Source organism: Promicromonospora sp. NFX87 (assembly GCF_048564965.1).
Lineage (GTDB): Bacteria > Actinomycetota > Actinomycetes > Actinomycetales > Cellulomonadaceae > Promicromonospora.
In genome coordinates this window covers 4,088,229-4,145,899 of sequence record NZ_CP183413.1, presented here as the reverse complement: position 1 = coordinate 4,145,899, position 57,671 = coordinate 4,088,229, and the positions used below count along the sequence as shown (strand labels likewise).

General features: G+C 69.5%; 42 protein-coding genes, 1 pseudogene and 1 riboswitch (2 of these 44 cut by a window edge). Of the genes and pseudogenes, 30 read left to right on the top strand and 13 right to left on the bottom strand.

Annotated elements, in window-relative coordinates; translation table 11 throughout:
• On the top strand, nt 1–692 hold the 3' portion of the coding sequence (locus ACNYC2_RS18615) for a hypothetical protein (protein ID WP_419703218.1). The gene continues 208 nt to the left of window position 1, outside the view; 692 of the gene's 900 nt are visible here — the last part of the coding sequence; the start codon falls outside the window, past its left edge; it ends in the stop codon at nt 690–692.
• 118 nt (nt 693–810) lie between these two features.
• Nucleotides 811–1,098 (top strand): annotated as a pseudogene (locus tag ACNYC2_RS18610) (ATP-binding protein); the annotation flags it as partial.
• Between the two features lie 364 nt (nt 1,099–1,462).
• On the opposite strand, the gene ACNYC2_RS18605 reads toward ACNYC2_RS18610, so the two are convergent.
• The gene (locus tag ACNYC2_RS18605) at nt 1,463–2,491 is read right to left on the bottom strand and encodes a hypothetical protein (protein ID WP_419703217.1); all 1,029 of its coding nucleotides are present in this window, start codon (nt 2,489–2,491) and stop codon (nt 1,463–1,465) included.
• Nucleotides 2,492–2,867: 376 nt separating this feature from the next.
• Here ACNYC2_RS18605 and ACNYC2_RS18600 point away from each other — a divergent pair, with 376 nt between their 5' ends.
• From ACNYC2_RS18600 to dprA, 9 genes are all read left to right on the top strand, one after another.
• Nucleotides 2,868–5,738, top strand: coding sequence for a hypothetical protein (locus ACNYC2_RS18600; protein WP_419703216.1), 2,871 nt, complete (start codon nt 2,868–2,870; stop codon nt 5,736–5,738).
• The gene (locus ACNYC2_RS18595) at nt 5,735–7,237 is read left to right on the top strand and encodes a Clp protease N-terminal domain-containing protein (RefSeq protein ID WP_419703215.1); all 1,503 of its coding nucleotides are present in this window, start codon (nt 5,735–5,737) and stop codon (nt 7,235–7,237) included. The genes ACNYC2_RS18600 and ACNYC2_RS18595 overlap by 4 nt, the downstream gene beginning before the upstream one ends.
• 101 nt (nt 7,238–7,338) lie before the next feature.
• Nucleotides 7,339–10,188 carry a CHAT domain-containing protein gene (locus ACNYC2_RS18590; RefSeq protein WP_419703214.1) on the top strand — a complete coding sequence of 950 codons (2,850 nt, stop codon included), beginning with the start codon at nt 7,339–7,341 and terminating at the stop codon, nt 10,186–10,188.
• Nucleotides 10,189–10,790: 602 nt separating this feature from the next.
• Entirely contained in the window at nt 10,791–11,846 is a 1,056-nt protein-coding gene (locus tag ACNYC2_RS18585) for a hypothetical protein (protein WP_419703213.1), read from the top strand.
• A 323-nt stretch (nt 11,847–12,169) separates the two neighbouring features.
• Complete coding sequence (locus tag ACNYC2_RS18580) at nt 12,170–13,102, top strand: hypothetical protein (protein WP_419703212.1); 933 nt, start codon at nt 12,170–12,172, stop codon at nt 13,100–13,102.
• Nucleotides 13,103–13,332: 230 nt separating this feature from the next.
• A complete protein-coding gene (locus ACNYC2_RS18575; RefSeq protein WP_419703211.1) occupies nt 13,333–17,598 on the top strand; it encodes a hypothetical protein in 4,266 nt (1,421 codons plus the stop codon).
• A gap of 305 nt (nt 17,599–17,903) precedes the next feature.
• Nucleotides 17,904–18,536: a hypothetical protein gene (locus tag ACNYC2_RS18570; protein ID WP_419703210.1), complete on the top strand. Its 633-nt coding sequence runs from the start codon at nt 17,904–17,906 to the stop codon at nt 18,534–18,536.
• Between the two features lie 7 nt (nt 18,537–18,543).
• Nucleotides 18,544–19,308, top strand: coding sequence for an ATP-binding protein (locus tag ACNYC2_RS18565; RefSeq protein WP_419703209.1), 765 nt, complete (start codon nt 18,544–18,546; stop codon nt 19,306–19,308).
• The gene (gene dprA / locus ACNYC2_RS18560; RefSeq protein ID WP_419703208.1) at nt 19,301–20,653 is read left to right on the top strand and encodes a DNA-processing protein DprA; all 1,353 of its coding nucleotides are present in this window, start codon (nt 19,301–19,303) and stop codon (nt 20,651–20,653) included. Before ACNYC2_RS18565 ends, dprA begins: the two co-directional genes overlap by 8 nt.
• Before the next feature lie 132 nt (nt 20,654–20,785).
• Here dprA and ACNYC2_RS18555 read toward each other — a convergent pair whose 3' ends face one another.
• Complete coding sequence (locus ACNYC2_RS18555; protein ID WP_419703207.1) at nt 20,786–21,742, bottom strand: quinone oxidoreductase family protein; 957 nt, start codon at nt 21,740–21,742, stop codon at nt 20,786–20,788.
• Between the two features lie 158 nt (nt 21,743–21,900).
• On the opposite strand from ACNYC2_RS18555, the gene ACNYC2_RS18550 reads away from it, so the two are divergent.
• A complete protein-coding gene (locus ACNYC2_RS18550; RefSeq protein WP_419707856.1) occupies nt 21,901–22,809 on the top strand; it encodes a tyrosine recombinase XerC in 909 nt (302 codons plus the stop codon).
• Nucleotides 22,810–22,880: 71 nt separating this feature from the next.
• Here ACNYC2_RS18550 and ACNYC2_RS18545 read toward each other — a convergent pair whose 3' ends face one another.
• Nucleotides 22,881–23,561, bottom strand: coding sequence for a murein hydrolase activator EnvC family protein (locus ACNYC2_RS18545; RefSeq protein ID WP_419703206.1), 681 nt, complete (start codon nt 23,559–23,561; stop codon nt 22,881–22,883).
• Nucleotides 23,562–24,008: 447 nt separating this feature from the next.
• Between ACNYC2_RS18545 and rpsB the strand changes: the two genes are divergently transcribed.
• From rpsB to ACNYC2_RS18510, 7 genes are all read left to right on the top strand, one after another.
• Nucleotides 24,009–25,001: a 30S ribosomal protein S2 gene (rpsB, locus tag ACNYC2_RS18540; protein WP_419703205.1), complete on the top strand. Its 993-nt coding sequence runs from the start codon at nt 24,009–24,011 to the stop codon at nt 24,999–25,001.
• 105 nt (nt 25,002–25,106) lie between these two features.
• The gene (gene tsf, locus ACNYC2_RS18535; protein ID WP_419703204.1) at nt 25,107–25,946 is read left to right on the top strand and encodes a translation elongation factor Ts; all 840 of its coding nucleotides are present in this window, start codon (nt 25,107–25,109) and stop codon (nt 25,944–25,946) included.
• A 187-nt stretch (nt 25,947–26,133) separates the two neighbouring features.
• Nucleotides 26,134–26,853, top strand: a complete 720-nt coding sequence (gene pyrH / locus ACNYC2_RS18530; protein WP_116677620.1) for a UMP kinase — start codon at nt 26,134–26,136, stop codon at nt 26,851–26,853.
• Nucleotides 26,854–26,971: 118 nt separating this feature from the next.
• Nucleotides 26,972–27,529: a ribosome recycling factor gene (gene frr, locus ACNYC2_RS18525; protein WP_377137010.1), complete on the top strand. Its 558-nt coding sequence runs from the start codon at nt 26,972–26,974 to the stop codon at nt 27,527–27,529.
• Between the two features lie 50 nt (nt 27,530–27,579).
• Nucleotides 27,580–28,422 carry a phosphatidate cytidylyltransferase gene (locus ACNYC2_RS18520; RefSeq protein WP_419703203.1) on the top strand — a complete coding sequence of 281 codons (843 nt, stop codon included), beginning with the start codon at nt 27,580–27,582 and terminating at the stop codon, nt 28,420–28,422.
• A gap of 65 nt (nt 28,423–28,487) precedes the next feature.
• Nucleotides 28,488–29,582 carry a 23S rRNA (adenine(2503)-C(2))-methyltransferase RlmN gene (gene rlmN, locus ACNYC2_RS18515; protein ID WP_419707855.1) on the top strand — a complete coding sequence of 365 codons (1,095 nt, stop codon included), beginning with the start codon at nt 28,488–28,490 and terminating at the stop codon, nt 29,580–29,582.
• A gap of 5 nt (nt 29,583–29,587) precedes the next feature.
• Nucleotides 29,588–30,130, top strand: coding sequence for a DivIVA domain-containing protein (locus tag ACNYC2_RS18510; protein WP_116674497.1), 543 nt, complete (start codon nt 29,588–29,590; stop codon nt 30,128–30,130).
• 83 nt (nt 30,131–30,213) lie between these two features.
• On the opposite strand, the gene ACNYC2_RS18505 is transcribed toward ACNYC2_RS18510, so the two are convergent.
• Nucleotides 30,214–30,612 carry a MerR family transcriptional regulator gene (locus tag ACNYC2_RS18505; protein WP_419703202.1) on the bottom strand — a complete coding sequence of 133 codons (399 nt, stop codon included), beginning with the start codon at nt 30,610–30,612 and terminating at the stop codon, nt 30,214–30,216.
• Nucleotides 30,613–30,669: 57 nt separating this feature from the next.
• On the opposite strand from ACNYC2_RS18505, the gene ACNYC2_RS18500 reads away from it, so the two are divergent.
• Nucleotides 30,670–31,935 (top strand): MFS transporter, encoded by a 1,266-nt coding sequence (locus tag ACNYC2_RS18500; RefSeq protein WP_419703201.1) that lies wholly within the window; start codon nt 30,670–30,672, stop codon nt 31,933–31,935.
• Between the two features lie 84 nt (nt 31,936–32,019).
• Here ACNYC2_RS18500 and ACNYC2_RS18495 read toward each other — a convergent pair whose 3' ends face one another.
• On the bottom strand, nt 32,020–33,375 hold the full coding sequence (locus ACNYC2_RS18495) for a hypothetical protein (RefSeq protein ID WP_419703200.1): 1,356 nt from the start codon (nt 33,373–33,375) through the stop codon (nt 32,020–32,022).
• Between the two features lie 117 nt (nt 33,376–33,492).
• On the opposite strand from ACNYC2_RS18495, the gene ACNYC2_RS18490 reads away from it, so the two are divergent.
• The gene (locus tag ACNYC2_RS18490; RefSeq protein ID WP_419703199.1) at nt 33,493–33,786 is read left to right on the top strand and encodes a hypothetical protein; all 294 of its coding nucleotides are present in this window, start codon (nt 33,493–33,495) and stop codon (nt 33,784–33,786) included.
• Between the two features lie 22 nt (nt 33,787–33,808).
• On the opposite strand, the gene ACNYC2_RS18485 is transcribed toward ACNYC2_RS18490, so the two are convergent.
• Together ACNYC2_RS18485 and ACNYC2_RS18480 are read right to left on the bottom strand one after the other, a co-directional pair.
• Nucleotides 33,809–35,107: a DUF418 domain-containing protein gene (locus ACNYC2_RS18485; protein ID WP_419703198.1), complete on the bottom strand. Its 1,299-nt coding sequence runs from the start codon at nt 35,105–35,107 to the stop codon at nt 33,809–33,811.
• Between the two features lie 57 nt (nt 35,108–35,164).
• On the bottom strand, nt 35,165–37,315 hold the full coding sequence (locus ACNYC2_RS18480) for a DEAD/DEAH box helicase (protein WP_419703197.1): 2,151 nt from the start codon (nt 37,313–37,315) through the stop codon (nt 35,165–35,167).
• Nucleotides 37,316–37,438: 123 nt separating this feature from the next.
• On the opposite strand from ACNYC2_RS18480, the gene ACNYC2_RS18475 reads away from it, so the two are divergent.
• The gene (locus ACNYC2_RS18475) at nt 37,439–38,119 is read left to right on the top strand and encodes a hypothetical protein (protein ID WP_419703196.1); all 681 of its coding nucleotides are present in this window, start codon (nt 37,439–37,441) and stop codon (nt 38,117–38,119) included.
• A 105-nt stretch (nt 38,120–38,224) separates the two neighbouring features.
• Here ACNYC2_RS18475 and ACNYC2_RS18470 read toward each other — a convergent pair whose 3' ends face one another.
• Complete coding sequence (locus ACNYC2_RS18470) at nt 38,225–41,254, bottom strand: hypothetical protein (RefSeq protein ID WP_419703195.1); 3,030 nt, start codon at nt 41,252–41,254, stop codon at nt 38,225–38,227.
• A 152-nt stretch (nt 41,255–41,406) separates the two neighbouring features.
• Between ACNYC2_RS18470 and ACNYC2_RS18465 the strand changes: the two genes are divergently transcribed.
• Together ACNYC2_RS18465 and dxr are read left to right on the top strand one after the other, a co-directional pair.
• Entirely contained in the window at nt 41,407–43,206 is a 1,800-nt protein-coding gene (locus tag ACNYC2_RS18465) for a RyR domain-containing protein (RefSeq protein WP_419703194.1), read from the top strand.
• A 13-nt stretch (nt 43,207–43,219) separates the two neighbouring features.
• On the top strand, nt 43,220–44,389 hold the full coding sequence (dxr, locus tag ACNYC2_RS18460) for a 1-deoxy-D-xylulose-5-phosphate reductoisomerase (protein WP_419703193.1): 1,170 nt from the start codon (nt 43,220–43,222) through the stop codon (nt 44,387–44,389).
• Nucleotides 44,390–44,401: 12 nt separating this feature from the next.
• On the opposite strand, the gene thiD is transcribed toward dxr, so the two are convergent.
• Both thiD and ACNYC2_RS18450 read right to left on the bottom strand, forming a co-directional pair.
• On the bottom strand, nt 44,402–45,298 hold the full coding sequence (gene thiD, locus ACNYC2_RS18455) for a bifunctional hydroxymethylpyrimidine kinase/phosphomethylpyrimidine kinase (protein WP_419703192.1): 897 nt from the start codon (nt 45,296–45,298) through the stop codon (nt 44,402–44,404).
• A riboswitch (TPP riboswitch) is annotated at nt 45,288–45,384 on the bottom strand. Its footprint overlaps the gene before it by 11 nt.
• Before the next feature lie 8 nt (nt 45,385–45,392).
• Nucleotides 45,393–45,980, bottom strand: coding sequence for a TetR/AcrR family transcriptional regulator (locus tag ACNYC2_RS18450; protein ID WP_419703191.1), 588 nt, complete (start codon nt 45,978–45,980; stop codon nt 45,393–45,395).
• Between the two features lie 122 nt (nt 45,981–46,102).
• Here ACNYC2_RS18450 and ACNYC2_RS18445 point away from each other — a divergent pair, with 122 nt between their 5' ends.
• Both ACNYC2_RS18445 and ACNYC2_RS18440 read left to right on the top strand, forming a co-directional pair.
• Nucleotides 46,103–47,131 (top strand): aldo/keto reductase, encoded by a 1,029-nt coding sequence (locus ACNYC2_RS18445; RefSeq protein ID WP_419703190.1) that lies wholly within the window; start codon nt 46,103–46,105, stop codon nt 47,129–47,131.
• A 110-nt stretch (nt 47,132–47,241) separates the two neighbouring features.
• Nucleotides 47,242–47,946 (top strand): PhnA domain-containing protein, encoded by a 705-nt coding sequence (locus tag ACNYC2_RS18440; protein ID WP_419703189.1) that lies wholly within the window; start codon nt 47,242–47,244, stop codon nt 47,944–47,946.
• Nucleotides 47,947–47,955: 9 nt separating this feature from the next.
• Here ACNYC2_RS18440 and ACNYC2_RS18435 read toward each other — a convergent pair whose 3' ends face one another.
• Nucleotides 47,956–49,362 carry an aspartate aminotransferase family protein gene (locus ACNYC2_RS18435; RefSeq protein WP_419703188.1) on the bottom strand — a complete coding sequence of 469 codons (1,407 nt, stop codon included), beginning with the start codon at nt 49,360–49,362 and terminating at the stop codon, nt 47,956–47,958.
• A gap of 19 nt (nt 49,363–49,381) precedes the next feature.
• A complete protein-coding gene (locus ACNYC2_RS18430; RefSeq protein ID WP_419703187.1) occupies nt 49,382–51,688 on the bottom strand; it encodes a hypothetical protein in 2,307 nt (768 codons plus the stop codon).
• A 148-nt stretch (nt 51,689–51,836) separates the two neighbouring features.
• Between ACNYC2_RS18430 and ACNYC2_RS18425 the strand changes: the two genes are divergently transcribed.
• The 3 genes from ACNYC2_RS18425 to ACNYC2_RS18415 all read left to right on the top strand — a co-directional run bounded on the left by ACNYC2_RS18425 (nt 51,837) and on the right by ACNYC2_RS18415 (nt 55,371).
• The gene (locus ACNYC2_RS18425; protein ID WP_419703186.1) at nt 51,837–53,159 is read left to right on the top strand and encodes a M50 family metallopeptidase; all 1,323 of its coding nucleotides are present in this window, start codon (nt 51,837–51,839) and stop codon (nt 53,157–53,159) included.
• A gap of 72 nt (nt 53,160–53,231) precedes the next feature.
• The gene (ispG, locus tag ACNYC2_RS18420) at nt 53,232–54,374 is read left to right on the top strand and encodes a flavodoxin-dependent (E)-4-hydroxy-3-methylbut-2-enyl-diphosphate synthase (protein WP_419707854.1); all 1,143 of its coding nucleotides are present in this window, start codon (nt 53,232–53,234) and stop codon (nt 54,372–54,374) included.
• Between the two features lie 37 nt (nt 54,375–54,411).
• Complete coding sequence (locus ACNYC2_RS18415) at nt 54,412–55,371, top strand: GNAT family N-acetyltransferase (RefSeq protein ID WP_419703185.1); 960 nt, start codon at nt 54,412–54,414, stop codon at nt 55,369–55,371.
• A gap of 17 nt (nt 55,372–55,388) precedes the next feature.
• Here the strand turns inward: ACNYC2_RS18415 and ACNYC2_RS18410 are convergent, their stop codons facing one another.
• Nucleotides 55,389–56,315 carry an Fpg/Nei family DNA glycosylase gene (locus tag ACNYC2_RS18410; protein ID WP_419703184.1) on the bottom strand — a complete coding sequence of 309 codons (927 nt, stop codon included), beginning with the start codon at nt 56,313–56,315 and terminating at the stop codon, nt 55,389–55,391.
• A gap of 101 nt (nt 56,316–56,416) precedes the next feature.
• Between ACNYC2_RS18410 and ACNYC2_RS18405 the strand changes: the two genes are divergently transcribed.
• Nucleotides 56,417–57,671, top strand: the 5' portion of a protein-coding gene (locus ACNYC2_RS18405; protein WP_419703183.1) for a proline--tRNA ligase. The gene runs 572 nt beyond the window's last position; only the first 1,255 of its 1,827 coding nucleotides appear in the window; the start codon lies at nt 56,417–56,419; its stop codon lies beyond the right edge, outside the window.

The following is a 57,671-nucleotide window of genomic DNA, read 5'->3' as shown; positions in this document are numbered from 1 at the left end:
CAGTCGAGGAGTTCGAGGAGCGTCTACGTGCTGTGGTCGAGGATACTCGGTCCGCGCTCGACAACGCTGTCCACGCGATCGGAACGGCGCAAGGGGTGAGCCAGAAGGCGGCGAAGAACATCGCGTTCCCGATCCTCAGCGATCGCGCCGAGTGGGCGAAGGCGCGCCGTGGGCGGCTCAACGAGGTCTCTGAAGACGTCGTCGGCAGGATCGAGCAGGTGCAGCCGTACCATCAGTCCGACGACAGGTTTCCTCCCCATCCGCTGGAGGTGCTGCGCGAGTTCTCGAACGCCGACAAGCATCGCGCCGGGTTCGCAGTCGAGCTCTCACCGAGCGTTGTGACCGAGCGACTGCTCAGCGAGATCAATCTCGTCATCCCTTCGCAGACAGCAGCCGACGTCCCCCAGTCACTTACACCAGAGGACGTCAGCAGGATGGTCGACCTCGACCTAGATCACGTCGTCGACGGTGCCGTTGTCGTGCGGGTGAGGGTCCCTGGGCTGGCCTCAGCTGAGCACCTCGAGATCGGGCCGCTCGACCTGCCCCTCATGCTCAACGCCACCCTGCACGACGGCGCGCCGTCACATCCGGTCATCCCGACAATGCGCAACGCGCTGCGCTTCGCACGGGAGACGATCCGTTACGTCACCGGCGGCACAACCGACGTGCCGGTCCCGTTCTTCGCCGCATAGCTTGCGCATCGTCTTTCTCACCCCCGCTCTGCCACGAACCCAACCCCTCCGCGACCTTACGCGCGCATGTGGTGTAAGGCGCATATGACGAGGTCACGCGCGATTCCATCCTGTCGAGCACCTGGACATGGGCCCACCACCAGGAGCCGGCAAGACCATGCTGGCCTCCCGGCTGCCGGGGATCCTCCCCGACCTCACCGACCGCGAGGCGGTCGAGGTCACGGCGGTGCACTCCGTCGCGGGCACGTTCGACCCGGGCGGAGGGCTGATCCGTCGGCCCCCGTTCGAGGACCCGCACCACACGGCCACGCAGGCCGCGGTGGTGGGCGGCGGGTCGGGTATCCCGCGTCCGGGTGCGGTCTCGCGGGCGCATCGCGGGGTGCTCTTCCTGGATGAGGCGCGTGAAATCGGAATCACACTGGCTGGCCGCTATTCTTGCGACCGCACAGCCGTCTGACCGGGCCCCGAGCCGGGGTTCTTCCATTTCGCTCCTTGGCTCGGCCAACCGCCAGCTGCGACATCTGATGTCGGATGCGTGCTGCGCAGCAGGATCCGGTTCAGGAGCGCACGCGATGACGCGGTTGCGAGGGTCACCAACCGAGGATCCTGTAATTGGACCCATGCGTAACCAACTCACCGACAACAGTGTCGGATCGCCAGGGGAGTCCTAGCTGTAGCCGGAAAGAAGCCGGTCCGGGTCCCGAGCGGAGGGGACGCGAAACTGCCCATGAAGAAACAAGTTGTGGGGCCACCTCAACGTCTGAGCTTCCCTAGCCCTCGGATCGCCGAGGGCTCGCGTCGAGCAGGCCGCGAGCTGCTTCGATCCCCACGAGAGACGTCTTGACATACTGCAGATGCTCGTCGAGGCATGGGTCGAGTAGCGCCCCATTCACGATCGCGAGAAAGGCGCGGCATCGAGTCTCAAAATCGTCGAGCCGCTCCCGGACGAAATCTCGTGGGGCCCAAACCGTTCTGCTGGATGCCTCTGCCATGCCCTGTGAGATCAGCCAGGGAACCAGATCTTGGGCGGCCAACGATCTGGCGCGTGCATCGCCCCAGTTGATCGCTGGCTTGCTAGCGACGGCGATCTCTTTGTCGATTGCAGCACGGAGGCGCGGCACGTCACGGAGTAGAAGGGCGACGTCGGCTTCGACATCTCGTGCCGCGGCCCGTTGGTTGAGGCTCAGTGAAGTGAGGGACTGATCGGCGTTCGGTGCACTCTGGTCTGGGTCGGCGACCGGGAAGCGTGTTGGGTCGCCGGTCATGCCGAAGCCCAGCCCGACTCTGGGTCCATCGGTCGTCTTCTGCTTGCTTCCGTAGACGGCTGATACGTCAGCCACGTAGACGAGCCGGTTGGGGTGTCGCTCCAGAGTTCCGAGGGTCACGACGAATCGGTCGCCTTCGCCGGACTTCAGTTCGTGGAAGATGTCGACCTGAACCGCGCGTCCGACCGTGTCCAGGACTGTCGGCAACATGAGGTCGTACTTTGCGGTCGGTTCAATGGCGCCTCGGAGCGTGAGCCAGGCGACCGAAGGGGCGATTGGATCCCACACTGGCGCTGCGACAATGCGGTCAATCTGCAGTTCAAGAGCGGTCAGATGGGCATTGCCGCCGCCGTTGTTAATTACCTTGATATCCAGAGTGACCTTGTCTTCGCCAGGGCTGGTCATATCGGCGATAGCGACCCCCACGCTGACGATGTGCGGGTTGGCAGGCAGCGGGCGTCGTGCCCGGACCACCACCCATGTGCCCGCCACGGCGCAGGCGGCCGTGACGACACCGACGATCAGTTCCCACATGAGTCGAAGGGTACGGGAATTGGTTATGTTTGTCCGCAGTTTGCGCGATTCCGGACAAACGATTATGGGGCGTTTGATGCCCCACAATCCCTCTCGTTCGACACGAAAAGCAGCGTTTGAGGTCGTAAGACAGTCAAGACTATCTTTGAGCGTTCTTGGAGTAGCTCAGGACGCCACCACCGGGGCAACGTGCCTAATCTAGGGCTATCCCTGGGTTCTGGCATGTACGCGCATATTCCCCCATCGCCGCACTGTGGCGCCGCGGCGTCGGTCGCGTGGTCCCCGGCCGGCCAGCGAGTGCCCAGGCGGAATCTGCGTAACGTTCACCCGCTCTTCGCGGATCATTCCGGCGGATGGGTCATTACGATCGCCCGGTATGGAGACCGAGGAAGAGGTCGCGCAGTACGGTCGCGAGAACGACGCAACGATGTGGCGATCCGACAGGTGGTACCGCCTCATCTTCCAACTGCCCGTGCTCGTGTTGGTCATTGTGAGCCTCGGGTGGACTCCGTGGTGGTCTACCGCCCTCATGTTCGCGGGCGCGTTCGTGTTCAACTTCTTCTCGGTGTTCATACTGCTGATCCCCGATTTTCTAAGGTTCCTCCTTCAGGTTGGTGCGTTTGTAGCGGCGTGGCAGCTCGGGGCGCCGCTTTGGTGGGTTATCGCCTTTGCGCTTGGCGTCCCTGCCTGGCGTCACCTTGCGAGAGCAGTTGGTCGGGGCCTCGCGCGCTACCGTCCCCCGAGGCCGGACCCGGGCATCGGGAAAACCCACTGTCGCCATACCCGGGACAAACAACCGGTTATCACAAGGCTCGCTGCCCACGGACGTTGGGCAGATGCGCTCGACGTCGCCCTGACGGCACTTGCGGCGCACCCGCGCGACGACAGCGACTGCCTTAAGGACGTCGCGCTCCAGGCCGGTGAAATCGCACTCCGGGCAGGCCATCCTGATCTAGCGCTCAGTTGTGCGCAATACGTATACCGGGTCTCGCCATCGGCGACGGAGCACGAGTTCAGGGCTTGCTTGCTCGGGGCAGGCGCGGAGGCCGCCAAGTCGACGTTCGAGGGCAGCAAGAACACGTTGAGGCTGGCGGCTATTGCGACAGGTGGCAAGAGCAAGCTGGTAAGCCTGATCGCTCCGCCGACAAAGGTGGTAGCCAGCGTCACTGGTTCCGAACCCCTCGACGTAGACCAGATCATCGGTTTCACTGGGCGTCACCTCGGGACGGGCGAGGCGATGGCGGTCAGGCTGCTCGACTTCGCGGATTGGTTTCGCAGTGCAGGGTCGCTGGACGAGGCCCTCGTGCTGTACCGCCTGGCACGGCACGCGACCGAGTTCGACAGGCTCGTCGATGACATCGGCAAGGTTCCCGACCGGCTCGGACGCCGGTGGGCGCTACGCGGACACCGTTTTGCTCTCGCTGTCACGGGCCAACTGGAGGCGCGGCAGGCCTTGGGCCAGAAGATCCACAAGCGGACCGTCGCCGCGGGGCAGACTGCCCTGACAGTCCTCCTTCAGCTCGGTGACCACACCGTCGCGATGCGACTGGCCGCGGTGCTCGCGGAGGTGCTGGTCGCCAAGGGGCGTGCGAAGGATGCGCTCGCCACGCTCGCGATCGCCGACCGGATCGAGAACCGGCACGCCGCTCTTGTAGCGGACTGGGCCGCCGTTCGGCTGTGGCAGGACGCGGAGGAGAAGCTCCGCGATGTGCACGACTCCATTCGGCCCGACCAGACTGGGGCACTAAGAGAAGACGGACTTCCGTTCGATTCAAGATGGCTTGCTGGTACTGGCACTGCCGCTGCGCGAACGGGGGTCAGCCTCGCCCGGGACCTGGAGGACTTGCTGGGCGGTTGCTACGTTGTGGCGCTGCGGCACATGTCTGGCCATCTTGGCGGCGTGGGACTGCATGACGCGGCATTGCTCGCCGCCGAGGAGGTGGTGCGGATCCGGCGAGAAACTGATCCGAGCGATCTCGATCCGTTCGTGTATCTCGGCTGGCCGCTGTGGAGACTCGGAAGATGCCTGGTGGCTGTTGGTCGTCAGGACGAGGGGCTCGACGCTGTGCTTGAGGCTCTACCGTATTTCCGTGAGGGCGCGACCTCCGCGGCCTCTCGCGCCACCTGCGTCCTGGCAGTCCAGGAAGCCACGCGCATGCTGATCGACGCGAAGCGGTTCGAGGAAGCGTTGCCTCTCGCGCTGGAGCAGGTTCGTCGCTGCGAAGAACTGTCCAAGGTGACCCCGAATTATCGTAATGTCCTCGATGCGCTGGGGTATCTCCGTGACGTTTTCTTTGCGCTCGGGCGGCCGCAGGACGCCGCCGCACGGTACGAGCTTGTCGCACGACGATGGGAAGAAGATGCCGACGCCGACGGCGAAGAGTGGGAACTTGAGGCATATCGGCGAGCAGGCCGAGCGTGGTCCGAAGCTGGGGAGTCTGACCGCGAGCTCGAGCTGCTCCGAGAGCGCGACAGGGTGCTTCAGGGTTATGACGAAGCACACGGCGGCCGGTACTGGGTGGTGTGGGGGCGCATGGAGGTCAATCTCCGGATCGGGCGCATCCGATATCGAGACCCTGCGAAGTGGAACGAGGCACTGACGTCCTTCCGCGTCGCGCACGTGTGCCTGCAGGAGTTGGGCGAGACCTACACAGGCGACTGGCATCGGAGGCATTCGATGGTTCTGGGCTACATCGGGGATTGCCTGCTTGGGGGGACGCCGGAGGATCAGGCAACGGCGCGCTCGACACTCGCGGCGGCTCTGGACTCGGCTTACGCGGTAGGCAAGGGCGAGTCGGGGCAGTGGGCCGCGGGTATCGCCAACGCGGCAACACGACTCGCCCAGACCCTGCTGCGGGAAGGTGACGCACCCGGCGGACTCGCCGTCATCGATCGCGCCTTGGCCCATGTCCGCGACGTCGCCCCCGGGTTCGAGTGGCTGCATTTCTACGCGCACCTGTGCTGCATGGTGACCGCCGACCATGAGCGCGCGGAACTCGAGATCCGCGAAGCAGACCGGCTGATCGCGGCACATGGGACCTGGCTGCGGTACCTCATGTACCTGTGTCTTGGCATGGACGCGAAGGCTACGGAACTCATCGCGAATCGGCTGGCCGAAGGCGCCGGACTTGACCGAACCGACGTGTGGCTCTTGCGACAGGATCTTGATGACCTTGCACGCATCAAGGGACCGTCCGCGGCTCACGACACGATCCGAGCCCTCGTCGACGGCCAAACCGCGACATGACAGTGCCTCGTGTTACGGAAGACATGGGCTGGGACGGCGAAGTCGAGAGCCTGGTGAGCCGGCTCGACTCCGATGCCAATGCTGCCCTGTATGCGGCGCGCCACGAGTCAAGGACCCTTGGTCACGACCAGACGTCGACGGTCCACCTGGTGCTGGCCATACTCAGCGAGCCAGGTGGCGTCTCTTACAGAGCACTCACCGCAGGTGGAATGGTCTATGAGGACTGCCGGGCATTTGTGGCTTCGCTCGCCGGCAGCGGAGACCGTGCCGGACCCGCCGATGGCCGCCAAGCGGGATGGCTTGCCGAGGACGCCATCGCCGCGCTCCACGCTGCGTCGGCTGGCAACGGCGACGATGTATCCCTTGCGGACCTCTTGCTCGAAGCTGTACGGGAACCCGGGCCGGTCGCGAAGCCCTTGCTGCAGAGCTACGCCATCACGACGCAGTTGTTGGAGACATTCTTTGCCAGGGCGGCCGCCGAACGAATCCGCGCCGACTCTTGGGCCAACGAGGTTCCGGCCGCGGGTTTGGAATTCGCGTCACCGCTTGCGCACGACCTCGTCCGTTCCGCGATGGCCGAGGGCCTCACCATCGACGGGTTAATCTGGTCGCTGCTGACCTCAACCGATGGCGACAAATCCAGAGCCGGGCTGGCCCTGAGTTCGCTGGACGCGCCTTGCGTCGAGATCGCAAATCTTCTCAGGCTCACGGAACCCGCGCTCGTCGCGGACGACCCTACTCAGGCCCACGTCAACCTGGCTGCGGTGGCGGCAGGCGCCCCCCGCTGGCTGCCGCGGACAGGAGACCGGCGCGTGGACTCCGTACACCTCTTCCTTGCTGCGATGGAACACTCGCCACAAGCAGACTTCGCCACGGCGTTGAAAACACTTGGCATTACCGACGACTTCCTAGTTGCAGCTGCCGTTGATGTCCGCCGAGATACCGGCCCTCGTGACCGGTCGGGCGTACCAGACGCACTCATGGCGGACGGACCGCGCGGCCCCGCGCCGACGCTCCCACCAGCCGAGAGCGCACCAGCTCCGGGCGTGCGCAACCCCCGGTGGAACCGGCGCCTGCATCGGGCGTCGATGCCGTCCAACAGCCACCTCAACACCGACCTGCAAATCCACCGGCTGTGGCGATACAGCCTCGTAACGCCAATCTGTCTTGTCGCCTGCGTGATCTATGACGTGCTCCTCATCATCGAAGCGATCAGGACCGGCAACTGGTGGTTGCTCGGGGCCATCCCCCTTGGGACGCTCGCTCCGGCTTGGGTCCCTGTGCCTGTTTGGCTCGGCGCACCGCTCGTCGTGGTCTGGTTCATACCTCCAGTCGCGCAGCTCATGCTGGCCCTGATACTTGTCTCTACCGCACTTTCGACATGGATCGGGCTGCAATGGCGCCGCGCCGCCACAGGCGACCCCACCTACGGCCTCGCCCGGTGGCGCCGCGACACGTGGATATCGTCCCGCTCATTCATGATGGGCGGATCCCAGTGACAACGTCTCGCACTCCTACAAAGCTGTCACCTGAGAACAAGGAATGGCTGCGCGGACGCGGGGGAGAGACCGATCGCGACCTGCATGACCTGGCATTCCTCATGGACGTCCGTGTAGCGCTCCAGTCGCTTCCGAGAGTCCTCCCGCGAGTAGTCCTCGATGTGGTGGCTGACCACCCGAAGCTCCGCAAGACCCGGTCCACTCGAGACCGCATCGGCTCATACCATGCAGATCTCGACTGGATCCTGGGCGCCGAGCAGGTGCTCCGCCCGCTCACAGTCAGGCTGCTCCTGCTAGTCGCCGCAACGCTTGGCGGAATGCTCGTTGGCTTCCCATGGTGGGCTGCGGCGCTGCTTGGCCTCGGGTGTTCGCTCGCACTTGCCGGTCTGGCCGCCAATATCGCAGGGGTTGCAATTGGGGTCACAATCCTAGCGCTCTTCCCCGCGACTTGGAGCTGGGTGGTGATCGCAGGCTATGGGGCCGTCATGGTGCTCGCCAGCGAGCGGCTGCTGACGGTAATCGGTGGTGGTGCTTTGGGGCCCGGCCTCGGATTCATGCCGGTGCGTGTGATGACTTGGTTCCTCGTGAGGGGTGTGTGGAGCAACTTCGCGGTCGGAGTGGACAAAGCGCTGGGCGACGACGTGCACCGCGCCGAGCCATTCCTGTCTTACGTTGAGGACCGTGTCGGGCCGTACCGAACTGTCGTCGTCCACGCACGCGCACTCGTCCTCGCCCGCACAGGAGAGGCATCCGCAGGCCTGCGGATGATCGCAACGGACACTGTGGACCCGTCTTTGCCGCGAAGCGTCCGGGGATGGTGCCGGTTCGTGGTCAGTGACATCCTCGCCTACGCGGGTCAGGACGAAGCGGCCGTCGCACAGCTGCGCCGAGCGATCCCCCTGCTGCAGAACCGCCGCTCGCGGGGCGTGCGCATCGCAGCGCAACTTCGACTGATCGACAGTGCGATCAAACAAGGCGAGTTGGACAAGGCCATCGACACGCTGCGGGACCTACGTTGGTTCGCAGTCAGCAATCGACATTCCGACCTGGTCACAACGACCGAGGGCTATCTGGTCCAGATGATGCTCGCAGCCGGCAACGAGCCGGGCGCGCTGTGGACGCTAGCGACAGTTAGCCTCCCGGACTCGAGAAAAGGGCGTGCAAACGAGTCAAGGTCACGCACCGCGATGTGGAGCGTGCTGCACGCACAAGTCGCGATGCAGCAAGGGGAGGAAGGGGAAGCCCGCCGCCAGTCGGACAACGCGGTCCAACGAGCGGACGATCTCCCCGACTTTAGCGTCCGAGCGGCCGCACACCTCGTGCGCGCTGAGCACCTCTACCTCTTCACGGGTGCGCAGGACGCCTTGCCTCATGTTCTTGAGTCGCTCGGCTACCTGCAGCATGTGCGCTACGGACTTCCGGGATCGCACTGGCGCCGCGGCTGGGTACGCCTGAATTCGCGCGCGTACGAGTTGGCATTGGAAGTCGCCTCCGATCTCGACGATCCTCATCTCGTCGCGGAGATGCTCGAGAACATCCGGGCACAGGCGATTCCGGTTGGCCTCGACCATTCCGATCGGAGCCTGAGCGAGCTCCTTGAGGCCATCATGGACCCTTTCGCCAAGCGGCCGGGAGAACTACGGCACGACGACGCAGGGGGCACCAGCCAAGCGACTGGCGATGTCCTTGCCGCTGCTGGCGCAGATCCGCTGATGCCGCCACCTGCTGTCGGCATCCAGGGCGCATCATGGGTGAGAGGGCCGGCCGAGCGTACTCTCGATCTCGATGCTCTGATCGTGACCACGGTCGGGGATCTCGGGTGGTATTGGTCGGCATGCATCGGGGGTGGACGCTACTGGTGGACCGTGCGCCAGCCTGGTGGAACCTGGTACTGGGGGTCGACGGACCTCGCGGAAGGCAGTTTGGGCCGGGGCGCGTTCGATGACCTCATCCAGGCCATACCTGTGAGATTCACAGGTGAGTCGAACGAGGTGTACGGGCCAAGGGTCAGGTCGAGCGCGCTTGCCGGAAGCGCGACCGGGCACGAACTTGTGAACCGGCTAGCCGACGCGTTCCTCCCGCCGCCGATCCGAGACGACCTGGCAAAACGAGATCCCGATAATCCCATGTCACTGCTTGTGAGCCTTGCCGGGTCCCTTGCAGCCCTACCCGTCAATGCCCTCCACGTCAGCGACGGACACCGAGTGATCGACACCGCGGTCGTGGGCCACGTGCCTACCTCTGTCATGCTCGATCGCCTACATGCCGAGCGGTCGTTGAGCCGCGGGACGAAGAGCGCGATCACACTGTCGGTCGTCGACCCCGATCCGACATGGCATGCGATGGAACATGCAAAGGCGCCCGCCTCCTCCACGACGGTCTTGGGCCGACCAACCACAAAGGCGGACGTCATCGCAGCCCTGCAACACGCCGATCCCGAGGGCGTCTTCTGCGCCTTCGCTCACTATGCGCGCCGCAGCGAACCCGCAGCTGGTGGACTAGCAGTCGCAGGCGGTGTGCTGTCACTCCGCGACCTTGTCGGATCCGAAGAAGCGATTCGCGTTCCCGAACGTGCGCTCCTGTCCCTCTGTGAAAGCCTTGCGGCCGGAGCAAGCGAGACAATCACAGGCAATGAAGCGGCCGACCTCTACGCTGGGACGTGGGAGTGGCTCGGACTGACCGCGGGATTCATCCTCGCCGGCGCCCGACACGTCGTGGCGACCGCATGGCCCGTCATCGAAGATGAGCATGAGCAAACCAGGCTCATCGATCATGCTCTAGCCAACGCTCTGGCCCAGCCGCATCCCGCCTTCGCCGTACGCGCGGCCATCTTGAAGCTCGCCCCACCCGGCGCGACCGGCAACGGACTAGCTCCCATCCTATGGTCGGCATACACATACACAGGCTTGTTCACGAACGCTGAACCGGAGACCGTGACAGTGCCGGAATAACCGAGCCGAACAACGCACGGAGATGTGTATTGCCGTGACCATGTCGGCCCGGGACAGGCTTGCAAGAGCCGTGGAGTAATGCACGCCGCGACGTCGCACGAGAGCTGTGCAGCGAAGAGATGCTCTTCAACGTAGGTTCGAGGGAGATTGGTGGCCCGAGTGAATACACCGCCCGCGCGACAGACGCCTGCAGGTGTTCGCTTCGAAGCATCCGGCGATACGCCGGCGTACCTTTCCATGACACAGCACCGCACTCAAGCTGATGGGGGAAGGAACAAGTGGGTGATTCCGCCAGCGGGTGAGTATCGCGTGTTCGCCGATTCTCACGTAGCGCAATGGGTGTGTGTCAATGGCCACAACTGGGGCGTAAGTGCAGGGTTCGCGGAGATTGGCACGAACAAGGAACGCATCGCCAAGTTCCCACGGCCTTCGAATGCTACCGATGAGCGCCACGGGTACCCGGTCTCGGCTCGAGACCATCGGCGTGAACTGGTCCACCGTCCTCCGGCAGAGGTTACGACGCTGTGGCGAGACTCAGGTTTAATTTCCGAAATGGAGAAAGCGCGGATCGACAGAGGGAAGATATGATGCATCATCTTTCGGTGTTTATCGAGGAGCCTCGGGCGCTCGATGCATTCGCTTATCGTGGCCACCTATTCGTGCTGACTTTCGACGGATGCTTGATCACATACAACATCTCTCAGATCGCATCAAGTCTGGATGAAGAGCACGGTGATGACGGGCTAGTGGCGGCCTATGGGCTGTTCTCAAGCAAAGGTATTGGTGCGTCACCTAGAATGAAGAGCGCTTGGAAGCGATTCGATCACTCGTCCTCACGGTCTTTGGAATTGCCGTCGTCCCCCGTGGCGACTTCTCCATTCGCGATCGAAGCATCCGCTCACCTCGACATGCGCGTGTATTACAACCGGGTCTTCGTTGCGACAGATCGAGGTACCTTCTGGGCTCCGCTGGAGAGCACGGGCCAAGTGTCGTCGGACCGCGACGCGGTGAGGTCGATAACCAGGGCTCCGACAGAGTCATTGAGTACTGGGATGGGCGCGGTTGGTGCTTCCCTCGGCGAAGAGGGCCTGGCGATTTTCGCAAGGATCTACGCCGAAGATTGTGCACCGGAGAATCGTCTTCTGCGCCGGTCGATCCGTAGCACGATCGGTTGGGGCAGTGCGGTGAACTATCCAACGCATGATTCGTATGAGGTTCTTGAGAGTACGATTGTCGAAGACGGCCAAGGGAGGAAGGAACTCCTGGGGGTGCATGCTTCGTCCAGCAGCAAGGCCGCCGGCGTGGATGTTCAACGCGGCGGATATGTTACTTGGGAGTCGGGTCGGCTGCTCCTGGCCGATGCGGTTAGCGTGAGTTCGTTCGGCAGAGCGAGCAGCTCAAGTCGACGACGAACGCTAGCTCGAGCTGGTGGCGGCGACCAGCCGCTTTGGGTGGGTGTGACCGGTAACCGGTGCATCGTGACAGAGACGGCTGATCGCATCTCGGTCGCCAAAGCGGACCAGTACCTCATTCTTCACGAAGGACCGGCAGCATCGGTCCGAACTTTTAGTGGGTCCCAGCGCTACCAGCGCCTGGTGGCCGCCACTGTGGACGGTGGACTCCTGCTTAGCGCTGTATTCCGGTCGGACAAACTCTGATGAGTTATTCGGTCGATTCGGTCGATTCGGTCTGCGCGAAGCACCCTTCGCCCAGTGAGGCGGCGTGCATGAACCGCAACGTTGGCGGTGAGAGCTTGGCACCAGTGAGTCCGGGCGAGGCCGCACGAACCGGGCGGGCATCACCACCGTGGGATGACCACCCGTGTGGTCTCGGGATCGGCCCCGGATCGCGATGGGTTCCACGGAGTGACCGCTCGCGGTCCACGCGGACTTCACTCACCACGCCATCGGCTGGGTGATCTAGCCGACTCGGCGCGTACGGAGCTCGCGCGCGCTGATCTTTTCCGGTACAAATCCAAGCTATGGAGAACGAGCGCTTCCCAGTTCCTGCGCATGCGAGCGCTGTGTTTACTGAGATTGCGCAGGGATTGCGCGTGACCTGGCATATGTTGAGATCCTCACCGATCGAACCAAATTCCGGATCAAACTTGGCGCGTGCCGACGATCTCTATCCGTTCGAAAAGGTGTCGGTCAGGGCCCGGCACTATGTCTCAGCGGCGCTCGAGCACCTCATCATGTGGGCGGACTTCGCAGCTCCGCTCAAGTTCCATCCTGATCAGGCGACCATGTTCACCTTGCAGCCCGCCCTTGCGTTAGCGAGAGCAGCGCTTGAGAGCGCAGCGCAAGCGGTGTGGCTATTGGACACACTCGACCCAGTTGAGTGTGTGAGACGGCACCTCCGCCTGATTCGTTGGGACCTAGAAGAGCATCGAAAGAGCCACCTCGAACCCGATGGGAAAGATCGCGTTAAGCAGCGAGAGAACGAACTTGTGCAGCGAGTTGCGCAGGTATTCACTGAGCGCGATATTCGCCCACCACAGGGCTACCTGTGGGTGATTCAGCAAGCTTGCCGGCCTGATGATCTCGCCTTGGATCCGGCGCCTGTGGAAAGGTTATGGCGTGCGATGAGCGGAGCTGCCCATGGTATGTACTGGACCAACCAGGAACTGAGCAAGATCGAGGTTAACGAGGGTCCCGATCCGAACCGCTCCCGAACCGTCCTGGTTCCCGATGCCGACATAATGGCCGAGGCACTGGATGCCGCCTTCCGCATGACTCAGTACGCCACTCTGAAGTACCTCACCTACGCGGGAGCCGACATCGAAGGTCTGGTGGGCGGTGCTCAGCGTTGGCTGGCTGCCAGCATCACCCTGAAGCCAGGTGCGGCGTCGGACACCCGCCAACGTCTGGCGGCGTTGCGGCTATCACCAGATCCGATACGCATGGAGGAATGATGTAGCGAAACCGTCGGACGGTCCACGAGCTGGCGCTGGGAGTCCCTCAACCAGGGTTGACGCAGCCAGACTCGACTGATCAGTCCGTCACCGCCCGACACCCTCGCTTCTGGACGAATTCGGATTGTCGAGGTGACGCAATCCGGATCGGGCGTCGTTGACGCATACTGCATGTCGGCGATGCGCGAAATGCTGGGAGTGACGAGTATCCGCCTAGCGAAAGTTGACCCGTGGACGATGGAGAGTACGCCAAGTATCTCGAGATGGGGCGCGAAAACGCTGGCATTATCGAGCTCGCGACCAACCATTGCCAGAACATGCGGTTCGTGGAGTTCGGCGGTCGAGGAATGCTCGAAGAAGTTACCGGCCTGCCAATAAATATGCGGCGGGTCGAGTGCCCAGTCGCCATCGGGAACACGGCTGCCATGCGGCTAGAGCACATCGCTCTCGGCTTCTACGCCGAGCACTGCACAGGATGTGCGATGCGGAGGCCAACTGGTCGGCTCCCGACCTTGGTAACTCTTGCTCACGCTCGGGAAGAGGAAGCAGCCGTCGCGGAGGCTAACGCGGCGGAAGCTCTGCGCGCGCGAGGCAATGCGCGAGCCGAGCGTGTGGAGCGTCGGCGGACCCTTCGGGCGACGGCTGACCTGGCGAGCGTCGGGATACTGGACGACATCGATCTGCTTGACCCTGATCCCGAGCTAGACCGAGACATCGAGGCGCAGAAGGCTGCGAGACAGCGTCTGACCACGCTCGCAGCGCGCACGAGCGCCGGATTCGGCACTGCGATCATCGACGAGCTGTTCGATACGGTCGAGACGGTTGGCCTGGTCGAGTTACTCGAACCCTTGCGGATTCTCGCGGTTGCCCGACCAGAGATCGCGGAAAGATTGGTGGCCTCTGCGTTAGCGGTGTTGAGGAAAGGGCCGAGCCCTGAAGCGGGGCGCTGTTTGACGGACCATGCCGACCAGGTGGACCCAGCGTCCATTGACGACTATGTCATCCACTCGCTCGTGGTCTTGGCGGGATCCAAGACACCAGAGGACCATCACTTCTCCGGCCCAACGCCGGTCGTGCAAGCCAATGATCCAGGCCCGCTGCGGATCCTCGCTGCGCTGTCGCCCGGACCGCTGGCCACGAGGCTGGCGGAGATGCTTCCTCGACCCGCTGTCAAGGGCTTCATCACACCGCCCAATTATCGGCGGAGGCAGGTATCGGACTTCGACCGGCGTGCGGCGGCCGGCGCGATCGAGCAACTGGCCAGCACCCACCTTGAGTTTGTACTTGCGCTACTGCCGAATCTGACCGTGTCACTGAATGTCCCTCCAGAGGACAACTACGACCCAGGAACTCTGGGGACAGCAGAGCGAGCGCTGGCAAGGATGCTCGTCGCGGCCCCGGCTCGTGCGACCGCGTTGCTGAAGGCACAGGGAAGAACTGCATCCGAACGGGCGCGGAAAGGCCTCGTCGGTGCGGTACGCCACGCAGTCGACATGATCGACACCGAGTACGTGCACCGGCGCGCCCACGACCCCGTCCTGAGCGCTGAAGACGCCGCGGCGGTTAACGACGCGGCATTCACGTTCCTGATAGCGCTCACTGACGAGTCCTGGGGCCACGAGGCCACATTCGCAGCTGCAGAAGCGATTGAACAGATGGGCGGCCGGCACGGCGGCGGCCTTGACCAGCACGTGGATGCAGTCCTCGGCGCGTTCATCACGCTCACCCGGCGTCGTATGACCACCCCAGAAAGCGTGCTGACCTCGACCGCGCCAGCGGACCCGCACGCCGGGGTGGACGCATGGGGGAGGTACCAGAGCCTGTCCCAGTCGGCTCATCGCCTACTCCGCGCGGTCGAGAAGGCGTCGGATACCGACCCGCTTTCGGTGTGTCGCACCGTGACCACACTCATCACTAACGAACGCGATAGCGATCTCGGTGCTGAAGTGCTAATGCCGCTGTTGGCCACGCTCGGAGAGATCGGTCGCCAGCACGGTTCCACGCTGGGAGTAATCCAGGCCATTCTTCCGACGCTTCACACGTACCTGGTCGACGCCGACGCCGGCCCGCGGTCTGTGGCGCTCCATGCGTGGACCACCATCGGCGCGAGACACGCACTCCCATCGACTGTCATCGATTTGCTTCCGGCACTAGTCAACGATCTGCACTTCGTCGTGATCGATTCCGTTCTTGCAGCCGCCTGCCGGTTGTTGTGGCCTGAACAGGACACAAGGGACCGGTTGGCCGTATACGCGTTGCAGATCATGGACGGCGTCGATGTCTCCGAGCGTCTCGACACCTTCTTGACATCGCTGGCGGCGTTGCGCCGCCATATCCCCGACCTTGACGTGGTCGCGGTGCTTGAGAAGCGGGCCCTGGCGCGCGTACCCGCGCTCGAGTGGCACCAGGCATCGAAGTTCACAGAGCAGCCATGGCAGCCGGACGCACGAGTTGCTCCCGAACTCGCCGCGCAATGGCTCGCACTTGCGCCACACAACACCTACGGGTTGCGGCAGGGCGACGCGGCCGAAGAGGCGCTTAACGGTCTTCTCAACTGCGGCGCGGGCCTGCTCGGCGTAGTGGCAGAAATCATCGAAGCCGGGGCCCGTCATTCCCCTGAGTCGTTCCACGGGTCGTTGGAATACGCGGAGGTCCTCGCTCGCGCCGAAAGACGCGGCGACGTGGTTGCGCTTCTTCAGGCCGCGCTGACGCGAATCCCGAAGGAGCCCGCTCACGCCTCCCAGCGCTCGCTTACTGAGTTGGCGATCGCCATCGCACAGCTGCACATGGCGCTCGCAGCACAGCACGATGCGACGGAGCCGGACCGACCCGTCGTTCAGGTCGCGATCGACGAGGTCGGAACCGCGATCCGCGTGTGCCTGGACCAGTCGGAGGCCGGCCCAGATTGGCTTCGGTTGTACGCCCAGGCTGCCGCAGTGCGTGCCGCGATCGTGTGTTCCTTGCTCGATCTCCCGACACCCGAGCCCGTGCTCCGACTCGCCGACTCCTCTGCAGGTGGCGACGTCGTGTCTTTCGCACAGCCGACCGATCCAGCGGAGCAACTTGCCGCTCGCGCCGCGCGACTGCGCGCCCTCGCCAAGGTCCTGGAGGAGGGTGGGAAGTCGACCGGAACGGCGACCCACGCGGGGGTCGCCGCGACTGCTGCGCTGCTTCGTTGCGTTGCGCATCTCCTCGATGCGGAGGCTGCCGATTTCAATGCCGACCTCGTTCAGGCAGCCTCACATCGGACTGCGGCACAACGAAGAGCTGCCGCCATCGACCTCGCCAAACACCGGGCCGACGACCCGATCTTCCTGGCGGCACGTGAGCTTCGGGCCGCTTGTCTTGAACCCCGTTCCGAGCTCGGGCCCGTACTTGAGATGGCTGCGGCGCTGCCGGCGCCGCTCTTGTTCATCGAGTCAGCCGTACGAGAGCGTCGATTCGATCCGTGGCAGCCACCAGCAGATCCGGAACCTGACAGCCCTACGGTGGCCGTCGCACTCGTGTCAATCGATGACAAGCTTTTGACAGGACCTGCGATCGTCGACCCTGCTTTGGCTCACACGCTGACACTCCAGATTCAGACCGACCCGTGGCCGGACTGGGCAAGACGTCTTGACGCCGAACTGGTCAGCAGCCTGAACGACACCGAACTCCAGCGACCTGCCCTGACCTGGCAGCGCCATCAACACACCGACGACCCCAACACGTTCGAAGGGACCGGCAGCCTCCATGTGCGCTATGCCGTCCCCACCACTCAACATGCGCCACCCGTCCTTGTGCGCCTCACCTGGCGCGGAACCGACGACGACGGCACTCCCAAGAGCCAGTCGCTTGATGTTGCTGGTCACCGCGAGTTCCGTGTACGCCCCTATGACGCCGCCCGCGATGCAACCACGCAGTACGAGGTCTTCGACGAGCATCTCCTCGGCGTCTACGAGCAGCTTGCCGCCGCCGGCTACCCCCATAGCCAGTTGCAGGCATTCGCACGGCTTCTCAACGCCATCTCGCGAGTAGGCCTCGCCATGACCTGGAGCAAGAAGTACCGACGCGGACAGTACGTCAAGGAACGTCAGTTTCACGACGACGTGCACGCAGCGCTGTTGGCCGACCCAACGCTCGGGGGACGGGTGGAACGCGGCGCTGCCCTGGCCCTCGGATACCTCGACACCCGACATGACGGCATCACCGCAGAACTGAAGGTTGCACGCGATCAGCCCGTCACACCCGCGACAGCGACCAAGTACATCGGCCAGCCCACCCAGTACGCCGCCGCCGACGGTACCCGACTCTCGATCCTCGTCATCCTCGACATGAGCCGGAAGATTCTTCCCATCGGTACCCCGGAGAACTACCTGTTCATCCTCGACCCCAGGCAACACGGCACGTCCGAACCCCACGCCCCGAGCGTGGTCGTCACCCTCGTCATCAACGGCAACCTGCCAGTACCCAGCAGTTGGTCACGTCGAAAAACCCCGACAAGGGATGCAATGTGACTCGTCGGACGGGCACCAAGTCGCGGGTCCAGAGCGCGTTCCTTGGCCGAGCTGATCCCCCCAGCAAGACCCGTGGCGCGGCCGCGACGACGTCGAGATCGCGACATTGGAATGAGCTCACTGGCTCAACCACGAACGCAGCTACGGCTCGATCGACGGCGCCACCCCGGTCGAGCAGTTCGCAGGCAGGCAGGACAGGACGCGGGAGTTCGACTGTATGGGCGCTATGGTCTCCGTGACCGATTCGATGGGGGTGGCGCGTGGGCATAGGCCAGGCGCGTGGTACGTCTAACGATGTGGAGGCGATGGCCGCCCACTTCTTCGAGCCGAGCCTGCAGGCGTTGCGTCTCACGTTCGAAGATGTAGCGTCGTTCTCGCTCGAGGAGTGCGAGGAGGCACTCGCCCGGATTGATGATGCCATGGGCCATCCCGAGCAGTTCGGGACTCTCCGATTGAAATTCGACGTTACTAGCAGCTGGGTTGTTGCCAGGGCGAACATCGATGCCCACGTTGAGCAAATCGGAATCCTCCCACTCCTACTCAAGCAGAAGGCAGCCGTCCTCGACCGGATCCGAGACCTGCGGCCGGTAGACCAACTGAACCGTGTACGGGACGACATCGCGCGGATCGTATCTCCAGGAACTACGAAGGATGCTTTGCTACAAGCACTGCGCGACCACGCGGAGGAGGAACAGAAGGAATCTGAGCGCATCGCGCGAGCATCCAGTGAAGTGGAGCAAGAGCTGCTCGAGCATCGAGTCACGGGCGCCTTCGAGGCAAGGATCACTTCCGCGGAACTCAGGCTCGATCAAGCACGCAAAGACATCGACCGGGTCGAGGCGAAGGCGCTAAACAAGTGGGATGTCGTGACCGTCGTCTTCGCGGTCGCTGTTCCAATGATCGCGGCGGCAGCGCTCGTCGTGAGTCTCATCAAGTAGTTTCTAAGTGCCGCTTAAGCGGTACGCGGAGGCGGAGACAACGACCGTATGCCCGAAGGCTTGGCCATGCCTGCGCGTGCACCCGGGTGCTGTGAACAGCGCGTTCGCATGGGTAACGGTACGATCGGGAGCGACTTGCAGCACGGTGTGCTTTCCATTGGGTGCTGAAGCACCTGAGTTCGGCAGCAAGGTGTTGGAGACCCTGCGGCAGCCGCTGGAGCAGGGCGAGCTCGTGATCCACCGGTCGGGCGGCGCGGCGCGCTACCCGGCCCGGTTCCAGCTCGTGCTGGCGGCGAACCCCTGCCCCTGCGGGCTGGCGGTCGGCAAGGGGCTCGAGTGCAGCTGCTCGCCGACGGTGCGGCGCCGGTACTTCGCTCGGCTGTCCGGTCCGCTGCTGGACCGGGTGGACGTGCAGGTCGAGGTGCAGCCGGTCGACCGGGTGGAGCGGCTGGAGGGAACGTCCGAGCCGACGTCGGTGGTGGCCGCCCGCGTGCTCGCCGCGCGGCAGGCCGCACGGGCCCGGCTGGCCGACACGCCGTGGTCCACCAACGCCGAGATGCCCGGGCCGTTCCTGCGCGACCTGCTGCGGCCGCACCCGGGCCTGCTCGGCCCGATCGAACGGGCGATGACCGACGGGCGGCTCAGCCTGCGTGGCGTCGACCGGGTGCTGCGGATGGCCTGGACCATCGCCGACCTGGCGGGACGTGCCGCGCCCACGGTGCCCGATGTCGGGAACGCGCTGCTGCTGCGGACCGGGGGCGACCATGGGTGAGCCGCTCTTCGACCTGCCCCGCACGCAGCTCAGGTTCGACGGCGACGATCCGGTGCTGGCGCGGGCCGCGTGGAGCCGGATCGCCGAGCCGGGAGACCCGGTGGCCGGCGCACTGGTAGGCAACCTCGGACCCGTCGCCGCGCTCGACTGGCTGCTGGACGCGGCCCGGTCCCCGGACCGGGCGGGCGCGGCGCTCCGGCGGATCGGTGGTGGCAGAGCGCTGGACGCCCTGCCGGGTCGCGGTCCTGGGCCGGGCGCGGGCGGCCGGGCCGACGCACCCGGGCGCCTGCTCGGGCCGCCTGCCGAAGGACCCGCCGCCGGAGGACCCGCCGCCGAAGGGCTCGGGCTCGATGGAGCTACCTCAGGCACGCGGGCCGCGGACCTGGTCGTGGCCGCCGTGCTGCGCTGGGCGCCCCGGCTCGAACGGCTCGATCCCGAGGGCGAGCTCGCGGTGCTCGGCCGGTACGGTGGCACGTTCCTGACCCCGGACGATCCGCGCTGGCCGGCCGGGTTCGCCGACCTGAGCGTGGGCGGCCCGCTGGCGCTGTGGGTGCGGGGCGACCCGGACCTGGTGAAGCTGGCGGAGCGTTCGGTGTCCCTGGTGGGTTCGCGGGCCTGCACGGACTACGGGATCCGCGTGACGAGGACCCTGGCGTGCGGTCTGGCCGACCGCGGGTTCACGGTGGTCTCGGGCGGCGCCAACGGCATCGACGCGGAGGCGCACCGGGGCGCGCTGGTGTCCGGGTCGCCGACCGTGGCCTTTCTCGCGGGTGGCGTCGACAGGCTCTACCCGGCGAGCAACACCGACCTGCTCCGGCGGACCGTCGAGCAGGGCGCGGTGGTGAGCGAGGTGCCGCCGGGTTCGGTACCGGGCAAGCAACGCTTCCTCAAGCGCAACCGCCTGATCGCGTCGCTCACCTCGGGCACCGTCGTGGTCGAGGCGTCCGTCCGGTCGGGCGCGCTGTCCACCGCCAACCATGCGGCGAGGCTGCTTCGGCCGCTGGGGGCGGTGCCCGGGCCGGTCACGTCGATGGCGTCGGCGGGCTGCCACGAGCTCCTGCGGCGGGGCGCCGCCGTCTGCGTCACGGATGCGGCGGAGGCCGCCGAGCTGGTCGGGGACCTGGGCGAGAGCGCGCCGGAACGCCGGGGCGAGACCCGGCTGGGCGACGACCTCGACGCGGCGGGCAGGGCGGTGCTGGACGCGCTACCCGTGCGGAAGGCGGCGCACGAGCGGTCGATCGCTCGTGCGGCGGGCCTCGCGCTCGGCGACACGACGGGTGCGCTCGGGTTGCTGGAGCTCATGGGCCTGGCCGAGCAGAAGGACGGGGGCTGGCGCAGGCGCTGAGCCGCTGAGGCGCGGAGTCGCGGAGGTCGCGGAAGTGCCGGCGGAACCTCGCCCGCACCTGCCCCGTGGATCGGTCGCCGGACCGGCGCACGGGGCAGGGCAGGGCAGGGCGGTGTGGGTGCGGGCGAGGGTTCAGCGGGTCGGGTCGAGCATCAGCTTGCCGACCGTGCCCCGCGAGCGCAGGGCCTCGTGCGCCGCGCGGGCGTCGGACAGGGCGTACTCGCCGCCCGCCACGGCGCGGAGCCCGCCGGTCTGTGCGAGGTCGAACAGCTCGGTCAGCGCGGTGCCGTAGAGGTCGCCGGGCAGGCGGAACACGTGCGGGAGCCACATGCCCGCCACGGTGGTGCTGTGGCCGAGCAGGTTGCGCAGCTCGACGGGCTTCGGCGGCGTGCGTCCCGCCATGCCGTAGAAGGCCAGCCTGCCGAAGGGGGCGAGCGCCGCGATGCTCTGGTCGGTGGTGGTCCCGCCGACCATGTCGAGCACGATGTCCACGCGGCGCCCGTTGGCGTCGATGAGGGTCGCGGTCATGTCGTCCGCGCGGGAGTCGACGGCGACGTCGGCGCCGAGCTCGAGGGCCAGGGCGCGCTTCTCGTCGCTGCTCGCCGTCGCCACGACCCGGCCGGCGCCCCAGGCCTTGGCCAGCTGCACGGCTATCGTGCCGACCCCGCCGGCGGCCGCGTGCACGACCACCGACTCGCCGGGTTCGAGGTGGGCGTTCTTGCGCAGCAGGATCCAGGCGGTGGTGCCCTGCACCAGCATCGAGAGCGCCGTGAGGTCGTCCACGCCGTCGGGCACGGGGAAGGTCATCGCCTCGTCGGCGACCGCACGCTCGGCGTACCCGCCGCCACCGGCCAGGAGCGCGACCACCCGCCTGCCGTCCGGCGTGCGCCCGACCACCTCACCGCCGGGGACGAACGGGAGCCTGGTCGGCGTCTGGTACGAGTTCTCCACCTGGTGCGTGTCGGCGTAGTTCAGGCCGATCCGCGTGACGTCGATCAGCACCTGTCCGGGCCCTGCCGTCGGTTCGGGTACCTCGACGGCCTTCAGTACCTCGGGCCCGCCGAACTCGGTCACCTGTACAGCACGCATCTTTGCGCCCTCCTGTGCTCGTGTGATCAGCCATGCTCGCAGACCTCGCGCACGGCCGAAAAAGGCGGCGCGCCTGCTTCCACGCACGGGACGGTAGCTGCACACTGGCAAACGTGGACCTTACCGACCTGTCCGGCTTGCCTCGGCTACCCGAGCACATGTCCGACGCCGTGTCCCGGTTCGGCAGCTACCTCGACGCGCAGCGCGGGCACTCCGCCCATACGCGTCGCGCCTACGTCGCGGACGTGACGGACCTGCTCCGCTACGCGATGCGGCACGGCAGCACGCGGCTCGACGCCATCGACCTCGCGCTCCTGCGCGGCTGGCTCGCGTCCCAGTCCGACCGCGGGCTCGCCCGCTCCACGCTCGCGCGCCGGGGCGCCTCCGCCCGCGCGTTCCTGCGCTGGGCGCACCGTTCGGGACTGATCCCCGTGGACCCGTCGGCGCGCCTCGCGAGCCCCAAGGTGCCGCGCACCCTGCCCACCGTGCTCGACGTGGACGCCGCGGGCCGTCTGCTCGACGGCGCCCGGGCCGCGGCAGAGGAAGCCGACGAGGCCAACCGGCCGGCGGCCCTGCGGTCGTGGGTCGCCGCCGAGCTGCTGTACGGCGCGGGCATCCGGGTGGGCGAGCTGGTGTCCGTCGACGTCGTCCACGTGGACTCGCGGGACCGGCTCGTGCGCGTGCTCGGCAAGGGCGGCAAGGAGCGGGTGGTGCCGTTCGGCATCCCGGCGGCACGCGCCGTGGAGGCGTGGCTGGCCGACGGCCGGCCCGAGCTCGTGACGGCCACCACCGGCGACGCCCTGCTCGTGGGGGAGCGTGGCGGACGCTGGGGTCAGCGCCAGGTGCGCGAGGCGGTGCACCGCCTCGCGGCCCAGGCCGGGGTCGACGACGTGGCGCCGCACGCGCTCCGGCACTCGGCCGCCACCCACCTGCTGCAGGGCGGCTCGGACCTCCGCGCGGTGCAGGAGGTGCTGGGCCACGCGAACCTGGCGACCACCCAGCGCTACACCCACGTGGACGCGGAGCGGCTGCGCAGCGTCTACGCCCAGGCGTTCCCGCGCGCCTGACCCTTCCCCACCCGTTGAGTGCTGGGTATTTGTCCCCCCCGAAACGATTCGGGAGGACAAATACCCAGCACTCAACGGGTCGGTGGGTCCGGGAGGAGCACTATCGGTTGGGGGGTCAGCAGCGACAGCGGGTCTAGGTAGCGCTCGCCCCGGCGCACGCCCCAGTGGACGCAGGATCTCGGCTCGCAGTGGTTCGGCGTCGTGCCGCCGTCCGCCCGGCTGCTCTCCACCACGCCGATCGCCGAACCGGCGGCGACGGCGGTCCCGACCGGCACCGAGGCGGCGACCGGCTCCAGGCTGGTGCGCAGACCGTCCGGATGCGTGACGACGACCACCCCGCGCCGTGCGACCTGCCCAGCGAACGTCACCACACCCGGCCCGGGGGAGCGCACGCCGGAGCCCTCGGGGGCGACCAGGTCCACACCGCGGTGCCCGGGTCCCCACTCGTGCTCGGGCGCCTCGAACGGGCGGACCACCCCGGACGGCGGGTCCACTCCGGCGACCGGCGCCACGTATCCGCGGGCTCCGGCCGCGGGCTCCCCGGCGTCGACGCCCAGGAGCCCGGCGTCGGCACCCACGAGGACTCCGACGTCGGGGCCCGAGCGGACCGCGGCGGCGGGGCCCGAGCGGACCGCGGCGGCGGGTGCTGCCGCCCAGAGCGCGACGAACACGGCAGTGAGCAGCACGGTCAGGAGCGTCGTGGCGAGCCGGCCGAGGACGCGGCAGCCGGCGGGAGCGAGAAGTGGTCTCATGCACCGAGCATCAACCCGTGTCGGCACCTCCGGGGGCCGCAGGACCGCCGCCTGTGCACAGGTAGGCGCAGGCCCCGCCTGTGGTCGCGCTCGGAGCCCGCTGCCGCCGTGGCGAGGGTCTCCGTGGCTGGGTCCTCGTTGCAAGGGCTGGTCGGGTAGACTTCCACCCGCGACCGGCATGCACCCCCGATCCGGCAGACGGACAGCCTTGCTGACCGTCGGCCCGGCAAGGGGAGCACTCGATCGACAACGCGCGTCACACCGAAGTCGCGTCCGGCAGCGGTCCGGCCCACAGGGTCGGCGTCGGGCACGACGTGGCGCCAGGGGCACCGAAGCAATGCGGTGCCGATCCAACCCAAACCGCGGTCAGGGCTATCGGTCCTGTGCCGCCCTGAAATGCGTGCGGAGGACCCGGGTCGATCTCGGGCCGCACCGAAAGGACGTGTCATGGCCGTCGTGTCCATGCGCCAGCTCCTCGAGAGCGGTGTCCACTTCGGACACCAGACCCGCCGTTGGAACCCGAAGATGAAGCGGTTCATCTTCACGGAGCGCAACGGCATCTACATCGTCGACCTGCAGCAGTCGCTGCACTTCATCGACAACGCCTACGACTTCGTCAAGGAGACGGTCGCCCACGGCGGCTCGATCCTCTTCGTCGGCACCAAGAAGCAGGCCCAGGAGCCGGTGGCCGAGCAGGCCGCCCGCGTCGGGATGCCCTACGTGAACCACCGCTGGCTCGGTGGCATGCTCACGAACTTCACCACCGTGCACAAGCGCCTTCAGCGGATGAAGGAGCTCGAGGAGATCGACTTCGACGACGTGGCGGCCTCGGGCCTCACGAAGAAGGAGCTCCTGGTCCTGCGCCGCGAGAAGGACAAGCTCGCGCGCACGCTCGGCGGTATCCGTGACATGGCCAAGGTTCCCTCGGCCGTCTGGATCGTCGACACGAACAAGGAGCACCTCGCGGTGGACGAGGCCCGCAAGCTGGGCATCCCCGTCGTCGCGATCCTCGACACCAACTGCGACCCCGACATGGTCGACTACGCGATCCCGGGCAACGACGACGCGATCCGCTCCGTCACGCTGCTCACCCGCGTGATCGCGGACGCCGCCGCCGAGGGCCTCATGCAGCGTCACTCCGGTGGTAGCAAGACCGGTGCCGAGACCGAGGTCGCCGCCGAGCCCCTCGCCGAGTGGGAGCGCGAGCTCCTCGCCGGTGCCGAGGGCACCGTCGAGACCCCGGCGGAGACCGCCGAGGGCACCGTCGCCGCAGCGTCCGCCGCGGCCGCTGAGGCCGCCACCCCGGCCGCTCCGGCCGAGGTCGTCGAGGCCGCTGAGGCAGTGGAGGCCGCTCCGGCCGCCGCGCCCGAGGTCACCGCGCCCGAGGCCACCGAGGCTGCTGCCGCGGTTGCTCCCGAGGCCGCCGAGACCGAGAAGTGACGTGCTGCGCTGACCGGGTCCGGCTCGTCCGGACCCGGTCGGCGCACCGTTCCTCGGGTCTCACGACCTCCCACGAACAACACGACTGCACGGAGGACCAGAACAATGGCGAACTACACCGCCGCTGACATCAAGGCGCTGCGTGAGCGGACCGGCGCCGGCATGCTCGACGTCAAGAAGGCACTCGACACCGCCGACGGCGACGCCGAGAAGGCCATCGAGATCATCCGCACCAAGGGTCTCGCCCGCGCCGCCAAGCGTGAGGGCAACACGGCCTCCGAGGGCCTCGTGGCCGTCAAGGTCGAGGACACCGCGGCCGGCCAGGTCGCCACGATGATCGAGCTGAACGCCGAGACCGACTTCGTCGTGAAGAACGAGAAGTTCATCGCGCTGGCCGAGGCTGTTCTCGAGGCCACGGCCGCCGCCGGTGCCTCGGACGAGGTCGCGGCCTCCGCCGCCCCGTCCGCCGAGGGCACCGTCGCCGACCTCATCGCCTCGCAGGGCGCCACGCTGGGCGAGAAGATCGTCCTGCGCCGCGTCGCGCGCGTCGAGGGCCCGAAGGTCACGACGTACCTGCACAAGACGGCCAAGGACCTGCCGCCGTCGATCGGTGTCCTCGTCGTCACCGACGAGGCCGGCGCCTCGGTCGCCAAGGACGTCGCGCAGCACATCGCCGCGCTCGCCCCGAAGTACCTCACGCGTGAGGACGTCCCGGCGGACGTCGTCGAGAAGGAGCGTGCGATCGCTCTGGAGACCTCGAAGAACGAGGGTAAGCCGGAGGCGGCGCTGCCCAAGATCGTCGAGGGTCGCCTGAACGGCTTCTTCAAGGAGGTCGTGCTCGTCGACCAGCCGCTGGCCAAGGACTCGAAGACCACCGTCGGCAAGCACGTCGCCGCCGCGAACGGCTCCGTGTCCGCGTTCGTGCGTTTCCGCGTCGGTTCCTGACGCAGCTTGGTCGGCCCGGTCCGCGCTTCGGCGCGGGCCGGGCCGACGCATAGGCGGGTCGGTTCCCCCGGAGGGGACCGGCGCGCGCACCGGGCTCCGTCAGGGGCACGAGCCAGCTTCCCGGTAGTGATGACCGAAGGGTGACGGACCAGTGAGCGACGAGGCGACTCAAGACTTCGCGGTGGACATGGAGGGCAAGCCCGCCCGGCGTGTGCTCCTGAAGCTGTCGGGCGAGGCGTTCGGCGGCGGCAGCGTGGGGCTCGACGCCGTCGTCGTCCGGCGCATGGCCAAGGAGATCGGCGTGGCGGTGCGTGACGGCATCCAGGTCGCCATCGTGGTCGGCGGCGGCAACTTCTTCCGCGGCGCCGAGCTGAGCGTGGCGGGCATGGACCGCGCCCGCGCCGACTACATGGGCATGCTCGGCACGGTCATGAACTGCCTGGCCCTCCAGGATTTCCTGGAGCAGGCCGGCGTCAAGACCCGCGTGCAGACCGCCATCACCATGGGTCAGGTCGCGGAGCCGTACATCCCGCTGCGCGCGATCCGGCACCTGGAGAAGGGCCGCGTCGTCATCTTCGGCGCGGGTGCGGGCATGCCGTACTTCTCCACCGACACCGTGGCGGTGCAGCGCGCCCTGGAGACGGGCTGCGAGCAGGTCGTCATGGGCAAGAACGGCGTCGACGGCGTCTACGACTCCGACCCGCGCCGCAACCCCGACGCCAAGAAGCTGGACCACCTCACGTACACGGACGCGCTCGTGAACCGGCTCGGCGTCATGGACGACACGGCGCTGGCCATGTGCCGCGACAACAACGTGCAGATGCGCGTGTTCGGCATGGAGGGCGAGGGCAACGTGACCCGCGCGCTGGCGGGCGAGCCCATCGGCACGCTGATCACCTCGCGCTGATCATCTCGCCGAACCCCGCGTGACCCGGGCTCCGGTGAACGCGCGATCCTTTCGGTAGCCGGGCAAAGTGTCCGTAGAGTGGCCCCGGCACCACCCGTAGACGAATGAAGGAGCAGTGGTGATCGACGAGACCCTCCTCGAGGCCGAGGAAAAGATGGAGAAGGCGATCGAGGTCGCCAAGGAAGACTTCGCCGGTATCCGTACCGGTCGCGCCAACGCCGGGATGTTCAGCAAGATCACCGTCGACTACTACGGCGCGCCGACGCCGCTGCAGCAGCTGGCGTCGTTCAACATCCCGGACGCCCGCACCGTGATGGTCGCCCCGTTCGACAAGAGCTCGATTCCCGCCGTCGAGAAGGCGCTGCGCGACTCCGACCTGGGTGTGAACCCGGCGACCGACGGCAACGCGATCCGCATAGTGCTGCCCTCCCTGACGGAGGAGCGCCGCCGCGACTACGTGAAGCTCGCCAAGTCGAAGGCCGAGGACTCGCGCGTCTCGGTGCGCAACATCCGCCGCAAGGCCAAGGAGACGCTGGACCGCATCGTCAAGGACGGCGAGGCCGGCGAGGACGAGGTCACTCGCGCGGAGAAGGAGCTGGACAAGATCACCAGGAGCCACGTCGAGATCATCGACCAGCTGCTCTCCAGCAAGGAGAGCGAGCTGCTCGAGGTCTGATGTCCGCACCACCTCGAGACAGATCAGAGCGCGACAATGCGCAGACCGCCGTGAGCCCCGAGTCCGAGCCCGTATCCGCCCCGAAGAAGTCGCGCGCAGGCCGTAACCTGCCCGCCGCGATCCTGGTTGGCCTCGGCCTGCTCGGTATCGTCGGCGCGTCGCTGTACTGGCGACCGGAGCCGTTCGTCCTCTTCGTCGTCCTCCTGATGTGGGCCGGGCTGTGGGAGCTGCGCCAGGCTTTCGCGCGCCGTAACCTCCGTCTGCCGATGGTGCCCCTCTTCGTGGGCGCCGCCGGCATGATCGTCTCCGCCTACCGCGGCGGCGGGGAGGCGTTGTTCGTCGCCTTCGTGCTGACGGTCGCCGCGGCCGTCGTCTGGCGTGCGCTCGACGGGTCCGGCCTCGGCGCCGTCCGGGACTCCGCCGCGTCGGTCTTCGCCGCCGCCTACGTCCCGTTCCTCGCTGGGTTCGTGGTCCTCATGCTGGCGCAGCCCGACGGCGAGATCCGGGTGGTGCTGTTCATCCTCCTGGCGGTCGCCAACGACACCGGCGGCTACATCGCCGGCGCCACGATGGGCAGGCATCCGCTCGCGCCGACCGTGAGTCCCAAGAAGTCGTGGGAGGGCCTGGCCGGCTCGATAGTGCTGGCCACCGCGGTGGGCGTGCTCGGCGCCGTCTACGGGCTGGGCGAGAGCCCGGTCCTCGGGATAGCGCTCGGCGTCATGACCGCAATCACTGCGACTGTGGGCGATCTCGCTGAGTCCCTGCTCAAGCGTGACCTAGAATTGAAGGACATGGGCTCATTGCTCCCGGGGCACGGGGGCGTGCTGGATCGCCTCGATTCGATGATCATCACAGCGCCCTTCGTCTATCTCGTGCTCTCGGTGGTTGCCTGATGAAAACTCCCCTTGCCCAGCCCGTCGTACGTCCTTCGGACGAGACGCCGGCGATCCCGCTGCAGATGGCGCCCAAGCGCCGCGGCAAGCCCCCGAGGCACTTCGCCGACCTCACGCCCGAGGAGCGGGTCGCCTCGGTCGTGGAGGCGGGCGAGCCGGCGTTCCGCGCCAAGCAGCTCGCCACGCACTACTTCACGCACTACACGAGCGACCCGGCGAAGATGACCGACCTCCCGGCGAAGTCCCGGGACGCGCTCGCGACCACCATGTTCCCCGAGCTGATGCGGCCCACCCGCAAGCTCGAGGCCGACGGCGGCACCACGGTCAAGACGCTGTGGCACCTGTTCGACGAGGCCAAGGTCGAGTCGGTGCTCATGCGCTACCCGCAGCGCACCACGCTGTGCGTCTCCAGCCAGGCGGGCTGCGGCATGGCCTGCCCGTTCTGCGCGACGGGCCAGCTCGGCCTGACCCGGAACCTCTCGACGGCGGAGATCCTCGAGCAGGTCCGCGCGGCGTTCCGCTCGCTGGCCGAGGGCGAGATCCCCGGCGGTGTCACCCGGCTGAACAACCTGGTGTTCATGGGCATGGGCGAGCCGCTGGCCAACTACAAGGCAGTGATCGAGACGGTGCGGACGCTGGTCGCGCCCCAGCCCGAGGGCTTCGGCATGTCGGCCCGCAACATCACCGTCTCCACGGTGGGCCTGGTCCCGGCGATGCAGAAGCTCACCAAGGAGGGCATCCCGGTGACGCTCGCCCTCTCGCTGCACGCGCCCGACGACGACCTGCGCTCCGAGCTGGTGCCGATCAACACGCGCTGGAGCGTCGACGAGACCCTCGACACCGCGCGGAACTACTTCGAGGTGACCGGCCGTCGCGTGTCCATCGAGTACGCGCTGATCAAGGACATGAACGACCACGCCTGGCGTGCGGACCTGCTGGGCGAGAAGCTCAACGCCCGCGGCCGCGGATGGGTGCACGTGAACCCGATCCCGCTCAACCCGACGCCGGGTTCGATCTGGACCGCGAGCGACCGGGATGTCGAGGACGAGTTTGTGGCACGATTGCGCGGTCACGGGATCCCGACCACGATCCGTGATACCCGCGGGAGCGATATCGACGGGGCCTGCGGGCAGCTGGCGGCTGAGGAGGACGACGAGTGAGTGGGATGTTCAACAGCGTTCCCGCGATGCGCACCGGGTACGACAAGGACGAGGTCGACGAGTTCTTCGAGCACGCGCGGCAGGCGTACGAGGGACGTACCGCGGACCGGCTGACGAGTGCCGACATCCAGGCGTCCACGTTCGACCTGACCCGTGGTGGGTACAACACCCATGAGGTCGACGCGGCGCTCGACCGGCTCGAGGCGGCGTTCATCGCCCGGCAGCGCGCGGAGTACGCGGCGGCGCACGGCCAGCAGGCCTGGATGAACGCGCTCGCCGAGCGCGCGCGTTCGCTCTACGGGCGGCTGGGCCGGCCCGACGGCGAGAAGTTCGCCCCGGCCGACCGTGGTTCGCAGGGTTACGACAAGGACGACGTCGACGACCTGTGCGACCGGCTCATCGGGTACTTCGACCGGCAGGAGCCGCTGACGGCGGGCGACATCCGGTCGGCGACGTTCGGGCGCGCGCGCGGTGCGGACGCCTACGACGAGGCCTCGGTGGACGCGTTCCTGAGCCGCGCGGTGGAGGTCCTGCTCGGCGTCGAGTGACGCCGCCGAGATAGAACTGTGGCGAGATAGAACTATGGCCGAGGCGATCATCGCCTCGGCCATAGTTCTATCTCGCCACAGTTCTATCTCGGCAGAAGGGCGGGTTCTGTTGCTTCGCGGAGCAGGACCTCGTGCTGGGTCGCCTTCAGGAACGAGCGGATCGAGTCCCGGCTCCGCGTGAGGCAGTCGATGCGCTCCTGGACGCCGACCAGCTCCGTGGCGAGCTGTTCGGCCACCTCGCGCGGGCACGTCGGCTCGTCGCGGGCCGCGGCGAGCTCGGCGTCGAGCAGCACCTTGACCAGCCGCGTCGGGATGCCGGCCTGGACCAGGCCCGCCACGCGGGACACCCGCTCCACGTGGGCCTCGGTATAGGTGCGGTAGCCGTTGGGCGCACGGTCCGCCTCGAGCAGGTCCTGCTGTTCGTAGTACCTGATCAGGCGGGTGGTCACGCCCGTCCGGGCGGCGAGCTCACCGATCTTCATGTTGCCTCCGGGTTGGGCTTGACATTGACACCAGTGTCAAACTTTAGCGTTGCCGACATGGAGACAACAGGCACCGAACCAACCGTTGAGCCGGTCCTCGAGGACCCGCCGGGCGCGGGTATCCCGACCAGCCCCGCCGACGTCCTGCCCTGGCCGTCCCTGCTCGTGCTGGGCGCGGGGACCCTCCTCATGGTCACCTCCGAGATGCTGCCGACGGCCGTGCTGGAGCAGATGAGCACGGGCCTCGGCGTCGCCGAGTCGAGCACCGGCATGCTGGTGTCGGTGTGGGCGGCGGTCGTGGTCGTGCTCAGCTTCCCGCTGGTACGGCTGACACGCGGCAGGGACCGCCGCGCCGTGATCGCCGGCGGGCTGGCCGTGCTCGCGCTCTCGTCGGCCCTCACCGCCCTCGCGCCGACGTTCCAGCTGGCGGTCGGGGCACGGGTCCTGGGCGCGGCGGCGGTGGGCCTGCTGTGGGCCACCACCAACGCGCACGTCGCCGACCTGGTCTCCGACGGCCTGCTCGGGCGCGCCGTCGCCGTGGTGCTCGGCGGGGCGACGCTGGGGATGGTCGTGGGCACGCCTCTCGCCAGGCTCGTCGCCGACGCCGCCGGCTGGCGGGCCGCCTTCGGGGCTCTCGCGGTCCTCGGCGTCCTGGGGGCCGTCGCGGTCCGGCTGGTCGTGGCGCGTGCGGCGGTCCCGGCTGCTCCGGAGACTCCGCAGGTCCCGGAGGGCTCGGCGGGCGTGACGGCGGACAGCCCGGCACCTCGACGCGGCATAGACCGGCTGCTGGCAGTGACGGGTCTCGTGGCGCTGGTGCTGGTGGGCCACTACGGCGCCTACACCTACATCACGCGCCTCACGGAGGCGCCGGCCGAGGCGCTGCCCGGCGGGATGAGCGCGCTGCTGCTGGTGTTCGGGCTCGCCTCGGCGGTGGGCGTCGCACTGGCGGGCCGGTTCGGTAACCGGACCGCGCCCGCGCTGGTCGTGAGCGTGGCCGCGACCGCGCTGACCGTGGCGGCGCTGAGTGTCGTCGACGTGCACCCGGCGGTGGGGATCGCCGTCGTCGTGGCGTGGGGAGTCGTGTCGGGCGGCATGCCGCCGTTCGCCCAGACGCTGATCCTGCGGCTGGCCGGGCCCGAGCGGCGGTCGTTCGCCGGCGCGCTGATCCCTGTGCTGTTCAACGGCGGGATCGCGGTCGGTGCCGCGCTCGCGTCGCTCGTGGTGGCCGGCTCGGGTGTGACGGCGCTGCCGCTGCTGGCGGCAGTGGTGGTCGCGGCGGCAGCGATCGGCCTGGCCCTGTCGCTGCGTCGCGCCGCCGCATGACGAGAACCGCATGACGAGAACGGGATCGTGTTCGCGGGGAGTTCCCACGGCGAACACGATCCCGTTCTCATTGCCGCGGGCGTGTCAGCAGGTGCGGACCCGGGTCGAGGAGCTGGTGGAGACGTAGGCGTCCGAGACCCAGTTGCCCGGTCCGATGCGGTTCCACAGGTCCGTGGTGCCGTAGGTTCCCGTGATCCTGGCGCCGCGCGCGGTGCACTCGATCACCACGTTCGCGTGGTTGCCGGCCTGTCCGACGACGTCGTAGTCCGTGCTCGGACCCGAGCGCACGTTGAGCGGACCGTTCCTGGTCCGCACGACGCCCCTGGGTCCGTCTCCGGTCCAGAGATAGGTGACGGTGGTCCAGGCGTTGTTGGTGAGCCCGACGGCGTCCCAGAACGTGCCGTCCCCGAGGTCGATACCCGCGGGGTTGGCGACCTGGCGGCCGAACCCGTCGCGCCCGCGGTTGTGGTCGTCCTGGTAGGCGGCCTGCGCCTGCGGCAGGCCCTGGGGCAGGTCGGACCAGGACTGACGCGTCTCGCCCCCGTTCCAGTAGTCGTCGGTGGTGTTCCACGGCCCGACGTCCCAGACCGGGGCGTACGCGCAGCGCCCCGTGCTCTCGGCGCAGACCCGGACCGAGTAGCTGCCCGAGTCCTTCGACGACAGCCCGCGCCGGGACGGCAGCGCGACGAAGTGGTCCCTCCTGGTGATGACATGGCCGTTCGCGGTGGTCCCGCCCACCAGGCCCTCGCGCGTGGCGAAGACCTTGTACGAGTCCGCGACGCCGTCCGGCGCGGCCTCTCCCTCTGCCTCCTGCAGCGACTGCGACCGGCGGGCCTCGGGGGTGAGCGTCACCTCCCGCACGGCCGGGCCGGTGCCGCCCTCGCCGACGAGCGTGACGCGCGCCTGGATCGTCTCGGCGGGTGCGGGGAGCGGGGATCCGGCGGGTACCCACTCGGTCCAGGAGTCGGGGCCCTGGTCGGCGAGCCGGCCGCGGACGTCGATCAGCACGGAGGTACCTTCCGGGGCGGTGGCGTCGACGTCGGCGGTGATGACGCCCGCGGGGGAGTCGAGGACCTTCGGCTCCGCGACCAGCTGGCCGGACGTCTCCTGGTGCACGCTGCCGCCGTCGGCGCGCCCGCCGTCGTCGTCGGCCCTGTCGTCCGGCACAGTGGAGCTGCCCGACGTGCCGGCGTCGTCCAGTCGGAGCGCACCGTCGGAGTGGCGCACCCCGGCGTCGTCGCCGGTGCGGGTGGCGAGGTCGACGGACCAGGCCTGGCCGACGGCGTCCGCACCGGAACCGGTGGCGGGGGTGACCGTCGCGACGGCGATCCCCGAGGTCACCAGGCCCGAGACGATCAGGCCGGAGGCGATCAAGACGGCGCAGGTCTTGACGGTCAGCGCCGCGGCCCGGCGTCGGGTCCTGCGTACCTGGGTGAGCATGTGCTGAATCTAAGCGGCTTGCTATTTCACCCGCGCGGTGAAGCGGGAGAAATCCTGGGACGTCGGTGCCCGAGCAGCCCGCCGGGTGGTGCATGATCGGGGAAGTACCCCAGAGAGATGACGAGCAAGGAGAACGACGTGTCCGAGTTCCTGGCCGACAAGCCCGGCAAGTTCGACCTCGACGGCGACGGCATAACCGACGTCGAGGTGGCCGACACCGACGGCGACGGCGTCGTGGACGCCCAGTTCGAGGACTACGACGCCGACGGCGTCCCCGACGTCGAGCTGCACGACACCGACGGTGACGGGCGGCCCGACGTCGTGGTGGAGACCGCCGGCGGGACGCGGACGATCTCCGTGGACACCGACGGTGACGGCGAGGACGACGCCGTGGACTCGTTCCCGGCCTGAGCCAGAGGGTTCAGCCCGTGGCTCAGGCTGCCGGCTGAACCGGTGCCGGACGCTGCGCCGGCCGGCCGTAGACCAGCCGGCGCAGCGCCACCTCGGCCGGCCCGCGCCGCCCGGTGCGCTCCTGCCAGACGGCGAACACCACGGTCAGCGCCCAGACGCCCACGGCGAACAGCAGCATGCTCCACGAGCTGAGGTGCCGGCCCAGGCCGAAGCCCCAGGCCGCCAGGACCGGCGCGCACAGCACGGACTGCAGCAGGTAGGACGTCAGCGACCGCTTGCCCACCGCCTGGACGGCGCCGGCGAACGGCCCGTCCGTGGTGAACAGGTTGTTCGACGGCGCGCCGCTGCGGCGCAGGGCGACGCGGTGGCCGATGAGGCCGAACAGGGCGACGTAGCCCAGCCCGCCGAAGAAGCCGGTGAAGATCTGCACGGGCAGGAAGACCCAGGCCGCGTGGTCGGGCACGGCGAGGACGCCGACGTGGTCGAGCGCGGCCGGCAGCGGGCCGAGCCAGCCGATGGCGATGCCGACCGCCGCCACCCGGCGCAGCAGCGGCAGGTGCTCGCCCGGGTTCTCGAGGATGCGGCGCCGTCCGGCCCAGAAGGCGAGCAGCAGCATCATCGGGACGACGAGGAAGAAGAGCCCCTGGCCGACGGTCCCGAAGACCCAGAAGCCCAGGCGCTCGAAGATCGACGCCAGGTACGACGTCGAAGCCATCGACTCCGTGGACGGGCCGGTGGTGTCCGCGAGGATGGACCGCGCGATCGGGTCGTCCGCGGGGATCTGAGCGGTGAAGTACGAGCCGACCACGGCGAACACCGTGCCGATCGCCAGCAGGCCGCCGAAGACCCAGGTCCACACGAGCAGCGTGCGGTCCTTGACCTCGAAGAACAGCCACACCATGAGCAGTCCGGCGAGGCCGTACGCGCCGAGCACGTCGCCCATCCAGAGCAGCGCCGCGTGCACGAACCCGAACCCGAGCAGGAGCCAGTTGCGCTTCTGCAGGAGCTTGCGAGCCGCTGCCTCCGACGTCCCGGAGGACACCTGGCGGTTGTAGAGCTGCATCATGCCGTAGCCGAAGAGGAACGCGAACATGGGGTAGGTCCGCATGTCCACGAACACGATGATGAGGAAGTCGGCGACCTCGTCGAGGGCCGAGCCGTCGACGGGGTGCGACACCCAGGGGTTCGTCTCGCTGCCCCACAGGTAGTAGGGCGTGTTCGCGATGGCGATCAGCAGGAGCATGAAGCCGCGTGCGAGGTCGGGCGCGGGCGAACGCTCGGCGGCCTGGACAGGACCCCGGGTCAGGGCTGTGGTGGACATGGGTACATCTCAGCAGGCCGGAGGCCTGACCGCGAGCAAAAGAGCGAGCTCTCGGGGCTACGCCGCGGGCTCGGCCAGCCGGGTGCGCTCCTCCTCGACGATGCGCCGAGCGAGCTCGGCGTCGGCGACGTCGGTGGCGCCCGGTGCCACGGCCACCGTCGAGCGCCCGGCGTACTCGGCGAACAGCTCGGCCTTGGTGCCGAGGATCTCCAGGAGCCGCTCGTCCACGCTGTTCTCGATCAGCAGCCGGTGCACCTGCACGGTGCGGACCTGACCCATCCGGTGCGCCCGCGCGATGGCCTGCGCCTCGACCGTCGGCTTGACCTGCGGCTCGCACAGGATCACCACGGAGGCCGCCTGGATGTTGAGCCCGACGCCGCCCGCCTCGATCTGGCTCACCAGCACCTTCGGCTCCGGCGCCTGCGTGAACTCGTCGACCAGCTCCTGCCGCCGCCGGGCGGGGACGGAGCCCGTGATGGGTCCGATGGCGAGCGGGCCCAGCTCGGCCAGCACCGTCTCGATCACGTCGCGGAAGAACGAGAAGACGACGACCTTGCGGTTGTTGTCCATCGCCTCGGCGACGATCTCGCGCAGCCGCACGAGCTTCGCCGTCGGCTCGGGGGCCTGGACGAACGCCGCCCGGCGCATGTCCGCGAACGAACGCTTCAGCACGGCCCGCCGGTAGGCGGCGCCGTCGTGCTTGCCGAACCGCTCCCACTCGTCCACCTGGACCAGCTCGGGCAGCTCGGTGAGTACGTCCTCCTGGTTGCGCCGCAGGTACACCGTGGCCACCGACCGGCGGAACGCCGCGGCCCCCGCCAGGCCCGCCGCCGGGTCGATCGAGTCGGCGACGTCGGGCTTGAGGTACCGCACGATGCTGCGGAACTCGTCGACGGTGTTCTCCATGGGCGTGCCCGACATGAACAGCACGCGCTCGGCGGCGTCGGACCAGGCCGCCGTCCGCTCCGAGCGCTGCGCGGCGGGGTTCTTCACGTAGTGCGCCTCGTCCACCACGAGCAGCGCGGGCCGGGGCAGCCCGGCGGCGCGCAGGTGCCCGAGCTGCGGGAAGGTGACGATGCCGACACCGCCGTCGGCGACCCAGGTGCGGATGCCGGCGTCGCGCTCGTCGCCCTGCAGCACCCGGACCGCCAGCCGGGAGTGGGCCGCGACCTCGCGGGCCCAGTTCGCCGCGACGCTGGCCGGGCAGATCACGAGGAAGTGCCGGCGGCCCCGGGCGGCCAGGTGCGCCATCACGGCGATGGCCTGGACCGTCTTGCCGAGCCCCATCTCGTCGCCGAGGATCGTGCGCCGCTGCACCAGCGCGTACCGCGCGCCGAACGCCTGGTACCCGCGCAGGGAGACGGTCAGGAGCGAGGTGTCCAGGTCCTGTGCCGAGACCTGGTCGACGACGTCCTCCGGCAGGTAGCCCTCAGCGGCCTCCACGTCGACGCCGAGGTCCACCAGCTCGCCCAGCGCCGTGTAGTAGGCGGCGGCGCGGGCCTCGTAGTCCCGCCACACCTCCGCGTCGGACGTGCCGGTCAGCGTGCGGTCCAGCCGGCGCAGGGCGTCGGTGACGCCCGAGTCGTCGAGCCCGTCCACCGTCTCGCGGAGCGTGGTCAGTGCGGAGTCGGCCGCGGCGTTGCGCTCGCGGCCGGCGAAGAACCGCTTGACGAGGGTGCCGCGCAGGACCCCCACCTCGGCCAGGCGGGCCAGCCGTGGGACGTCGACGTCGAGCCGCTCGCCCCAGGCGTCGAAGAACCGGGCGACCTGCTCGTGCGTGTGCAGCGCGCGCACCAGGTCGGTCGCGAGCGGGTCGGCGGGGTCTGCCTCGATCCGGAAGGTGAGCCCGTCGTCGACGGCGTCGAAGATCTGCTGGGCGGCCTCGCGCAGCAGGCGTGCGGTCTTGGGCCCGACGCCGGGGACCGCGTCGAGCTCCTCGTCGTCGGCGCGCAGCACCTGGGCCACGGTCCGGAACCCGGCCGCCTCGACGAGCCCGACCCGGATGCGTCCGGTGCTCACCTCGCGGATCCGGTCGACGGGCACCTCTGCCAGCTCCGCCAGCACCCGGGCGTCCCGGGCGGCGCGGTACGCGATGCGCACCCGTTCGGGGGCCGTGCCGCGCTCCGTCAGCGTGTCCGTGCCCAGGGCGTGCCGGGTGCGGGCCTCCTCGAGCAGCTCGCGCGAAGCGGCGCGTGACCAGGTCTCCATGGCGGCTGACGGTACTGGGTGCGTGCCGCTGGGAGGTACTCGCACACGCCGTCGTACCCCGGTGCATACCGGGACTGAACGCCCGTTCTGGTAGTTTCGTCGCACCGTGGACAGGAGGAACGAGTGAGCACGGACGCACTGCCGCAGCAGGCACAGGCGGCGCAGGTCACCGCAGCAGGGGAGACGACGGCCGAGGTGACGCCGCAGGTGGCGCCGGTCGCAGTCGAGAGTGGTATCGACAGTGGTCAGGCCCCGGCGCCGGTCGCGGGGTCTGAGCAGACCCCGGAGCAGGTCAAGGCCCCGGAGCAGGACGAGGCCCCGGAGCGCGAGGAGAACCTCGAGACGCGCACGGCCGCCAGGCTGCACGACCTGGTGGTCTCGGGCGCGGAGAAGCTGCCCGGCGAGGCCGGCAGCACCGTGTCGAAGATCGCCGTGGCGCTGCTGTCGTTCGGCAGCCAGGCCGCGGCGAAGGAGCAGGACAAGCCGACGACGAAGCTCGTCGGCGAGGCCGTCCAGCTGTACAAGAGCCTGGACGACGACGACCCGACCAAGCAGCGCGCGGTGCTCGAGCACGCGCTGGAGACGTTCACGACGTCGACGATCGGTGGCAAGGAGCGCTCGCAGGTGCTGGAGGTCGCCGAGGAGGCGATGAACCTGTGGGGCAAGCTGCGCGGGACGTCCTCGGACCTCGCGAAGTCCGACGCCGCGGCCTCCATGCGCTCGCTCACCAGCGTGCTGCGCAAGGAAGGCCGCGACGAAGAGGCGGACGAGACGGAGACCGAGGCCAAGCGCCTCGAGTCCTGACCTCTGGGCGCGCCCGGGAGGATGCCGAAGTAGAGCGCCTGTCCGAGTCTCCCTCGGTTACCACGGGAGACTTCGGACAGGCGCTCTACTTCGGCATCCTGCCGGTCAGGGGGAGCAGGCCGGGTCTTCCTCCAGGACGACGCCCTCCGGCATGTCGTCCGGCGTCGGGGCGCGGCCCGCCATGGCGCACGCCCGGGCGATCATCTGGTCGTCCGAGAAGGTCCAGCCCGTCGTGACGCCGTGGTCCTGGACCACGAGGAGCTGCCCGTCGGCGGCGTGCACGGCACCCGGTGCCACCTCGCCGCCCGGTGAGTACAGGCTGGTGGCGAGCTCGCCCATCTTCTGGCCGGTCTCGATGTCGAAGAACGCCAGCGCAGAGCCCCGGTTGCGCGCCACCAGGTTGGGCCCGGGCAGCACCGCCATGACGTCGCCGTACGTGCCGGCGAGGTCGAGCGACACGGGATCGCCGGCGCCGGTGACCGGACGCAGGCGTACCGCCGAGTCCAGGCCGAGCGTGACCAGCTGGTCCGGCAGGGCCGTTCCGTCGGTGCCGCCGATCATGTGCACCTGCGCCACGCTGCTGCCGCGCACGGTCCACACGTCCGTCTCGCCCCGGGCCGCGGCGTCGAGGTCGGCCACCCGGAGCGAGAAGTCGCGTGGCGCGACGGCCACCTCGCTCCCGTCGTCCGCGACGGCGACCCGGCCGGGCGCCGTCCAGCCGGGTTCGAGCCGTGGCGTGGCGCCCAGGGGGCCTGGCACGTACAGGGCGCGCTCCTGGAGCCCGGCGTCGAGCAGGTGCAGCCCGGAGCACGCGTCGACCAGCAGGATGTCGTCGCGTGTGCGGTGGGCGCTGACGACGGTCGCGCAGGCCGGGTCGCCCCCCTCGAGGCCCGGCGCGACCAGGTCGCGGAACCCCGCCTCGTACCCGGCGGCGGTGCCCCCGCCGGTCCGGTAGGCGTCGCCCTCGGGGGTGACGAGCAGGAGGCTGTCCCGGTCCAGCCAGACGGGCAGCAGCGGCCGGCCGGCGTCCGGGCTGTCGGCGGGCAGCGTCACGGTGCCACGGCCGTGGATGGTGACGGTGCCGTCCGACCAGGACGCCGCGGTGCTCGCGGCCCCCGCCGGCTCGTCCCGGTACGTGGCGAGGACCGCTGTCGGGCCGGCCGGGCCGTCGTCCGGTTGCGCGCCGTCCCCGTCGGTCGCGGCGGCCGCGGCGGCCGCCGCACCCGCCGAGTCCGGCAGCGGCACGTCGCCATGTGTGTCGGCGGTGGACCACAGCGCGATCCGGCCGTCCGACGCCGCCGCCACCCGGTCGGTCCCGACCAGGACGGGCGGGCCGGTCCGCCGGACGCCGGTCAGGTGCCAGGTGCGCCGCAGGTCGGCGTCCTCCGCGATCTCGCACGCGACGAGCCCACGGTCGGTGGCGATCAGAACCCGGGTGGTCTCGTCGTCCATCGCGACGACCTCCGGGTCGGACCACACGCGCGGGACCGGGCAGCCCGCCGAACGTACGGAGCCGTCGGCCCAGTGGTGCACGGTGACCGTCGTGCCGTCCTGGTCGGAGCGCAGCGTCGCCCAGTCGTTCAGCGAGGGGGACGGGACCGCGCCGTCGGGCAGCTCCACGGCTCCGGCATGGGTCAGCTCCAGGGTGTCGAGGCTGCGGACCTCGAGGGCGTCCGCCTCGGCGTCGGCCACGGCCAGGGTGCGGCTGGAGCCGACGGCGAGCGACGTGACCGCCAGCTCCGTCTCCACCTTGCTGCTGAACGCCAGGCGCTGCTCGTGCGGTCGCCGCGAACCGGCGTCCGACTCCAGGACCGCCAGGTCGCGACCCGCGAGGTTGATGCTGCCGATCCGGTTCCTGCCGGTGGTGGCGTCGTGCCACGCGATGAGGAGCGTGCCACCCTCCGGGGTGATCGCCACCGCCGTCGCGCCGGGCAGGTCGAGGTGCGTCTGGCGGCTCGTGCTGCCCTCGGGGAGCGGCCCGAAGCGGCCGACCGTCACGCCCAGGTCGTCCACCGCGGCGACCACCGTGCCGTCCGCGCTCCCGGCGACGAAGGGGCCTGCGCTCCCGGACCCGGTCACCGTGCCGGACGGCGTGCGGTCGCCGCGCAGGACGGCGGGCTCGCCGTCGTCGGGGTTCCACCGCACGAGGTCGCCCCTGTCGGTCCGCCCGACGATGCCTGTGCCGGTCGGTGCGACGTCGGCGAGCTCGGTCTCCTCCGGCACGTCGACGGTCCGCAGCAGGTACGGGTCCGCGGGCTCGTTCGCCGTCACCGCGTTGAACAGCGCGGTGCGGGTCTGCCCGTCCCGGAGCCGTTCGACCGCCTCCGCCGCGAGCAGCTGCGCCACCGCGGGATCGTCCTGGTGCACGACGTGCGACGTCGCGCCGAGCAGGTGGGCGGCGTTGGCGTTCACCGCCTCGTTCGCCCGGGACGCCTCCCGCAGGGCGTATCCGGACGCGGCGACGGACACGGCGAGCATGACGCCGAGGGCCGTGATCGTGAGACGGCTGACGAGGTTGGCCGAGCCCTGGCGGGCGATGTGGGCGCTGAGGATCTCCTCGGTGCTGACGTCCGGGCCGCGCAGCGGTGCGACGAGCTCGGCGAGCGCCGTCGCCCGGTCCGGGTGGCGCCGCCAGAACCTGCGCCGCTGGCGCAGCCGGGTCAGGTCGGTCCACTTGGGTTCGCGGTCGATCCGCTCGGCGAGCGGCGCGGGCAGCGCGGTGGTGCTGATCTTGTCGATCTTGTTCGCCGTCCAGACGATCTTGCCGCTGGTCAGCGCCACCAGGAGGGTCTCGGGTTCGCGATGGTCGAGCCACCAGGCCACCTCCTCCGCCACGAAGTGGGAGCTCGCGGCGCCCTCGGAGGCGAGCAGGATGAGGTAGTCGGAGCGCTCGAGCTTGTGCTTGATGGAGTCCCAGAGGCTGGGGTTGTTCGCCAGACCGGTCCGGTCCAGGAAGATGCGCAGGTCGCGGACACCGTCGCGCCTGTCGAAGTCGAGGAGCTGCGCGTGGAACTCGGGCGCGAACTCGCCGTCGGAGTCGCGGCTGTAGGACAGGAAGGCGTCGTACCCGTCGGTCCGCGGCGCGACGGACGCCCGGGCGGTGGGCAGCAGGCCGCGGACTCTCCGGTCGGTCATCCTTGCCCCCCGCTGCTCTCCTCGGCGAATGTCGCGGACCGGAGAGAAATGTATCCCCTGTGTGTAATGTCGCCGCTGGTCATGACGCTAGCGACCTTTAGCCTGAAATGCACCGTTAGGTGTGCTGGCGGGTCGGACGGGAGAGGCACGACATGACGGCACCGGAGCTCGTGGTTCCCCGCGGCGGACCGCGCCGGCTGCGCGTGCGCCGGTCGTGGGTGCGCGCGGGCTTCACCGCGCTGTTCGGCGTGGCCTTCGCACTGGGCCTGTGGGGCTTCGCCGTCTACCGGACGTCCCCGGACTTCGTCTGGGGCACCACCGGGTGGGACGTCGTCTACTACTCCGTCCAGCTCTTCGTGCTCGGCGCGGAGGCCACCAATGACGGCGGCGACCTGCCCTGGCAGCTCCAGGCCGCCCGGTTCCTCGCCCCGGTCGCCACCGGCTACGCCGTCTTCGAGGCGGTGCGCTCCCTGTTCGCCGACCAGATCGCGGCGATGCGCACCCGCCGGATGCGGGGCCACGCGGTGGTCGTCGGGCGCACGCCCGCCGCCGACCTCATCGCCGAGGCGCTCGCGGCCCGGGGCGCGCTCGTCGCGCGGACCGCCACGGGGGACGCAGCGTCGCTGCGCAACGCCGGTATCTCCGGCGCCGCGGTGCTCTACGCGTGCGAGGGCGAGGACGACGAGCCCGGCGTCAACGTGCTCACGGTGGCGGTGGCCAACCGGGCGCTCCGGCACGCGGGCCTCGACGGTCTGCGGCTGAACGCGCACGTCAGCGACCCCGACCTCGCGCTCGCCCTGCAGGCCCGCCACCTGAGCCACCCGCAGCCGGGCGTCGACTTCTTCACGCTGGGGGAGCTCGTCGCCCGGTCCCTGGCCCGGCGCGACCAGACGGTGGCCCGCGGCGCCACGCCACACATCTCGGTGGTCGGGCACGGCGCGTTCGGCAGGGCGCTCGTCGTCGCGTTCGCGCGGCTGCGGAGCGTCGAGATCGCGTCCGGCGGCGAACCGCTCACCGTAACCCTCGTCGGCCCCGGTGCGCGCGCCGCGGCACAGGCGTTGCGGGCGCGCTGGCCCAGCGTGCGGGCGGCCTGCCGGCTCGTCCCGGTCGAGACGTTCGCCGAGGTGCGCGCGATCGGCACGCCCCAGCGGGTCTACGTGTGCCACGACGACGACGGGGACGCCCTCCGGCACGCGCTGCGGGACAGCGACCTCTGGCGCGCCGGCGAGGGGGCAGTGGTGCTCCGCCTCAACCGCCTCGCGGGCCTCGGTGGCCTGTTCGGCACCCACGACGGCGCGATCCTCGACGACCTCGGCGGGCGGCTCGACGTCGTCGAACCGGGCACGCTGCTGCGTAGGGCGACCGCGCCGGGCGTGCTCGTGCACGACGACGTCTACGACCTCATGGCCGTCTCCGCCCACCTGACCTACCTGCGCAACCAGCGCTCGCGCGGCGTGGCCTGGGAGAGCACCCCGGCGATGGTCTCGTGGGTCGACCTGTCCGACGACCTGCGGGCCGCGAACCGCGCCCAGGTGCGCGCCATCCCCGACCGCCTGCGCCAGATGGGCTGCACCGTCGCACCCGCCGGGGACGGCGAGCACGGCCGCATCCCCGAACCCGTGGTCGACGCGCGCGCCGTCGACGAGCACGAGCGGTGGATGGCCGAGAAGACCGCAGCGGGCTGGACCTACGGGCCGCAGCGCGACGACGCCCGGCGCCTGCACCCGGACCTGCGCCCCTGGGAAGAGCTGTCCGAGGCGGACCGTGAGAAGGACCGCGCCGCCATCCGCGCCATCCCGGTGATCCTCGCGGACTTCGGCCTCCACGTGGTCCCGCTCGCCGACGACGCCGGCTGGGAGGCCGCCGGCGAACCAGTCCCGGACCCCCGCGGCGTGGTCAAGGGCTGGCGGATGTTCGGCCGCGGCCGTGCCGAGCAGGCCGTCGAGGACTGACAGGATGGGGCCCATGCGAAGCGTCACCCTCCTCGGCTCCACCGGCTCCATCGGCACGCAGGCCATCGACGTCATCGGGCGCAACCCGGACCGGTTCCGCGTGGACGCGCTGTCCGCCGGCGGGTCCGACCTGCCGCTCCTCGCCCGGCAGGCCGCGTCGCTCGGCGTGCGCGCCGTCGCGGTGGCCGACGACGCCGCACGCCCCGCGCTGCTGGACCTGCTCCGGGAGGCGGGTGCCGACGGCGTCGAGGTGCTCGCCGGACCGGGCGCCGCGACCGAGCTGGCGGGCCGGGGGAGCGACGTCGTGCTCAACGGCATCACCGGGTCCGTGGGCCTGCGCCCCACCCTCGCGGCGCTCGCCGTCGGCTCGACGCTGGCGCTCGCGAACAAGGAGTCGCTCGTGGTCGGCGGCGCACTGGTCAAGGCCGCGGTGCGGCGCGAGGGGCAGATCGTGCCGGTGGACTCGGAGCACTCCGCCATCGCGCAGTCGCTGCGCTCGGGGTCCGCCGCCGAGGTCCGCAAGCTCGTCGTGACCGCCAGCGGCGGGCCGTTCCGCGGCCGTACGCGTGCCGAGCTGCGCGACGTGACCCCCGCGCAGGCCCTGCGGCACCCCAACTTCTCGATGGGGCGCGTGGTCACCACGAACTCCGCGACCCTGGTCAACAAGGGCCTCGAGGTGATCGAGGCGCACCTGCTGTTCGACCTGCCGTTCAGCGCGATCGACGTCGTGGTGCACCCGCAGCAGATGATCCACTCGATGGTCGAGTTCGCCGACGGCTCCACCATCGCGCAGGCCGGTCCGCCGCGCATGCTCGTGCCGATCGCCTTGGGCCTGTCCTGGCCCGAACGCCTGCCCGACGTCGACGTGCCCATCGACTGGACCCAGGCGTCCACCTGGGAGTTTGCCCCCCTGGACGACGACGCGTTCCCCGCCGTCCGCCTGGCCCGGCAGGTCGGCGAGGCCGGCGGTACGCACCCGGCGGTCTACAACGCCGCGAACGAGGTGTGCGTGGACGCGTTCCACGACGGCGCCATCGGCTTCCTCGACATCGTCGACACGGTGGCCGCGGTCGTCGAGGCGCACGAGACGACGTCCGCGGGCGACGCGGGTTCGGTCGAGGGCGTCCTGGAGGCCGACGCCTGGGCCCGTGCCCGCGCGGCGGAGCTCCTCAAGTCGGCCTGAGGCCGCCGTCCGTCAGCCGAGGGTGCGGGTGGCGAAGCCGTGGTCGACCGGGCCGTGGCCCCGCCAGGGACCTGGCGTCGTGCCCGTGCCGCCGATGACCAGGTCGTCCGCGGCGCGCAGGGCTTCCGTCAGGTACTCCTTCGCCGCGCGTACGGCGGGCTCCCAGCCGTCGTGCCGGGGGCGCAGGACCGCGCAGGCCGAGCTGAGGGTGCAGCCCGTCCCGTGCGTGTTCCGCGTGGAGATCCGCGGGGCGGTCAGCGCGACGACGCCGTCCGGACCAGCGAGGTGGTCGACCGACTCCGCCGAGTCCAGGTGCCCGCCCTTGACCAGGGCGAACCGTGCCCCGAGCTTGAGCAGCGCGCGAGCCTGGTCGGCCGCCTCGTGATCGTCCCGGGCCTGCTCGACGCCGAGCAGCACCGCTGCCTCCGGCAGGTTCGGCGTGATCAGGTCGGCCAGCGGCAGCAGCTCGTCACGCAGCACGGCTTCGGCGTCGGGCGCGAGCAGGCGGTGGCCCGACGTCGAGACCATCACCGGGTCGAGCACCACGTAGGGCGCGCGTCCCGCGGCCCGCAGGTCACGCAGGACCGCCGCGACGGCCCGGGCGACGGCGGCGTCCGTCGTCATGCCGATCTTCACGGCGTCCACCGCGACGTCGGCGAACAGGGTCTCGAGCTGCGCGGTCACCATGTCGGCGGGCACGGGCAGCACCCTCGTCACGCCGGTCGTGGACTGGGCGGTCAGCCCCGTGAGCACCGCGCAGCCGTACCCGCCGAGCGCGGCGAAGGTCTTCAGGTCGGCCTGGATCCCCGCGCCGCCGGAGGGGTCCGAGCCGGCGATCGTCAGCGCCACGGCAGGGTGCCCGGGCGGGCGGGTCCGGACGACGGCGTCGTCGGGCAGGAGTGAGCCCATGAGGCGTCCCTTCGCTAGAACTACCTAGATCAGGTTCCACGGGTACGTCTCAGCCGGACTGGTGCCCGGCGCCCCGCGCCATTTCGGGCACACCCTACCCAGCAGGCTGTCCGGCCCCGTACTGCAGTCCGTCCACGAGCAGGTCGATCATGCGCCGGCCGTGATCCGGCTCGTCGTCGTGCATGGGCAGGCACAGCTTGGAGACGGCGTACAGGAGGTCCTTCGGGCTGGCGACCGCGCGGATCTCGCCGGCGGCGACCGCGGCGTCCACGAGCGAGCCCAGTGCCGGGCCGAGCCGCCCCATGAAGTAGTCCGGCAGCGCGTCGAACGCCGGGTCGCCCGAGTGCAGGGCGGAGGCGAGGCCGCGCTTGGTCGCGAGGAACTCGGTGTACCGGTGCAGCCACTTCTCCAGGGCGTCGACCGGTTCGTGCTCGGCGGCCAGTGCGGAAGCCGCGTCGGCGGTGGCGTCGACCTCGTGCTGGAACACGGCCTTGACCAGGTCCGAGCGCTTGGGGAAGTGCCGGTAGAGCGTGCCGACGCCGACGCCCGCCAGGTCGGCGATCTCCTTCGCGGGCGCGTCCACGCCGGACGTGCCGAAGGTCGACTTCGCGGCGTCGAGCAGCGAGTCGATGTTGCGTTGCGCGTCGGCGCGCAGCGGTCGCGGGGCTGTGTTCTGGGTCACTCCACTCCATCCCTTGCTATCCGGAACACCTTTCCATATAGTTCTGGAAGAGCGTTCCGCTTAGTTCCAGGGTACGACATCGCCGGGGCGCTCACCAGACCTCTCGACCCCAGGAGGGCCCCATGCAGTACCGCAACCTCGGCCGGACCGGCATCAAGGTCAGCCCCTACGCACTCGGCGCGATGATGTTCGGCGCGGTCGGCAACCCCGACCACGAGGAGTCGATCAAGATCATCCACAAGGCCCTCGACTCCGGCATCAACTTCGTCGACACCGCCGACTTCTACTCGCACGGGGAGTCCGAGGAGATAGTGGGCAAGGCGCTCAAGGGGCGGCGCGACGACGTCGTGCTCGCCACCAAGGTGCACCTGCCCATGAGCGACGACCCCAACCACCGCGGTAACTCCCGCCGCTGGATCATCGCCGAGGTCGAGAACTCGCTGCGCCGCCTGGGCACCGACTACATCGACCTCTACCAGATCCACCGCCCCGACCCCGAGACCGACGTCGAGGACACGCTGGCGGCGCTGACCTACCTCATCAACTCGGGCAAGGTGCGGGCCATCGGCTCGTCGACGATGCCCGCCGCCGAGATCGTCCAGGCCCAGTGGGTGGCAGAGCGGCGCGGCCTGGAACGGTTCAGGGCCGAGCAGCCGCCGTACTCCATCCTGAACCGGGGGATCGAGCGCGACGTCCTGCCGGTCGCCCAGCAGTACGGCATGGGCACCCTGGTCTGGAGCCCGCTCGCCGGCGGCCTCCTCACCGGCCGCTACCGCAAGGGCCAGGAGAACGACACGCATCGGGCGCAGTTCGGGATGGAGCATCTGCGGGACGAGGAGCGCCTCGACGTCGTCGAGCAGCTCATCCCCGTCGCGCAGGACGCCGGCGTCCCGCTGAACCACCTGGCGATGGCGTTCACGATCGCCCACCCGGGCGTCACCTCCGCGATCATCGGCCCGCGCACCATGGAGCACCTGGACAGCGCCCTGGCCGGCGCCGAGGTGGTCCTGAGCGACGAGATCCTGGACCGGATCGACGCGATAGTGCCGCCCGGGACCGACGTCGGCCGCCTCGACATGGCCTACGACCCGCCCGCCATCCAGCAGCCGCTCCTGCGCCGCCGACCCGCGGAGCAGCGCGCGGCCGCCTGAGGCGCCCAACCGATCCATAGAAGCGTGCCTCATGGCGGGGTGGGGACCGGCGCTAGGGTTCGCTCTATATATCCGATGTGTGACTGTGAGGCTGAGAAGACTTGGCGACGATGTCATGGAACCCCGAGATCAGGGCGCAGCGGATCCCCGGACCTTCAGCCCGCGCTGTAGTACTCCTCGGCCTGTTCTCGATACTCGGTGCGATTGCCGGTTCCTTCGTCTTCTTCGCCGTCGTGGTGCTGCTCCCCATCGTGTTGCGGGATCCCGACGCCGTTCCTTCGGTGGTGCCGATGAGTATCTTGGCAGTGAGCGGAACAGCGGCACTGACGGCAGTCTCCTGCGACGCCTACGTGTCCTACGGCCTCCGGACGGCGGAGTTACGGGCCGGGTACACCACCCTGTCCCGGACGTCGGTCAGAGTTCCGCACGTCGACCTGCGGAGCAACCGGGTGGTCCGGTTGGCCGGCGAGCCCCTTCTCAGCCCCGATGAGCATCGGCGTCGCCTAGCCCTCGCCCGGCAGTCCGCGCGACGAGACAAGGAGCTGAGACGGCGGCGAGGCGCCTCGCCGCCGCTGGTGACGAACGACTGGGCTGCCGTGATCAGGGACGTCGACGGTATCCCCCTGGCTGACGGCGACAACGTGACCGTGGTCAAGAGACTCACGGGCAAGGGGGCGTCCACTGTCGTGCCTGCCGGCACCCTTCTGCGCAACATCCGGCTGCGTCACACCAGTGACGACGACCGCCTCGTGGGCGCGGTCGTGCGCGGCGCTGGGCCGGTACGCCTCCGGCCCAGCGCAGTCAGGAAGTCATGACGCGACAGCTCACAGCTCGGACCACACCTCGCTCAGCACGGCCCGCAGGATCTCCTCGATCTCGTCGAACTCGGTCTGCCCGACGGTCAGCGGCGGCGCGAGCTGCACCACCAGGTCGCCGCGGTTGTCGGGGCGGCAGTACAGGCCTGCCCCGAACAGCGCCGGGCCGAGGAGCCCGAGCAGACGATCGGTCTCGGCACCGGAGAAGGTCTCCCGGGTGTCCTGGTCCTTGACGAGCTCGATCGTCTGGAAGTATCCGGCGCCGCGCACGTCGCCCACGATCGGCAGGTCGTACAGCCGCTCCAGGGTCGCCCGGAACGCCGGCGCGTTCCGGGCGACCCGCCCGGTCAGGTCCTCGGCCTCGAAGAGGTCGAGGTTGGCCATGGCGACCGCCGCTGAGACGGGGTGCCCGCCGAACGTGTAACCGTGCCCGAAGGTCGTGGTCCCGGTCGCGAACGGCTCGAACACGCGGTCCGACACGATGCAGGCGCCGATCGGGGAGTAGCCCGACGACATGCCCTTGGCGCACGTGATCATGTCGGGCACGTAGCCGAAGTCGTCGCACGCGAAGATCGACCCGATGCGGCCGAACGCGCAGATGACCTCGTCCGAGACCAGCAGGACGTCGTGCCGGTCGCAGATCTCGCGCACCCGCTCGAAGTATCCGGGCGGCGGCGGGATGCTTCCGCCCGCGTTCTGCACGGGTTCGAGGAAGACGGCGGCCACCGAGCCGGGCCCCTCTGTCAGGATCTGCGTCTCGATCTGGTCGGCGGCCCAGCGGCCGAAGGCCTTCGGGTCGTCGCGCAGGCGGTCGTCGGCCCGGTAGATGTTGGTGTTGGGCACCTTGTAGGTGCCGGGCACCAGGGGCTCGAACTGCTCCTTGATGCGGGGCACGCCGGTCACGGACAGCGCGCCGTGGGTGGTGCCGTGGTAGGCGACGGCCCGGGAGATCACCTTGTACTTGCCGGGCTTGCCCTGCAGCTTCCAGTACTGCTTGGCCAGCTTGAACGCCGTCTCCACCGCCTCCGAGCCGCCCGTCGTGAAGAACACGCGGTTCAGGTCGCCCGGGGCGTGATGAGCGAGGCGCTCGGCCAGGTCGATGGCCGGCGGGTGCGCGTACCCCCAGATCGGGAAGTAGGCGAGCTCGGCCGCCTGCTTGGCCGCGGCCTCGGCGAGCGCCTGGCGGCCGTGCCCGGCCTGGACCACGAACAGTCCCGACAGCCCGTCGATGTACTTGCGGCCCTGCGCGTCCCACACGTGGTGGCCCTCGCCGCGGACCAGCGTGGGCACACCGGCGTCCCACGCGGACTGCCGCGTGAAGTGCCCCCAGAGGTGACGGCGGGCGGCGTCGTCCCGCGCGGTTCCGCGCGGTGTGACGTTCCGCTCGAAGGCTGCGGCTTCGGGTGTGTCGGTCATCCGGCCAGGCTATTGCGGGTCAGCGCCCCCGCGTCCAGTTGAAGACCGCGACCCCCGTCACCAGGGCGCCGATCGTGACCAGCGCGGTGGCGGTGACGGCCTGCAGCGGGCCGATCAGGTCGGCGTCCAGCGCGACCTGGACGGTCCCGATCAGGGCGTAGACGCCCGCGAACACGGTGATGGCGGACAGCGTGCCGTCCATCAGCCGACGGCGCGTGCGCTCACGCTTGGCCTCGGCGGCCCGCTCCCGGTCGCCGTGCAGGCGTTCGAGGGCCGCGAGCCGCGCGGCGATCGGCTCCTGGAGCAGCTCGCGGAGCCGTTCGGTGACCACCGCCGCCTGCTGCTCGAAGTGCGCCGCCTGCAGCAGCTGGTTCAGCATCCTGGACTCCAGGGCGGAGGCGAGGAACGTGGGCGACGTGATGGTGGTCAGCGTGGCCCGGACCTCCGAGGCGAACTCGTGCAGGCGCAGCTGTTCGCGGGTGAGCCGTTCCTTGCGCTCGGCGAGGTCGGCGCCGTTGTTGACGTCGTGGTCGGCGAGCATCGTCGCGACGATCCGCAGATGGTCGGCGAGGGTGGCGTTCCACGCGCTGAAGAGCCCGTTCAGGCTGGCGACGAACTCGGCGAGCGAGCCGTACTGGGAGATCTTGAAGTGTGCGGTGCCGACCAGGGCGACCGTCGTCGAGTTGGTGGCCACCGCGACGACGTCGCCCAGGTGCCGCACGCCCTCCAGCAGCACGGGGTTGCGCTGGCGCAGCGTCCAGTCGCACAGCGTGGCGGTGCCGTAGGAGACGGGCTGGAGCAGCACCTGCGAGCCGAACGCGGCGATCAGCTCGTCGCCCATGGCGACCGGCGTGCGCTCCGCGCGGGGCGCGGCGGGTCCGCGCCCGCGGCTCGCCTCGTAGACGGTGGTGACGACGTGCGCCCGCCCCTGGGCGATCTCGGTGCCCTCCCGGACCAGGTCGGTGGTGGCCCGCTGGAGCAGGTCGGCGAGGTCGAACAGGCGCTCGGGGGGTGGGCTGTCCGCGTGGTCGACATCGACGGGTGCGCCGTCCGGCGAGATCCAGCGCACCCGGATGTCGGCGTGCAGGTTGGACAGCCGGAACCGGGCGTCCCGGACCTGCTGCGGCGACTGCTCGCGCGCCGAGTAGCGGAACCGGACGTAGTGGTTGCCGAACTCGGTGAACCGCACGTCGCAGGACAGCTCGGCGATGAACGAGCCGTCGGGCTGTTCCAGGCGCACGTTCGGCATCGACAGCGACACCCCGCCGTACGGGCGGGCGGCCCGGTCGACGCTCGCCCAGACGTCGTCCATCTTGAGGCTGCCGCGCACCGCGAAGGCCTGGACGCCCAGCAGGCGAGGCCGCTCGTCGCGGTCGGCGAGCTCACGGATCGCCGCCACCGCGGCGGTGGGGCTGACGTCGCGCAGGCCGAACGGGTAGATGTAGACGGTCCGCAGCCGGTCGAGCGTGAGCCAGGGGGCGTCGAGGTTGCGGTGCAGCTCCGTCAGGTGCATCCGGTAGGCGCGCAGCTCGCTGGCCAGGATGTAGTTGAGGTGCCGGTCGGTCTCGGCGGCTCGCAGCCCCTCGATCGCGGGCGCGAGCCTTGCCGGCCTGCCGGACATCGCGTCGTCGGCCGCCCCGGCGGCCTCCGAGAGCGCGCGGAAGTACCGGATACGGGTCACCGCCTGCGGCACGAGCGCACGCCGGAACGGTGACCTCGCGTCCGGGATCGCGCGGGCGGCCCGGAGCAGGTCGCCGCACCGGTCGCCGGCCTGCGCGGCGGCGTCGGCCAGCCGGGCCAGGCTGCCCGCGCTGCGGGCGGCCGAGGTGTGCATCTGGGTGATGAGGGTGCGCAGCAGCACGGCGACGGCGTCGCCCTCCGCCCGGCAGACGTCGTCGGGCGCGCTGTCGCGGCACGTCGCCCAGGTCTCGACGAAGGCGCGCAGCGGGACGATGATCCGTCCGTGCCGGAAGGTGTACTGCAGCGCGTCGCTCGCCTGCGACCACAGGTAGACGCCGAGCAGGGCGGCGGCCCGCGGCTGCGCGACGACGGCGGTCAGCGCGGCCGCGGTCTGCGGGCCACGGGGGTCGCCGGGCAGCGGGTGTCGGCGGTTCGGCGCCTCGCCGTCGTCGCCCATGTTCCAGCGGGAGGCCGCCCAGATCGCGCTGACGTCGACGCCGATCTCGCGGAGCTGCCGGGCGACCCGGGAGTCGCCGTCCGCGGCGTGCCAGGCCTCCGTCTGGAACATCGACGTGAGGCTCTCCGTGAGGGAACCAGGACCGTGCGTGTGCAGCTCCCGGAACTCAGGGATGGACGAAACCGACATGCCGCCAGGTTAATGATCGGTAACCGATGTATCAACGAATTGCCATTGAAACTGCCACCGAATCGGATGAACGTGAACGTCAGGTGGTCGTCGCGGGGAGACGTGCACCGCCTTTCGAGGGCGTCAGCGGGTGACGTAGTCTCGGTCCGTGAGCATCGTTCCGCACATCATCGGTGTGCTCGTCCTCCTGCTGGGCGTCATCGTCTCCGTCGGGCTGCACGAGCTGGGGCACATGATCCCGGCCAAGAAGTTCGGCGTACGGGTGAGCCAGTACTTCGTGGGGTTCGGGCCCACCCTCTGGTCGCGGACCAAGGGCGAGACGGAGTACGGGATCAAGGCGATCCCGCTCGGCGGGTTCGTGCGGCTCGTCGGCATGATGCCGCCGGCGCCGGCCGGCACGCGCCGCGGCACCGGCTTCTGGAGCGAGCTCGTCGCCGACGCCCGGGACGCGTCGGTCGCGGAGGTGCGTCCCGGTGAGGAGCACCGCGCCTTCTACAACCTCTCGACGCCCAAGAAGCTGATAGTGATGTTCGGCGGGCCGTTCGTGAACCTCGTGATCGCCACCGTCCTGATCGGTGTGGTCCTGGTGGGCTACGGCACGCTGACCGTCTCCACCACCGTCGCCCAGCTCTCGGAGTGCGTGCCGGCTTCGGTCACCTCCACCGCGTCGGGCGACGACTGCGAGGGGCAGCCCGCCGCCCCGGCCGCCGCGGCGGGCCTGGAGCCGGGCGACGAGATCGTCGCGTTCGGCGGCGCCGAGGTGCACAGCTGGCAGCAGCTGGTCGGCCTCATCAACGACTCCGCCGGGCAGACGTCCCAGGTCGCGGTGCTGCGCGACGGCGAGCGGGTCACGCTCGAGGTGACCCCGGCCAGGACCGACCGCCCGGTGGTGGACGAGCAGGGCGTAGCGGTCGTCGGGGCGGACGGTGAGCCCGTCGTCCAGCCCGGCGGTTTCGTGGGCTTCTCGCCGCTCCAGGTGCGCGAGCCGCAGCCGCTCTCCAGCGTCCTGCCCGCGGTCGGCGAGCAGACCTGGCAGACGCTGACCATGGTCGCAACGCTCCCGGTCCGCGTGGCGGACGCCGCGACCCAGGCCTTCACGCCCGCGGAGCGCGCGCAGGACTCCGTGCAGTCGGTGGTCGGCGTCGCGCGCATCAGCGGCGAGATCATGGCCCTGGACGAGGCGATCCTCGACCGCGTGATGATCTACCTGAGCCTGCTCGCGAGCCTCAACATCGCGCTGTTCGCCTTCAACATGATCCCGCTCCTGCCGCTCGACGGCGGGCACCTGGTCAACGCTCTCTACGAGGGCGGCAAGCGGACGCTCGCCAGGGTGCGCGGGGCGGCGGTCCTGCCCGGCCCGGCGGACGTCGCGCGGATGACACCGGTGGCCTATGTGGTCTTCCTCATCCTGCTCGGCGTGGGCGGCGTCCTGATCGTGGCGGACCTGGTGGATCCGGTGCGGATCACGTGATGCCAGACACGATGTACGTTTCGCACCTTCTGAAGCAGGGATACTGAACTCGTGAGCGCAATCAGCCTCGGCATGCCGGCGGCACCCCCGCCGGTACTCGCCCCCCGCCGCAAGACTCGAAAGATCAAGGTCGGCAAGGTGGAGGTAGGTGGTGACGCACCCGTGAGCGTGCAGTCCATGACCACCACGCCCACCACCGACATCAACGCGACCCTCCAGCAGATCGCGGAGCTCACGACGGCAGGCTGCGACATCGTGCGCGTCGCCGTCCCGACCTCCGACGACGCCGACGTGCTGCCGATCATCGCGAAGAAGTCGCAGATCCCGGTGATCGCGGACATCCACTTCCAGCCGAAGTACGTCTTCCAGGCGATCGACGCCGGCTGCGCCGCCGTCCGGGTCAACCCGGGCAACATCCGCAAGTTCGACGACCAGGTCGGTGAGATCGCCCGCGCCGCGAAGGACGCCGGCATCTCGATCCGTATCGGCGTCAACGCCGGCTCGCTCGACAAGCGCCTGCTGGCCAAGTACGGCAAGGCGACGCCGGAGGCCCTCGTGGAGTCCGCGGTGTGGGAGGCGAGCCTCTTCGAGGAGCACGACTTCCACGACTTCAAGATCTCGGTCAAGCACAACGACCCGGTGATCATGGTCCGCGCGTACGAGCTGCTCTCCGAGCGCGGCGACTGGCCCCTGCACCTCGGCGTCACCGAGGCGGGCCCGGCGTTCCAGGGCACCATCAAGTCCGCCACGGCGTTCGGTGCGCTGCTCAGCAAGGGCATCGGCGACACGATCCGCGTCTCCCTCTCGGCCCCGCCGGTCGAGGAGGTCAAGGTCGGCAACCAGATCCTGCAGTCGCTCAACCTGCGTCCCCGCAAGCTGGAGATCGTGTCGTGCCCGTCCTGCGGGCGCGCGCAGGTCGACGTCTACACGCTCGCCGAGAAGGTCACGGCCGGGCTCGAGGGTATGACCGTCCCGCTGCGTGTCGCCGTCATGGGCTGCGTGGTGAACGGGCCGGGTGAGGCGCGCGAGGCTGACCTCGGTGTGGCGTCGGGTAACGGCAAGGGCCAGATCTTCGTCAAGGGCGAGGTCATCAAGACCGTCCCGGAGTCGATGATCGTCGAGACTCTCATCGAAGAGGCGATGCGGATCGCGGATGCGATGCCTACGCCGGAGAATGATGTGCAGGCTGGCCCACCCGTCGTCTCGGTCGGCTGAGAACCTGATCTAGACGGAGCACGGAACGGAGCAGAGCATGGCTCGCTGGCGCACCCCGGTACCCGCCGGAGCGCGCCCCGACGGGCCTGCTCAACCGGGCGAACAGGACATTCTGCCGCAGCGTGACCGTCCTGATGTCGCCCGCCCGCTGACTCGTGCGGACCTGGCGCAGGCCCTGCGGGTGTGCGCGGTGGACCCGGTCTCGTCGGTCCTCGCGACCGCCCGGCTGGAGATCGCGGCGCGCGCCGGGTTCGGCGCCGCCTCGGGTCAGGCCTGGGGCTTCCCCGCCGTCGGAAAGCTGGAGGCGGTGTGCTGGGCCGGCGCCAACCTGGTGCCGGTGATCCCGATCGCGGATCCGGCGCGGCGGGCCCAGGCGGTCGCCGCCTTCGCCGAGCTGGCGCGCGTGCACGGGCGCAGGTCGTCGTCGATCGTGGGGGAGCAGTGGGCGGCGCTGGGGCTCTGGGAGCACCTGTCGCCCCACTGGCCCCCGGCCCGCGACGTGCGCGCCGACCAGCCGTCCATGGCCATCGGGACGGCGCCGTCGCTCGCGCCGGAGCCCACCGTCCGCCGCTCGGTCCCCGCCGAGCTCGGCCTCGTGCTGCCCGCATGCGTGCGGATGTTCACCGAGGAGGTCGGCTACTCGCCGGTCGCCTCGGGCGGGTCCGCGTACGCCGAGCGGGTGCGGGCCCTCATCACGGAGGGGCGCTCGTTCGTCCGGGTCGTGTCCGACGGCGGCGGGCGGCCCGCCGTCGGCTTCAAGGCGGAGCTCGGCGCGGTCGCCGGGGGAGTCGCCCAGGTCCAGGGCGTCTGGGTGGAGCCGGCGTTCCGCGGTCGCGGCTGGTCCGAGTCGGGGATGGCGGCGGTGGTCGCCGCGACGCGCGCGTCCATCGCGCCGGTGGTGTCGCTGTACGTGAACGCCTACAACGAGCGGGCGGTCGCGGCCTACCGTCGGGTGGGCTTCGAGCAGGTGGGTACGTTCGCGACCGTGCTGTTCTGATCTGACGTACGCGCGGGTCAGCGCAGGAGCTTGGACATCCGGCGGTCCGCCAGAGGCTTGCCGCCCGTCTGGCACGTCGGGCAGTACTGCATGCTCCGGTCGGCGAACGACACCTCGTGCACCGTGTCGCCGCACGGCGTCCCGTCCCAGCCCGGGCAGGGCAGCCCGGTGCGGCCGTGCACCCGCATGCCTGCTCGTTTGGCGTCCTTGAGCTCCTTGGCCGGTTTGCCCGACGCCGCCGTGATCGCCTCCGCGAGCACCTCGCCGATCGCGGTGTGCAGCCGGGCGGTCTCCTCCGGGGTGAACGACCGCGTCAGCTTGTAGGGGCTGAACCGGCTCGCGTGCAGGATCTCGTCGCTGTAGGCGTTGCCGATGCCCGCGATGGCACGCTGGTCCCGGAGCAGCCCCTTGACCTGCTGGTTCTTCGCCGAGAGCAGGCCGGCCAGCACCTCGGTGGTGAACTCCGGGGACAGCGGCTCCACCCCCAGGGACGCGATCATCTCGATCTCGGCGGGGTCGCGGACCACGTGCACCGCCAGACGCTTGCGGGTCCCGGCCTCGGTGAGGTCGAACCCGGAACCGTCGTCGAGCCGCACGCGCAGCGCGAGGACGGCACCACGGCCGGAACCGCCGAGCGAGGGCCGGACCGGCTTGGTCGACAGCTCGTCCGCCCAGCGCACCCACCCGCCGCGCGAGAGATGGAAGACCAGGTGGAGCGGGGCGCCGTCGGGCGTCGCGGAGCCAGGGGCGGGCGAGACCACGACGTCCAGCCACTTGCCGTGCCGCGCGACATCGGTCACCTCGCCGCCGGCGAGCGCGTCGACCGGCGGGTCGTACGTCTTGAGCGCGGCGATCGAACCGACCTCCACCCCGGCGACCGTCCGCCCGGACGCCCGGGCGCGCAGGAAGTCGGCGAGCGCGGCGACCTCGGGCAGCTCCGGCATGGCCTCATCCTCCGACGCATCCCGACCCGCGGCAAGGCCTGTTCGCCGCGCTGCCGAATTTCCGGCGAGCCGCAGCGGCCCGCGCGGATAGGCTGTGCCCCATGTCTTCCGCACGCCTCATCCAGGGCGACGTGCTCCGCATGTCGTCCCTCTTCGTCCGTACCCTGCGCGAGGACCCGGCCGAGGCCGAGGTCGCCAGCCACAAGCTCCTCGTGCGGGCCGGGTACATCCGCCGCGCCGCCCCGGGGATCTACTCGTGGCTGCCGCTCGGCCTGCGGGTGCTGGCCAAGATCGAGGCGATAGTCCGCGAGGAGATGGTCGCCATCGGCGGCCAGGAGGTGCACTTCCCGGCACTCCTGCCGCGCGAGCCCTACGAGGCCACCGGCCGCTGGGAGGAGTACGGCGCCGGCCTGTTCCGCCTCAAGGACCGCAAGGGCGGCGACTACCTCCTCGCGCCCACGCACGAGGAGATGTTCGCGCTCCTGGTCAAGGACCTGTACTCCTCGTACAAGGACCTGCCGGTCACGCTCTTCCAGATCCAGACCAAGTACCGCGACGAGGCGCGCCCCCGCGCCGGCCTGATCCGCGGGCGCGAGTTCATCATGAAGGACTCGTACTCCTTCGACGTCAAGGACGAGGGCCTCGAGGTCAGCTACCAGAAGCACCGCGAGGCGTACGAGAAGATCTTCACGCGCCTCGGCCTGGAGTACGTGATCGTCTCCGCGATGTCGGGCGCCATGGGCGGCTCCCGCTCCGAGGAGTTCCTCTCGCCCTCGCCGATCGGCGAGGACACGTTCGTGCGCTCGCCCGGCGGCTACGCCGCCAACGTCGAGGCAGTGGTCACGCCCGTCCCCGAGGCGATCCCGTACGACGACGCGCCCGCCGCGCACGTCGAGGACACCCCCGACACCCCGACCATCGCGACGCTCGTCGCGCTGGCGAACGAGAGGTTCCCGCGCCCCGACCGGCCCTGGACCGCCGCCGACACCCTGAAGAACGTGGTGCTCGCCCTGGTTCAGCCCGACGGCACCCGCGAGCTCGTCGTGGTCGGCCTGCCCGGCGACCGCGAGGTGGACCTCAAGCGCATCGAGGCCGCGCTCGCCCCCGCCGAGCCCGAGGCCGCCGCCGAGGAGGACTTCAAGAAGTTCCCCGCGCTGGTCAAGGGCTACATCGGCCCGCAGGCGCTCGGCCCCCAGGGTGAGCAGATCGAGGGCGCCGACGGCGAGAAGGTCCCCGCCATCCGCTACCTCCTCGACCCCCGGGTCGTGCCCGGCACCCGCTGGATCACCGGCGCCAACGAGCCCGGCAGGCACGTGTTCGACCTCGTCGCGGGCCGTGACTTCACGGCCGACGGCA

Bases quoted from the DNA above. Each gene is read 5' to 3' on its own strand.
- ACNYC2_RS18605 (WP_419703217.1), bottom strand. From the start codon at position 2,491: ATGTGGGAACTGATCGTCGGTGTCGTCACGGCCGCCTGCGCCGTGGCG.
- ACNYC2_RS18600 (WP_419703216.1), top strand. From the start codon at position 2,868: ATGGAGACCGAGGAAGAGGTCGCGCAGTACGGTCGCGAGAACGACGCA.
- ACNYC2_RS18595 (WP_419703215.1), top strand. From the start codon at position 5,735: ATGACAGTGCCTCGTGTTACGGAAGACATGGGCTGGGACGGCGAAGTC.
- ACNYC2_RS18590 (WP_419703214.1), top strand. From the start codon at position 7,339: ATGGACGTCCGTGTAGCGCTCCAGTCGCTTCCGAGAGTCCTCCCGCGA.
- ACNYC2_RS18580 (WP_419703212.1), top strand. From the start codon at position 12,170: ATGGAGAACGAGCGCTTCCCAGTTCCTGCGCATGCGAGCGCTGTGTTT.
- ACNYC2_RS18570 (WP_419703210.1), top strand. From the start codon at position 17,904: ATGGCCGCCCACTTCTTCGAGCCGAGCCTGCAGGCGTTGCGTCTCACG.
- dprA (WP_419703208.1), top strand. From the start codon at position 19,301: ATGGGTGAGCCGCTCTTCGACCTGCCCCGCACGCAGCTCAGGTTCGAC.
- ACNYC2_RS18555 (WP_419703207.1), bottom strand. From the start codon at position 21,742: ATGCGTGCTGTACAGGTGACCGAGTTCGGCGGGCCCGAGGTACTGAAG.
- ACNYC2_RS18550 (WP_419707856.1), top strand. From the start codon at position 21,901: ATGTCCGACGCCGTGTCCCGGTTCGGCAGCTACCTCGACGCGCAGCGC.
- ACNYC2_RS18545 (WP_419703206.1), bottom strand. From the start codon at position 23,561: ATGAGACCACTTCTCGCTCCCGCCGGCTGCCGCGTCCTCGGCCGGCTC.
- rpsB (WP_419703205.1), top strand. From the start codon at position 24,009: ATGGCCGTCGTGTCCATGCGCCAGCTCCTCGAGAGCGGTGTCCACTTC.
- tsf (WP_419703204.1), top strand. From the start codon at position 25,107: ATGGCGAACTACACCGCCGCTGACATCAAGGCGCTGCGTGAGCGGACC.
- pyrH (WP_116677620.1), top strand. From the start codon at position 26,134: ATGGAGGGCAAGCCCGCCCGGCGTGTGCTCCTGAAGCTGTCGGGCGAG.
- rlmN (WP_419707855.1), top strand. From the start codon at position 28,488: ATGGCGCCCAAGCGCCGCGGCAAGCCCCCGAGGCACTTCGCCGACCTC.
- ACNYC2_RS18510 (WP_116674497.1), top strand. From the start codon at position 29,588: ATGTTCAACAGCGTTCCCGCGATGCGCACCGGGTACGACAAGGACGAG.
- ACNYC2_RS18505 (WP_419703202.1), bottom strand. From the start codon at position 30,612: ATGAAGATCGGTGAGCTCGCCGCCCGGACGGGCGTGACCACCCGCCTG.
- ACNYC2_RS18500 (WP_419703201.1), top strand. From the start codon at position 30,670: ATGGAGACAACAGGCACCGAACCAACCGTTGAGCCGGTCCTCGAGGAC.
- ACNYC2_RS18495 (WP_419703200.1), bottom strand. From the start codon at position 33,375: ATGCTCACCCAGGTACGCAGGACCCGACGCCGGGCCGCGGCGCTGACC.
- ACNYC2_RS18490 (WP_419703199.1), top strand. From the start codon at position 33,493: ATGACGAGCAAGGAGAACGACGTGTCCGAGTTCCTGGCCGACAAGCCC.
- ACNYC2_RS18485 (WP_419703198.1), bottom strand. From the start codon at position 35,107: ATGTCCACCACAGCCCTGACCCGGGGTCCTGTCCAGGCCGCCGAGCGT.
- ACNYC2_RS18480 (WP_419703197.1), bottom strand. From the start codon at position 37,315: ATGGAGACCTGGTCACGCGCCGCTTCGCGCGAGCTGCTCGAGGAGGCC.
- ACNYC2_RS18470 (WP_419703195.1), bottom strand. From the start codon at position 41,254: ATGACCGACCGGAGAGTCCGCGGCCTGCTGCCCACCGCCCGGGCGTCC.
- ACNYC2_RS18465 (WP_419703194.1), top strand. From the start codon at position 41,407: ATGACGGCACCGGAGCTCGTGGTTCCCCGCGGCGGACCGCGCCGGCTG.
- dxr (WP_419703193.1), top strand. From the start codon at position 43,220: ATGCGAAGCGTCACCCTCCTCGGCTCCACCGGCTCCATCGGCACGCAG.
- thiD (WP_419703192.1), bottom strand. From the start codon at position 45,298: ATGGGCTCACTCCTGCCCGACGACGCCGTCGTCCGGACCCGCCCGCCC.
- ACNYC2_RS18445 (WP_419703190.1), top strand. From the start codon at position 46,103: ATGCAGTACCGCAACCTCGGCCGGACCGGCATCAAGGTCAGCCCCTAC.
- ACNYC2_RS18440 (WP_419703189.1), top strand. From the start codon at position 47,242: ATGTCATGGAACCCCGAGATCAGGGCGCAGCGGATCCCCGGACCTTCA.
- ACNYC2_RS18435 (WP_419703188.1), bottom strand. From the start codon at position 49,362: ATGACCGACACACCCGAAGCCGCAGCCTTCGAGCGGAACGTCACACCG.
- ACNYC2_RS18430 (WP_419703187.1), bottom strand. From the start codon at position 51,688: ATGTCGGTTTCGTCCATCCCTGAGTTCCGGGAGCTGCACACGCACGGT.
- ispG (WP_419707854.1), top strand. From the start codon at position 53,232: ATGCCGGCGGCACCCCCGCCGGTACTCGCCCCCCGCCGCAAGACTCGA.
- ACNYC2_RS18415 (WP_419703185.1), top strand. From the start codon at position 54,412: ATGGCTCGCTGGCGCACCCCGGTACCCGCCGGAGCGCGCCCCGACGGG.
- ACNYC2_RS18410 (WP_419703184.1), bottom strand. From the start codon at position 56,315: ATGCCGGAGCTGCCCGAGGTCGCCGCGCTCGCCGACTTCCTGCGCGCC.